We start from the raw sequence: 57671 nt of genomic DNA, 5'->3' as shown, positions 1-57671 counted from the left end.
GGAGGATCCGCAGGAGGCGGCGCGGATGGTGGGTGAGGCGCACGGCGAGGTGAAGACGGCGCTGCAGGAGTTGCGGGACCTGGCCCGCGGGATCCATCCGGCCGTACTGACCGACCGCGGGCTGGACGCGGCGCTGTCGTCGGTCGCCTCCCGGTGCACCGTGCCCGTGCGGGTCGAGGTCGATCTGCCGGCCCGGCCGGCGCCGGCCATCGAGGGGATCGCCTACTTCACCGTGTCCGAGCTGCTGCAGAACATCAGCAAGCACGCGCGGGCCACCCGGGCGACGGTCGACGTGTGGCGGATCGAGAACCGGCTGCTGATCCAGGTCGTCGACAACGGGGTCGGCGGGGCCGACGCCTCCGCGGGGTCCGGGCTGGCGGGGCTTGCCGGGCGGCTGGACGCGGTGGACGGGATCCTGGTCGTCGACTCGCCGGTGGCCGGGCCCACCCGGGTCACCGCGGAGCTGCCCTGGCGGGCGGCCTGAGCCGTTCGCCCCGGGCGGGGCCCCGACCGGGCCCCGCCCCTGCCCGTATCCGGCTTCCGGCTTCCGGCTCCCGGCTCCCGGCTCCCGGCTCCCGGCTTTCGGCTCCCGGCTCCCGGCTTCCGGCCTCGGATCCGTGCGTCGGGTGCGGGCCGTCGTGGCTGAGCGCGCGGTTCCCCGCGCCCCTGAAAGGGCGGGTGCGCCGTCCCCGTGCCCCTAAAGGGCGGGGTGCGCCGTCGTCCGCGCCCCTATAGGGGGCGCGCCTGTTTCACGGGCGTGGAAACATGCCGCGTACGCGCCCCGATGCTGGGATGCTGGGTTCCGACCTGCGCGGGGCGTGGGCGGGATGCGCTGGGGGGCCGGTAATCGTGGAGGACAGAGTGCGCGTGGTCATCGCCGAGGATTCAGTGCTGCTGCGGGAGGGCCTGACCCGGTTGCTGACCGACCGCGGGCACGAGGTGATCGCGGGGGTGGGTGACGGGGAAGCGCTGATCAAGACGATCACGGAGTTCGCGGCGCAGGACGCGCTGCCCGACGTCGTCGTCGCGGACGTCCGGATGCCGCCGACCCACACCGACGAAGGCGTCAAGGCGGCCGTGCAGTTGCGCAAGCAGCATCCGGGGCTCGGCGTCCTGGTGCTGTCGCAGTACGTGGAGGAGCAGTACGCCACCGAACTGCTCGCCGGTTCCAGCACCGGGGTCGGCTATCTCCTCAAGGACCGGGTAGCCGAAGTGCGGGAGTTCGTGGACGCGGTCGTCCGCGTGGCCCGCGGCGGCACCGCTCTCGACCCGGAGGTCGTCGCGCAGCTGCTCGGACGCAGCCGGAAACAGGACGTTCTCGCGGGACTCACCCCGCGTGAGCGGGAGGTGCTGGGACTCATGGCCGAGGGACGGACGAACTCCGCGGTCGCCCGGCAGCTCGTCGTCAGCGACGGCGCGGTCGAGAAGCACGTGAGCAATATCTTCATGAAACTGGGCCTGTCCCCGAGCGACGGTGATCACCGGCGCGTTCTCGCCGTCCTCACCTACCTGAAATCGTGAAGAGCCACAAGAATCACAGGCGCCACGAGAACCACAGAGCTGACGATGTGTCACGATTTCGGCGCGACCCCTGTACGAGAACCGAGGGAAGAACACGGAGCGTCTGCAGAGGTAACGCCGGGGGCGGGGCAATCGTGGCAAAACAGGGTGTAAGGCAGTCTCGGAACGACATCCATGGTGCGAACGTCCCAGAGCGGTCGCCCCTTGCCGACGTAGTGTTGGGCCCGGGTAGGCCTGCGGGAGGGCCGCACCCGGACAGCCGCCTTGAAGGAGGTCCACTTCAGTGACCAGTCAGGTCAGCAGTCCGGCTGAGCAGGCCGACGGTGCCGTCGTAGGAGAGCAGCGCAAACCGGCACGCGAGAAGGACGTACGCCGACTCGATCGGGTGATCATCCGCTTCGCGGGGGACTCCGGTGACGGCATGCAGCTCACCGGGGACCGGTTCACCTCCGAGACGGCATCGTTCGGCAACGACCTTTCGACACTGCCGAACTTCCCCGCCGAGATCCGCGCGCCCGCAGGAACCCTGCCGGGCGTTTCTTCTTTCCAGCTGCATTTCGCCGACCACGACATCCTCACCCCGGGCGACGCGCCGAACGTGCTGGTGGCGATGAACCCGGCCGCGCTGAAGGCGAACATCGCCGACGTGCCGCGCGGCGCCGAGATCATCGTCAACACGGACGAGTTCACCAAACGGGCGATGGCGAAGGTCGGCTGGTCCGCGAACCCGCTGGAGGACGGCACCCTCGACGGGTACAGCGTCCACCCGGTGCCCCTGACCACGCTGACCGTCGAGGCGCTCAAGTCCTTCGACCTGTCCCGCAAGGAGGCGGAGCGCAGCAAGAACATGTTCGCGCTCGGCCTGCTGAGCTGGATGTACCACCGGCCCACCGAGGGCACGGAGAAGTTCCTGACCGCCAAGTTCGCCAGGAAGCCCGAGATCATGAAGGCGAACCTGGCGGCGTTCCGGGCGGGCTGGAACTTCGGCGAGACCACCGAGGACTTCGCCGTCTCCTACGAGATCGCGCCCGCCACGCAGGCCTTCCCCACCGGCACGTACCGCAACATCTCCGGGAACCTGGCGCTGTCGTACGGGCTGATCGCCGCGTCCCGGCAGGCGGACCTGCCGCTCTACCTGGGCTCCTACCCGATCACGCCGGCCTCCGACATCCTGCACGAGCTGAGCAGGCACAAGAACTTCGGTGTCCGCACCTTCCAGGCCGAGGACGAGATCGCGGGCATCGGGGCGGCACTGGGCGCGGCCTTCGGCGGCTCGCTCGCGGTGACCACGACCTCCGGTCCGGGGGTGGCCCTCAAGAGCGAGACGATCGGGCTCGCCGTCTCGCTGGAGCTGCCGCTGCTGGTCATCGACATCCAGCGCGGCGGCCCCTCGACCGGGCTGCCGACCAAGACCGAGCAGGCCGACTTGCTGCAGGCGATGTACGGGCGCAACGGCGAGGCACCGGTGCCGATCGTGGCGCCGCGCACGCCCGCCGACTGCTTCGACGCGGCCATGGAGGCGGCCCGGATCGCGCTCGCGTACCGTACGCCGGTGCTGCTGCTCTCGGACGGCTACCTGGCCAACGGCTCCGAGCCGTGGCGCATCCCCGAGATCGACGAACTGCCGGACCTGCGGGTGCAGTTCGCCCAGGGGCCCAACCACACGCTGGAGGACGGCACCGAGGTCTTCTGGCCGTACAAGCGCGATCCGCAGACCCTGGCCCGCCCGTGGGCGGTGCCGGGCACGCCGGGGCTGGAGCACCGGATCGGCGGCATCGAGAAGCAGGACGGCACGGGCAACATCAGCTACGACCCGGCCAACCACGACTTCATGGTCCGTACCCGGCAGGCCAAGATCGACGGCATCGACGTACCCGACGTGGAGGTCGACGACCCCACCGGGAGCGCCGGCACGCTGGTGCTCGGCTGGGGCTCGACGTACGGACCGATCACCGCTGCGGTACGGCGGCTGCGCACGGCCGGGGAGAGCATCGCGCAGGCCCATCTGCGCCATCTCAACCCCTTCCCGCGGAATCTGGGCACGGTGCTGAAGCGTTACGACACAGTGGTCGTCCCGGAGATGAACCTCGGTCAGCTGGCCACGCTGGTCAGGGCGAAGTACCTGGTGGACGCCCACTCGTACAACCAGGTGAACGGTATGCCGTTCAAGGCTGAGCAACTCGCCACGGCTCTCAAGGAGGCCATCGATGGCTGAGACGACCACGGAAGGCTCGGGCACGATCGAGGCGCTCACTCTGGTGCCCAAAGCCGAGGCCAGGCAGTCCATGAAGGACTTCAAGTCCGATCAGGAAGTGCGCTGGTGCCCCGGCTGCGGTGACTACGCGATCCTCGCCGCCGTACAGGGCTTCATGCCCGAACTCGGCCTGGCGAAGGAGAACATCGTCTTCGTCTCGGGCATCGGCTGCTCCTCCCGCTTCCCGTACTACATGAACACCTACGGGATGCACTCCATCCACGGGCGCGCGCCGGCCATCGCGACCGGGCTCGCCTCCTCGCGCCGGGACCTGTCGGTGTGGGTGGTCACCGGGGACGGGGACGCGCTGTCCATCGGCGGCAACCACCTCATCCACGCCCTGCGCCGGAACGTGAACCTGAAGATCCTGCTGTTCAACAACCGGATCTACGGGCTGACCAAGGGCCAGTACTCGCCGACCTCCGAGGTCGGGAAGATCACGAAGTCGACGCCGATGGGTTCGCTGGACGCGCCCTTCAACCCGGTGTCGCTGGCGATCGGTGCCGAGGCGTCGTTCGTGGCGCGGACGGTGGACTCCGACCGCAAGCACCTCACCGAGGTCCTGCGGCAGGCCGCCGCCCACCCGGGCACGGCGCTGGTGGAGATCTACCAGAACTGCAACATCTTCAACGACGGCGCCTTTGAGGCCATCAAGGACAAGCAGCAGGCCGAGGAGGCGGTGATCCGCCTGGAGCACGGGCGGCAGATCCGTTTCGGCACGCCGCTGGAGGACGGTTCCGGTTCGAAGGGGGTCGTGCGCGACGCGCTGACCGGGGACCTGAAGGTCGTCGCCGTCACCCCGGAGAACGAGTCGCTGATCCTGGTCCACGACGCGCACTGCGCGTCCCCGACGACGGCGTTCGCGCTCTCCCGCCTCGCCGACCCGGACACCCTGCACCACACCCCGATCGGCGTCCTACGGTCCGTGGACCGGCCGGTCTACGACACGCAGATGGCCGACCAGCTCGACACGGCCATCGAGCAGAACGGCAAGGGCGACCTGTCGGCGCTCCTCACGGGAGGGGACGCCTGGACGGTCGTCGGCTGAGCGCCGGCGCCCGTCGCGGGCGCGCCCCGGAGAGCGCGGCCCGGTCCCTCAGGACCGGGCCTCGTCGTATGCCCGGCGGGCCTTCTCCACGTCGCCCATCCGGGTCTCCGTCCACATCGCCAGGGCGCGGACCTGTTCGCCGGCCTCGCGGCCCAGTTCGGTGAGGGAGTAGTCGACGCGCGGCGGGATGACCGGCTTGGCGTCGCGGTGGACGATGCCGTCGCGTTCCAGGGTCTGCAGGGTCTGGGTGAGCATCTTCTCGCTGACCCTGCCGATCGCCCGGCGCAGCTCACTGAAGCGGTACGGGCGCTCCATGAGCTCGATCAGGACGAGGACGCCCCAGCGGCTGGTGACGTGCTCCAGGACGAGGCGGTACGGACACATCCCCTCGCCGGCGGTGTACCTGCCCACCAGCGCGTCGGCTGCCGCGTTCGACGTCACGCCCTGCGCCGCGTCCGGCGTCACGCCTGACGTCACGCCTGACGTGACGCCCGAGGTCGCGCTCGCCGCCGTGTTCACTGCCGAGGTGCTTACTGTCATGTATGTACCTTACTTCAAAGTGGGTACTTTCCCAGAGTTAGTGCAGCTCCTATGGTGAGTGAGTACCCACCCCACAAGGAGTTGCTTCCACCATGAGCATCGTCGTCACCGGAGCCACCGGACACCTCGGCAGGCACGTCATCGAGGGACTGCTGGAGAAGGTCCCGGCCGACCAGGTCACCGCCGTCGTCCGCAGCGAGGAGAAGGCCGCGGGCTTCGCCGCCCGCGGCGTGCGGATCGCGGTCGCCGACTACAACGCTCCCGAGACCTTCGACGGCGTCTTCTCCGCCGGCGACAAGGTGCTGCTCATCTCGGGCAACGAGTTCGACAAGGGCCGGGTCGCCCAGCACCAGGTCGTCCTCGGCGCCGCCAAGGCCGCCGGTGTCGCGCTCTTCGCCTACACCAGCGCCTCCGGCAGCCTCACCGCCGCGCTGGCCGACGACCACCGGGGCACCGAGGCCGCCGTCCTGGAGTCGGGCGTGCCCTACACCCTGCTGCGCAACGGCTGGTACAACGAGAACTACACCGAGAACCTGGCCCCGGTCCTCGAGCACGGCGCCGTCGTCCAGGCGGCCGGCGAGGGCAGGATCTCCGCCGCCGCCCGCGCGGACTACGCCGCCGCCGCCGTGGCCGTACTGACCGGCGAGGGCCACGAGAACAAGACGTACGAGCTGGGCGGCGACACCGCCTTCGACTTCACCGAGTACGCCGCCGCGGTGTCGGAGGCCTCCGGCAAGGAGATCGCGTACAACGCCGTCCCCGCCGAGACGTACAAGGGCATCCTGACCGGCGCCGGGCTGCCCGAGCCGTTCGCCGCGATCCTGGCCGGCGTGGACGAGTCCATCGCCAAGGGCGAGCTGCTCGTCACCAGCGGCGACCTGTCCCGGCTGACCGGACGCCCGACCACGCCGATCACGGAGTCGATCGCGGCGGCGCTCAAGGGCTGACCCCGGAGGCCGGGCTCCGGGCCCCCGCCCGGAACGGGCTCGCTCTCTGCACCTCCGCCTGTCATGACCGTATGCCGATACGGGCATGACGTGCGGGGGTGCTTGGCGCTACCTTCTTGGAGGCTGCGCGTGGCTCGGACGCCGCGGGACCGGCAGCCGGGTGAGCAGAAGGAGGGGCCGTGCCGGTGGAGTCCAAGGGCGAGCAGCGCACAGGGCCGGAGTCCAGGGGTGAACAGCGGATCGGCCTGCTGAACGGTTTCGCCGCGTACGGCATGTGGGGGCTCGTGCCCCTGTTCTGGCCGTTCCTCGAACCGGCGGGCGCCGGCGAGATCCTCGCCCACCGCATGGTCTGGTCGCTCGGCTTCGTGCTGATCGCCCTCGTGGTGACGCGGCGCTGGGCCTGGGTGGTCCCGTTGCTGCGCCGGCCGCGCAAACTGGGTCTGATCACCGTCGCGGCGGCCGTCATCACCGTCAACTGGGGCGTCTACATCTGGGCCGTGAACAGCGGCCACGTGGTGGAGGCGTCGCTCGGTTACTTCATCAACCCGCTCGTCACCATCGCCATGGGCGTCCTGCTCCTGAAGGAACGGCTGCGCCCCGCGCAGTGGGCCGCGGTGGGCACCGGCTTCGTCGCGGTGCTCGTACTGGCCTTCGGGTACGGCCAGCCGCCGTGGATCTCCCTCTGCCTCGCCTTCTCCTTCGCCACGTACGGACTCGTGAAGAAGAAGCTCAACCTCGGCGGGCTGGAGTCGCTCGCCGCGGAGACCGCGATCCAGTTCCTGCCCGCGCTCGGCTACCTGCTGTGGCTCTCCGCCCGGGGCGACGCGACCTTCGGCGGCGAGGGCGCCGGGCACGCGGTCCTGCTGGCCCTGACCGGTGTCGTGACCGCCCTGCCGCTCGTGTGCTTCGGCGCGGCGGCGATCCGGGTGCCGCTGTCCACGCTGGGACTGCTGCAGTACCTGGCGCCCGTGCTGCAGTTCCTGCTGGGCATCCTGTACTTCCACGAGGAGATGCCGCCCGAGCGGTGGGCCGGGTTCGCTCTGGTGTGGGCCGCGCTGTCGGTGCTGACCTGGGACGCGCTGCGGACGGCCCGCCGGTCGAGGATGGTCCTGCGCGACGCGACGATCGCGGCGGCGTCGGCGACCGCGGAGGCGGCGGAGACGACGAAGACGGCCGAGGCGGCCGAGGCGGAAGCCGGCCGTCAGTAGGCCGTGTCCGTCAGTAGGCCGTGTCCGTGTGCGTCAGTAGTCCGTGTCCTTGCCCATGAACAGTTCGGCGAAGGCCGCCGCGGCGACCGGTGAGCCGAGCGTCCGCCGCAGCCGTGCCCTCGCGACGCCCGCGCGGAACGGATCGCCGGACGAGACGCCGTGGTACACCTCGGAGAGCCACTGCGAGAACTCCTGGTACTGCCACACCCGTCGCAGACACGCCTGCGAATAACCGCTCAGCGCGCTGTCGTCGCCCTCGGCGTAGTGGGCGACGAGCGCGTCGGCGAGCAGCAGGGAGTCGTGGATCGCGAGGTTCATGCCCTTGGCGCCGATCGGCGCGAGCAGGTGGGCCGCGTCCCCCGCCAGGTACAGCCGCCCGTACGCCATCGGCTCGACCACGTAGTTGTGCAGGTCCAGGACGCGCTTCTCGATCAGCCTGCCCTCGACGAGCGGCCGGGCCCCGTCCGCCGCGAGCCGTTCGTGCAGCTCGGACCAGACGCGTTCGTGCGGCCAGTTCTCCGGGTCGTCGCCCGGCGGGCATTCGAGGTAGTAGCGGGTGACCTGCGGGCTGCGGGCCATGTGCCCGGCGAAGCCGCGCGGATGGATGCCGAAGACGACACAGTCGCAGGACGGCGGCGCCTCGGCGAGCAGCGCCAGCCAGCCGGCCCCGAGGCCGTGCCGGGCGACCGTGACGTGCTCCGCCGGCATACGGTCCCGGGTCACCCCGCGCGCGCCGTCGCAGCCCGCGACGAAATCGCAGTCGAGCCGGACGTGCTCACCCGTGTCCGGATCCGTGTACGCCACCGAGGGCCGGTCCGTGTCGATCCCGGCCGGGTCGAGATCGCGGACGCCGAAGCGGATGTCACCGCCCCGGACGTCCGCGTACTCGCGCACCAGGTCCGTCACCAGGAGCGGCTGCGGATAGACGTAGTGCCGCTGCCCCGACACCTGGGTGTACGAGAACCGGTGGCTCTCCCCCTCGAACCGGAACTCGCACTCGGTGTGCACCTCGGTGTCTCGCAGCAGCCGGTCCGCGAGGCCCCGGCCGTCCAGCGCGCGGACCGCCCACTCCTCCAGGAAGCCCGCCCGCGGTCGCCGCTCGACGAACTCCCTGCTCTCGTTCTCCAGCACCACGCAGTCCACGGAGGCGGCCCGCAGGATGTTGGCCAGGGTGAGACCGGCGGGTCCGGCGCCCACGACGACCACCCGGGTGCGCTGCGAGGAGGCGGGAAGGGGCGTGGCGGACGGTGCGCAGACGTCTGCGGTCATGCGGGCAGTATGGCGAACTCGGCGCCAACTCGCCTTTCGGCGAGCGGGGTTGATCGCGGGTGCGGGTGCGGGTGCGGGTGCGGTGGGGGCTGGTCGCGCAGTTCCCCGCGCCCCTGAAAGGCGGGACGGCGGGGCGAAAATCCCTCTCCGGTATCCCGCCTCATTGTCTGTCGTCTGTCCAGCCACTATGAGTAATTGCCATGACAGAAGCCTCCGCATTCCGGTCCACACCCGCTCCCGCTCCCCTGCACTGGAAACTCGTCGTCGACAGCGCCGACCCGCACGCCCAGGCCGACTTCTGGGGCGCCGCCCTCGGCTACCTGGTCGAGGACCACAGCGCGCTGATCGAGCGCCTGTTGAGCGCCGGCGCCGTACCGCCCGAGATCGTCGTCGCGTCGCACGGCCGCCACGCGTGGCGGGACGCCACCGGCGTACGGCACCCGCAGGACCCGTACGAGAAGGAGAGCGGGACGGGGCTCGGGCGGCGGCTGCTCTTCCAGCGGGTGCCGGAGCCGAAGTCCGTGAAGAACCGGCTGCACATCGACCTGCACACCGAGGGCGGTCGGCGGGACGCTGAGGTCGTGCGGCTGACCGGACTGGGGGCGACGGTCGTGCGGAAGGTGAAGGAGCCGTCCGGCGAGTGGGTGGTGATGGCGGACCCGGAGGGCAACGAGTTCTGCCTCCACTGACCCGGCCGGCCCGGCCGGCCCGGTCAGTCCGGTCAGCCCGTTCGGCCCGGTGAACGCCAGGCATCCGCTATGCGAACGCGGCTGACCGGATTGCGCTCTTGACGGAACGTCAGCCTCAGCTTCACCATCAGGCACCCATTTCCGCAAGGAATCCAAGGATCCACAGGAATTCGGAGCCCCCCACATGAAGCTCTCTGTTCCCGGACGTGCCACGGGTGCCGCCGCCCTGGCGGTCGCCGCGCTGCTCACGACGAGCGCGATGGCCGACGCCGCGCCCGCGCGCGTGGCCGCCGCACCGGACATACCCGTGGCCAGCGTCAAGGCCCACCTCACCCAGCTGCAGTCCATAGCCACCGCCAACGGCGGCAACCGCGCCCACGGCCGTACCGGCTACAAGGCGTCCCTCGACTACGTGAAGGCCAAGCTGGACGCGGCCGGGTTCACCACCGCCATCCAGCAGTTCACCTCTTCCGGCAGCACCGGCTACAACCTGATCGCCGACTGGCCCGGCGGTGACGCCAACCAGGTCGTCATGTCGGGCTCCCACCTCGACAGCGTGACCGCCGGAGCCGGCATCAACGACAACGGCTCCGGGTCGGCGGCCGTCCTGGAGACCGCGCTCGCCGTGTCGCGGGCGCAGTACCACCCCACCAAGCATCTGCGGTTCGCCTGGTGGGGCGCGGAGGAGCTGGGCATGGTCGGCTCGCGCTACTACGTCAACAGCCTCAGCACCGCCAACCGCGCGAAGATCAGCGGCTACCTGAACTTCGACATGATCGGGTCGCCGAACCCCGGCTACTTCGTCTACGACGACGATCCGGTCATCGAGAAGACCTTCAAGGACTACTTCACCGGCCTCGGCGTCGCGACCGAGATCGAGACCGAGGGCGACGGCCGCTCGGACCACGCCTACTTCAAGAGCGCGGGCATCCCCGTCGGCGGCCTCTTCACCGGCGCCAGCACCCGTAAGACAGCGGCGCAGGTGACCAAGTGGGGTGGCACGGCGGGTGTGGCGTTCGACCGCTGCTACCACTCCTCGTGCGACACGACGGCGAACATCAACGACACCGCCCTGAACCGCAACAGCGACGCCCTCGCGTACGCGGTGTGGGAGCTGTCGGAGTAGACCGGCCCGTTCCCGGAGCAGACCGGCCCGCCGCCGGGGCGGCCGACGACTACATGCGTGTGCATATACTGCATACGCGTGTAGTCGTCGTACGCCCTACATGACGGAGCCCTCATGACCCGCCACTTCCTTTTCCTGCTGGGCAGCAGCCGCGACCACGGCAACACGGAGCTGCTGGCCCGCAAGGCAGCCGAACAACTGCCGGCCGACGTCACCCGGCAATGGATCGCTCTGGCCGAACACCCGCTGCCCGACTTCGAGGACCTGCGCCACGACAGCGACCATGTCCGGCCGTCCGGCGACCACGCCGCGACACTGCTCGACGCGACGCTCGCGGCGACGGACCTCGTCATCGCCTCGCCGCTGTACTGGTACTCCGTGTCCGCGTCCACCAAGCGCTACCTCGACCACTGGTCGGGCTGGCTGCGCACCCCCGGCATCGACTTCAAGGAGACGATGGGCGGGCGCACCCTGTGGGGTGTCACCGCGCTCGCGCACGAGGAGGAAGAGGTCGCGGACCCACTCGTCGGCACCCTCAACAACTCGGCCGCCTACCTGGGGATGCGCTTCGGCGGGGTCCTCCTCGGCAACGGCAGCAAGCCCGGGGACGTACTGTCCGACTCCGCCGCCCTGACCAGGGCCAAGACCTTCTTCGCCCAAGAGCCCCCGCTCGCCCGCTTCCCCTACGGGAGCTGAGCCGCGGGAGGACTTTCCGGGCTCTAGGCGGTGACGTCCTTCGCCGTGAAGCGCGCCCAGGCAGCCGAGCCGAACACCGCCGCGTACAGCGCCTGGAGTTCGAGGTTGCGGATCAGGTCGTCCCAGTAGAGGGGATCGCGCATCAGGTCGGCGAAGGACAGCCAGTAGTGCGAGAAGAAGTACGGCTGGAGCGCGTGGAGCTGGGGTATCTGGTCGAGGATCTGCACGGTGATGAGCAGGCCGACGGTCGTGGCCATCGCCGCGATCCCGCTGTTCGTCAGGGTCGAGACGAACAGCCCCAGTGCCGCGATCCCGGTCAGTGACGCGGCGACGACCAGCGCGATCAGCAGGGCCCGGAGCAGTCCCTCGCCGAAGCTGATGCGGGTGCCGGAGATCGTGGTCAGCTCGCCCAGCGGGAACAGGAGCGCGCCGACGACGAGCGCCGAGGTCGCCACGACGAGCGTCGCGACGAGGCAGAAGGCCAGCGTGGTCGCGTACTTGGTGAGCAGCAGGCGGGTACGTCCCGCCGGGGCGACCAGCAGGTAGCGCAGGGTCCCCGCGTTGGCCTCGCCCGCTATCGCGTCGCCCGCGACGACGCCGACCGCCATGGGCAGGAAGAACGGCAGCGTGGCGGCGAGCGCGGTGAACACCAGGAAGAGTCCGTTGTTGGTGATCTGCGCGATGAACGCCGGCCCCTCTCCCCCGCCGCCTCCGGGGGACGACCCGTCGCTCGTCTCGATCCTGATCGCGATGCCGACCAGCACCGGCACCGCGGCCAGCACCCCGAGCAGCGCGATCGTCCGCCAGCGGCGCAGTGTGGTGCCGAGCTCGTTGCGCAGCAGGCCGAGCGTCCACAACGGGCTCGGCGCCCGCCCCGCCCGTCCTGTCCGCCCCGCCCGTCCTGCTCGTCCCGCGAGCGCGTCGTCCTGCGCGGCGGGCGTGTCGGTGGCGTCAGCCCGCGACATCGAATCCCTCCCCCGTGAGCGCCACGAACGCGTCCTCCAGCGAGGCCCGCTCGACGCCGAAGCCGCGGACCCGGACGCCCGCCGCGACCAGGGCCGCGTTCACCTCGGCGAGGTCGCGTTCCGGTGGATCGGCGCTCACCCGGTCCTCGGTGACGACGACATCGTTCATGCCCTGCTCCTTCAGCACCCGGGCCGCGTCGCCCGGATCGGGCGTGGTCACGACGAGCCGGCCGCGCGCGCCCGCCGCCAGCTCGGCCACCGGGCCCTGCGTGATCAGGCGGCCCTGTGCCATCACCGCGACGTGCGTGCAGACCTGCTCGATCTCGTCGAGCAGGTGCGAGGAGAGGAACACGGTCGTACCGTCCGACGCCAGCTCGCGCACCAGGGAGCGGATCTCCCGCATCCCCTGCGGGTCGAGTCCGTTGGTCGGCTCGTCCAGTACGAGCAGTTCGCGGGGCTGCAGCAGCGCGGCCGCGAGTCCGAGCCGCTGCTTCATCCCGAGCGAGTAGGCCTTCGCCTTCTTGCCCGCGGCGGCCGTCAGCCCGACCCGGTCGAGCGCCGTCGCCACGCGGGCACGCCGGGTGCGCGGGTCGGCGACCGGATCCGCGCAGTCGTACCGCAGGAGGTTGTCCCGGCCGGAGAGGAAGCCGTAGAGCGCGGGGCCCTCGATGAGCGCGCCCACGTGCGGCAGCACGGTCCGGGTGGCGCGCGGCATGGGCCTGCCCAGTACGCGGGCCGTCCCGGAGGTCGGCTGGATCAGCCCCATCAGCATCCTGATGGTGGTCGTCTTGCCGGAGCCGTTCGGCCCGAGGAAGCCGAAGACGCTGCCCGCCGGGACGGACAGGTCGAGGCCGTCGACGGCGAGCTGTCCACCCCGGTAGCGCTTGGTCAGCCCACGGGTGGCGATCACGGTCTCACCCGTGCCGCCCCCATCCGCGCCCGCGCCCTCGGTGGACCGTTCCGCCATCGACTCCCTCATCCCGTCCTGCCCCCGGGGACACCTGACGGTTCCCTGCTCGGCCCCGCCGCCAGGACGGCGGCAGGGTGTCCGCGGGGCCCGGCAGGGCTACTTCGCCGCGTCGGCCGCCTTCACCAGCGCGTCCTTGGTGACCGCACCCACGTAGACCTTGCCGTCGTCCGTGATCAGCGCGTTCACCAGGCGTGTCGAGAAGACCGTGCCCGAGCCGAACCGGCCGCTCACCTGGTCACCCAGCGAGTCCAGGAACCGGCCCGCGTCGCCGCCGCCGGACCCCTGGGACGGCAGGCCCTCGCCGCCCGTGTCGAACCGGGCGATGGAGCCCCAGCCCTCGCCCAGGACGTTCAGGCCCTGGAACTCCCCGCCCAGGCCCCCGATGCCTCCGGCACCCTCGGGACGCGCCTCGTCACCCTTGTTGCCCTTGTTGCCCTTGTCGTGCTTGCCGTGCTTGTCGCCCTTGTCGGCGGAGCCGCCGGACGCCGGCTCGTCGCCCTCGGTGACCTTCGCGCCCTTGGGCGGGGTGAAGTCGAAGGTGGACGCGGCCGGTTTCGAGAAGGCGACCTCGGTGAAGCCCGCGTCGACGACGGCCGCGCCGCCGCTCGCCGGGGTGAGCGTGAACTTGAGCGGCAGACCGGTCTTCGCGTCCACGGCGACGGAGATCGCGCCGACCGTCGAACCGGACTGCTTCGGCTTGATCAGCAGCTTGTAGGCGTCACGGCCGGCGACCTGCGCCGTGCCGTCGACGGTCACGGACGTCGTGTCGTCGGCCGCCTTCAACGCTTCCTCGGCCAGTTCCCCGGGCGTGGCCGGCACGTCCTTCGCCCTGTCCCCGGCCCCCTTTCCGGAGGAGTCGGCGGATCCGGAGGAGGCGTCCCCGGTGTGGTAGACCTCGTTCGACGCACTGTCGTACGCCCACACCTCGTCGCCGTTGTGGATCACGCTGTACTCGGCGGCCTTGTCGAGGAGCGACAGCTTCTGCTTGTTCTCGCCGTCGGACGCGACCCGCAGCGTGTGCGTGCCGGACGCCAGTTCCAGCAGCTTGGACGACGGGTCCGCGGACGAGCCGGAGCCGCCGCCCCCGCCGGCCGTCGCACCGCCGAGGCTGCTCTCCAGGCCCCCGAGGTCCGGCAGGCCCAGGTCCGTACTGATCTTCACCGTGCCGGACAGCTGCTGCACGTCCGAGGCGGCTATCTTCTCGATGAGCTGCTGGGCGCTGACCTCCGGCAGGTCGGGATCGCCGGAGCCCGCGAACGCCGGGACCAGCCCGATGGTCGCCGCAGCCAGCCCCACCACCGTGACGGGAACGACGTACCGCGCGGCTTTGCGCCGGCCGGCGCGCATGTCGTCGGCCTCGTCCCCGGTCGTGCTGTCGTCGGATTCGTACGGTGCCATGTGTGCCCTACCTCCGTCGTCGGCGGCGGCTTACCGTCCTCGCACTCGTCCACCCCTGGCCGCCATTGTCACCCGAACTCCTGTGAAGTGGTGTGTCCCATTCGACCAGATCGACCGCCGTGGAGCGTCAGACCTCGGAGCCAACTCCGTGTACACCTGCGGTATGACACAGGCGGACCGCACCGCCCCGGACCCGTAGGGGTCGTACGGGCACAGGCGCAGGCACAGGCACCTCGCGCGGATCAGCCCGCGCGGTGCACCACCGCGTCGCACAGCTCCACCAGGGCCGACTTCGCGTCGCACTCCGGGAGCGGCGCCAGCGTGGCGCGGGCGTCCTCCGCGTACCGCACGGTGTCGCGGCGCGCCTGGTCCAGCGCGGGGTGGACGCGCAGCTTGGCGAGCGCCTCCGCGTGCCGGTCGTCGTCCGTCAGGTCGGAGGCGAGCAGCTCGGACAGGGCGATGTCCTCCGCGAGCCCCAGCCGCTCCACGCGCTCGCGCAGCCGCAGCACGGGCATCGTCGGGATGCCCTCGCGCAGATCGGTGCCCGGCGTCTTGCCGGACTCGCGCGAGTCGCTCGCGATGTCCAGCACGTCGTCGGCGAGCTGGAAGGCGACGCCGAGCCGCTCCCCGTACTGCGTCAGCACGTCGACCACCGTCTCGTCGGCGCCGGACATCATCGCGCCGAAGCGTCCGGCCACCGCGATCAGCGAGCCGGTCTTGCCGCCGAGCACGTCCATGTAGTGGTCGACCGGGTCGCGGCCGTCACGCGGTCCCGCCGTCTCGAGGATCTGGCCGGTGACCAGCCGCTCGAAGGCCTCCGCCTGGATGCGTACGGCCTCGGGGCCCAGGTCGGCCAGGATGTGCGAGGCGCGCGCGAAGAGGAAGTCGCCGGTGAGGACCGCCACCGAGTTGTCCCAGCGGCTGTTGGCGCTGGGCACCCCCCGGCGCACGTCCGCCTCGTCCATCACGTCGTCGTGGTACAGCGTGGCGAGGTGGGTCAGCTCGACCACGACCGCCGAGGGCACGATGCCCGGCGCGTACGGGTCACCGAACTGGGCGGCGAGCATCACGAGCAGCGGCCGGAACCGCTTGCCGCCCGCGCGCACGAGGTGCTGCGCGGCCTCCGTGATGAACGGGACCTCGCTCTTGGTGGCCTCGAGCAGTCCCTCCTCGACAGCCGTCAGTCCGGCCTGGACATCGGCTTCGAGAGCCTGGTCCCGCACGCTCAGCCCGAACGGCCCGACGACGGTCACGAGGGTCTCCTGTCTGCTGACGCTCTCAACGGCGGTCTCTGGATGCTCTGGGTGTGCTGGGTGCGCTCGGTGCTGTAGGCGTTTGTCGATGTGTCGCTGGTGGCACTCAAGTCAGCGTATCCGGTCGTCTTTCGATCACGATGAGCGCCCGCCCGTCACCTGCCGTCGCCCTGCCGGACACACTCCACCTGGTCCCTTTTGCCCCCATGGACCGGATCGGGCGCGGTCGGATCACCGGCGGTATGTTCCGGATCCACCGGTATGACGGATGCGATCCGGACAGCCGGCACGCCCCGGAACGGGCCCGTCACATCCGCACGCCCCCACACCCCCGCCCCGCACCCCTCGCCGCGAGGAGAACCCACGAGGTCTTCCGCGTTCCCCGCGACGGCGGAAACAAGCGCCACACGCGCGTGGCCGGGGCGGACCCGGCGGGCCTGTCCGCGAATAGCCGGATTCCGCACTTCGGAATGCCCCGAAGATACCTTCTTGACCGAATTGACCATACGCTTCCCCCACCCCCTTTCCGTGACCGTGAATTGAGTCACGTCTGTCCGAAGTGATCATTTTGTCCGGTCTCCCGACTTCCCTTTGCAGAAAGCAAGTTGAAGTTCATATTCCGAATAGATCAAGGAATACGCGGTCGACTTCGCTGGTCATTACCACCGGGGCGTGAATATGGGGCTTGTTAGCGGCATGTGCTCTCGCATACGTTCACGTCACTCCGGACGGACCGCCTAATCCTGCCGCCGCCCGGACATTCCAGTCACCCATTCACTCGCGTACGGCAGGAGCGGGGAACCCAGGTAAGTCGCCGGTCCGAATCCCGGAACGGCTCGGGGTGCAGTCGCGTACAGCACGCGGCCGGGCAGCTCCCGCCCGAACCCGACAGCTCACCTCGTAGGCGCCGGAGAGGAATGCGTCATGGCCTCACGAGGCAAGCACCGCCGTCCCCGAACGAGCACCCTCACCCGTGGCATCGTCGCCGCGGGGACCGGCGGTGCCGCGCTCGCGCTCCCCCTCGTGGGGGCCACCGGCGCCCACGCCGCACAGCCGACCCACGCGGCTCAGGCGGCCCAGACGGCTCAAGCGGCCACGGCCGTGGTTCCGCAGGTCTCGCTGGTCACGTACGAGGTGGCCGGGGGCGACACCCTGTCCAAGATCGCCAAGGCGCACACCACGGGCGACTGGAAGAAGCTGTACAAGGCCAACCGCGCGGTCATCGGCGACGACCCGGCGCTCATCCGTCCGGGCCTCGAGCTGACCGTGGGCACGAAGAACGCCGACGCCCCGGCCGGGACGGCCGCGGCGGCCGAAACGACCACGGCCTCCGCCGTCACCCCGGCCACCGCGAAGACCTACACGGACGACCTCGACGGCTGGATCCGGGAGTCGCTGGACGTCATGGCCCAGCAGGGCATCCCGGGCACCTACGACGGCATCCACCGCAACATCATCCGTGAGTCCTCGGGCAACCCGCAGGCCATGAACAACTGGGACTCCAACGCGGTCGCCGGTACGCCGTCCAAGGGGCTCCTCCAGGTCATCGACCCCACCTTCGCGGCGTACCACGTGTCCGGCACGTCGCTCGACCCCTTCGACCCGGTCGCCAACATCACGGCCGCGTGCAACTACGCCGCCGCCAGGTACGGCTCCATCGACAACGTCTTCGGGGCCTACTGACCGGAACCCGGACCCGCGCCCCGGCCGGTACCGGGGCCGGGGCCGGGGCGGGGGCGGTCGGAGAACATCCGCTCCAGGACCACCGCGATGCCGTCGTCCTCGTTCGAGAGGGTGATCTCGTCGGCGACCGCCTTCAGTTCGGGGTGCGCGTTGGCCATCGCGACCCCGCGCGCCGCCCAGTCGAACATGGGGATGTCGTTGGGCATGTCCCCGAAGGCGACGGTCTGCGCGGACGTCAGGCCCAGATGCTCGGCGGCCAACGCGAGCCCCGTCGCCTTCGTGGTGCCGCATGGCTGGAGTTCGACGGTACCGGGGCCGGACATCGTGACACTGGCGAGGGAACCCACCGCTCCGCGCGCGGCGGTCGCCAACTCGTCGTCGGACAGCAGGGGGTGGCGCAGCAGCACCTTGCTGATGGGCTGCGTCCAGAGGTCGTCGCGCCGCAGCACCCGTACCGCCGGGAGCGTCGGGTGCGGCATCTCGTAGCCCGGCTCGATGAGGGTGAGGCCGTCCACGCCGTCCTGGTCGACGGCCGCGTACACCTCGCCGACCTCCGCCTCGATCTTGCCGAGGGCCACCTCGGCCAGCTCGCGGTCGAGGGTGACGGACCACACCATGCGGTTCGCGCCGGCGTCGTACAACTGCGCACCCTGTCCGCACACCGCGAGTCCCCGGCTGCCCAGTTCCTCCAGCAGCGGGCGTACGCGCGGAGCGGGGCGCCCCGTCACCACGAGGTGCCGGGCACCTGCCCCGACCGCCATCGCCAGCGCGGTGCGTGACCGGTCCGAAAGGGTGTCGTCGCCGCGCAGCAGCGTCCCGTCCAGGTCAGTGGCGATGAGTGAATATGCATTCGGTGCGGCCATGATCAGAGAATACGGATCGAATGCTCCAGCGACTCGACGCGAACCGGACGTCGTCCGGCACCTCGACCGTCCCACGCGTCGCCGTACGCCCCCTCCGGCCCCGGCTGTTGGGGTCGATCCCATGACAAATCGGCCACCGCGCCGACCGGCCGCGCGCCCCTCCCCACGCCTCCCTTCCGCGGCCTTTCCCGGTCTCTCTCCGGTCCCTGTCCGGCCCCTCTCCGGTCCTCCCTCAGGCTCTTCTTCCATTCCTCCGCCGGTTCCCCTTAAGGTCGCCCCGGGCCGCCCCGGGCCGTCCCGGGCCGTCCCGGATGTTCAGCCGCGCTGTCCGGCGAGGTGGCGGACGAGGAAGTGCCGGGCCGCGGACGGCAGGTACCGGTACGGGTGCGGGCAGGAGGTGAGGGTCCACAACGACCAGGCCCGCCCGAAGAGTGACCCGGGCGCAGCCGCGGCTGCTGCCGGGGGCGCGCCGAACGCGGCAGACCCCTTTCCGCGCGCCACCGCACGCACCTGTGCGCCGGCCTGCGCGGCGAGCGCCGCCGCCTCCAGGGCGGACCGGCCCGCCCCGACGACGGCCCGTCGGGCACGACCGCGGCGAGTTCTGGGGGGGCAGGTCGAGGTGCGGGGCGCGGACGACGTCGATCCCCGGTCCGCCGGACGAAGGCGCGCCGCAGGTGGCGCGAGACCGCGGCGGGCGTGCACCTGTCCCCCACGTGTCCCGCACATCCCTGGACCCGAACCCACCCTTAATCGGACATTGCGAACTCTTCAGGCACTGCCCCCGCCCGGCCCCTCCCCGTAACGTGTGCTGCACCCACACGGAAAGCGAGGCAGCACCCCATGCCCCCCTTCGATGTCCCCGAGGGCGATCCCTTCGGCCCGCACAATCTTCCGTACGGCGTCTTCTCCCTGAACGGCTCTCCGGAGGGCTCCGATCAGCGGAGCGTGGGTGTCCGGTTGGGCGACCACGTCCTCGACGCGGGCGCCGCCGCGGTCGCGCTCGGCTCCCCGTACGCCTCCCTGCTCGCCCGGCCCTCGCTGAACCCGCTGCTCGCGGCCGGCCGCACGGCGTGGTCGGACGTCCGGCGGGCGCTCACCGCGTGGGTGACGGTGCCGGCCCACCGGGAGACCGTCGCGCCCCTGTTCCACCCCCTCTCCGAGGTGACCCTGCACCTCCCCTTCGAGGTCGCCGACTACGTCGACTTCTACGCCTCCGAGAACCACGCCCGGAACGTCGGCCGGATCTTCCGTCCTGACGCCGAGGACTCCCTCACCCCCAACTGGAAGCATCTGCCGATCGGTTACCACGGCCGGTCGGGCACCGTCGTGGTCTCCGGGACCGACGTCGTACGCCCCGCCGGGCAGCGCAAGGCCCCGGCCGACCCGGCGCCGGTCTTCGGCCCCTCCGTCCGGCTGGACATCGAGGCGGAGGTCGGTTTCGTCGTCGGCGCGCCCTCCGCGATGGGCAGGCCGGTGCCGCTCGCCGACTTCCGCGAGCACGTCTTCGGGCTCTGCCTCCTCAACGACTGGTCCGCCCGCGACCTCCAGGCCTGGGAGTACGTCCCCCTCGGGCCCTTCCTCGGCAAGTCCTTCGCCACGTCGGTGTCGGCGTGGATCACCCCGCTCGACGCGCTGGAGGACGCCCGGATCGCGCCGCCGGCGCGCACGCACCTCCTCCTCCCCTACCTGGACGACGCCGCCGAGGAGCCGGGCGGCTACGACCTGCGCATCCGCGTCGCCGTCAACGGTCATGTGGTGTCCGAGCCGCCGTTCTCCACCATGTACTGGACGGCCGCGCAGCAACTCGCCCACATGACGGTCAACGGGGCCTCGCTGCGCACCGGCGACCTGTACGGGTCGGGCACCGTGAGCGGGGTCTCGGAGCGTGAACGGGGCTCGCTCCTGGAGCTGAGCTGGAACGGCCGGGACGCGCTCGAACTGCCCTCCGGGAAGCGGACCTTCCTGGAGGACGGCGACGTCGTGACCCTGACCGCGTGGGCCCCCGGCCCGGACGGCACGCGGGTGGGGCTCGGCGAGGTGAGCGGACGCGTCACACCGGGCGTGTGACGGGCCGCCCCCTCCCCCGGGGGTGTGTTCACGGATGTGGGGTCGTGGGGATCCGCGGGCCGGTGGGGACCGGTCGCGCAGTTCCCCGCGCCCCTGAGGTGCGTGGGGCTCCCGGTCCTGTGTCGGGTCGGGTACGGGCGCGTCCGGACTGAGCGCGCCGTTCGTTCCCCGCCCCCGGGAGAGCGTCCCCCGGGGGAGCCGCGGCTAGGCCCAGTCCTCCGGTTCCGGTTCCGTGTCCATTTCCGGCCAGTGCAGGTCCGGGTCGCCGTCGCTGCGGCGCCGCGGTTCCGGTTCGGCGCCGGCATCGGTGCCCGAGGTCTTCGGAGCCGGGGTCTTCGGAGCCGGGGACGGGCGGTCCAGGGAGGCCAGTACGCCGACCACGCCCTCCCCGTACGTGGCGAGCTTCTTCTCGCCGATGCCGCTGATGCCGCCGAGCTCCGCGACGGAGGCCGGCCACAGGGCGGCGATCTCCCGCAGCGTGGCGTCGTGGAAGATGACGTACGCCGGGACGCCCTGCTCCTTGGCCTGTCCGGCACGCCAGGCGCGCAGGGCCTCGAAGGCGGGCAGCAGTTCCTGGGGCATCTCGGCCGCCGCGGCCGCCGCCTTGGCCTTGCGCTCGGCCCGGTCGGAACCGCCGGAGGAGCCCGACGAGCCGCGGGAGGACGCCGGCTTCGGCTGCTCCTTGCGCAGCGGTACCTCCCGCTCGCGCCGCAGCACGGTCCCGCTCGCCTCGGTCAGCACCAGCGTCCCGTACGCGCCCTCGACCGCGAGGAGGCCCTGGGCCAGCATCTGCCGTACGACACCGCGCCATTCGCCCTCGTCCAGCTCCGCGCCGATGCCGAACACGGACAGCTGGTCGTGGTCGAACTGGATGACCTTGGCCGTCTTCCTGCCGAGCAGGATGTCGACGATCTGGATCGCCCCGAACTTCTGCCCCCGCTCGCGCTGCAGCCGCACCACGGCGGACAGCACCTTCTGGGCGGCGACCGTGCCGTCCCAGGTCTCCGGCGGCACCAGGCACGTGTCGCAGTTCCCGCACGCCTCGGCCGTGGGGTCCTGGCCGAAGTAGGCGAGCAGCTGGCTGCGCCTGCACCGGGCGGTCTCGCACAGGGCGAGCATCGCTTCGAGGTGCGCGGCCGCCCGGCGGCGGAACGCCTCGTCGCCCTCGCTCGACTGGATCATCTTGCGCTGCTGTATGACGTCGTTCAGGCCGTAGGCCATCCAGGCCGTGGACGGCAGTCCGTCACGGCCCGCGCGGCCCGTCTCCTGGTAGTAGCCCTCGACGGACTTGGGCAGGTCGAGGTGGGCGACGAACCGGACGTCCGGCTTGTCGATGCCCATGCCGAAGGCGATGGTCGCGCACACCACCAGGCCGTCCTCGCGCAGGAACCGCGACTGGTGGGCGGCGCGGGTGCCCGCGTCGAGACCCGCGTGGTAGGGCACCGCCGCGATGCCGTTGCGGGCGAGGAACTCGGCCGTCTTCTCCACGGAGTTGCGCGAGAGGCAGTACACGATGCCCGCGTCGCCCGCGTGCTCCTCCTGGAGGAAGGCCAGCAGCTGCTTCTTGGGGTCGGCCTTCGGCACGATCCGGTACTGGATGTTGGGCCGGTCGAAGCTGGCCTCGAAGTGGCGGGCGTCCGGCATGCCCAGGCGCTCGGTGATCTCCCGGTGCGTCGCGTGCGTGGCCGTCGCGGTCAGCGCGATCCGCGGCACGTCCGGCCAGCGCTCGCCGAGCAGCGAGAGCGCCAGGTAGTCGGGGCGGAAGTCGTGGCCCCACTGGGACACGCAGTGCGCCTCGTCGATCGCGAAGACGGAGATCCTGCCGCGCTTGAGGAGGTCGAGGGTGGACTCCAGCCGCAGCCGCTCCGGCGCGAGGTAGATCAGGTCGAGCTCGCCCGCGAGGAACTCGGCCTCGACCGTGCGCCGCTCGTCGAAGTCCTGCGTGGAGTTCATGAACCCGGCGCGCACGCCGAGCGCCCGCAGCGCGTCCACCTGGTCCTGCATCAGGGCGATGAGGGGCGAGACCACCACGCCCGTACCCGGTCTGACCAGGGCCGGGATCTGGTAGCAGAGCGACTTGCCGCCGCCCGTGGGCATCAGGACGACCGCGTCCCCGCCGCTCACCACATGCTCGATGACGGCTTCCTGCTCGCCTCGGAAGGCCTCGTAACCGAAGACCCGGTGAAGCGTTGCGAGCGCCTCGCTCTCCGCCACCTCTGTCATCACACCCGTCCCGCCCATCGTCCCGTACCTCGTTGCTCGTACCTCGTGCCCCGACCGCTGCGTCCACGATAGGGGTCCGCACCGACAGCGTCGGAGTTGTCCACAGGCTGCGACGGAGTATCCGCGGAACGCGTATGCCGGACCGTCCCGCTGAACGGCGTGGGCCCCGGTTCCGTACGGAACCGGGGCCCACGACTCACCAGACCCTCAGCGGACGAAGACGCCCGCCTGTCCCGCCAGGTCGAGGAAGTACTGCGGCGCCACACCGAGCACCAGCGTGACCGCCACCCCGACCGCGATCGCCGTCATCGTCAGGGGCGACGGCACGGCGACCGTCGGTCCCTCCGGGCGCGGCTCGCTGAAGAACATCAGCACGATCACCCGGATGTAGAAGAACGCCGCGATGGCCGACGAGATCACGCCGACCACGACGAGCGCGCTCGCGCCGCCCTCGGCCGCCGCCTTGAACACGGCGAACTTGCCGGCGAAGCCGGAGGTCAGCGGGATGCCCGCGAAGGCCAGCAGGAAGACCGCGAACACGGCCGCCACCAGGGGTGACCTGCGTCCCAGTCCGGCCCATTTGGAGAGGTGGGTGGCCTCGCCCCCCGCGTCCCGGACGAGGGTGACGACCGCGAACGCACCGATCGTCACGAAGGAGTAGGCGCCCAGGTAGAACAGGACCGACGACACCCCGTCCGGGGTCATGGCGATGACACCGGAGAGGATGAATCCCGCGTGCGCGATGGACGAGTACGCGAGGAGCCGCTTGATGTCGGTCTGGGTGATCGCGACGATCGCGCCGCCCAGCATGGTGACGACCGCGACGCCCATCATCACCGGCCGCCAGTCCCAGCGCAGGCCCGGCAGGACGACGTACAGGAGCCGCAGCAGCGCGCCGAAGGCGGCCACCTTGGTCGCGGCGGCCATGAAGCCGGTCACCGGGGTCGGCGCACCCTGGTAGACGTCCGGGGTCCACATGTGGAACGGCACCGCGCCGACCTTGAACAGCAGGCCCATGACGACCATGGCGGCGCCGATGAGCAGCAGCGCGTCGTTGCCCATGGTGCCGGCGAGTGCCGGGTTCACCGTCTCCACCGTGCCGTCGACGACCTGTGCGATCGTCGCGTACGACACGGAGCCGGCGTAGCCGTAGAGCAGGGCGATGCCGAAGAGGGTGAACGCGGAGGCGAAGGCGCCGAGCAGGAAGTACTTGACCGCGGCCTCCTGCGACATGATCCGCTTGCGGCGGGCCACGGCGCACAGCAGGTAGAGCGGCAGCGAGAGGACCTCCAGCGCGATGAACAGCGTCAGCAGGTCGTTCGCCGCCGGGAAGACGAGCATGCCGCCGATGGCGAAGAGCAGCAGCGGGAACACCTCGGTGGTGGCGAACCCGGCCTTGACCGCGGCCTTCTCGCTGTCGCTGCCGGGCACGGACGCGGCCTGCGCGGCGAACGAGTCGACGCGGTTGCCGTGCGCCACGGGGTCCAGGCGCCGTTCGGCGAACGTGAACACGCCCAGCACACCGGCCAGCAGGATCGTGCCCTGCAGGAAGAGCGCCGGTCCGTCGACCGCGATGGCGCCCATCGCGGCGATGCCGGCCTTCGTACCGCTGTATCCGCTCGCCGCGAGCCCGACGACCGCGGCGAACGCGGCGGCGAGGGCGACGACGGACACGAACAGCTGGACGTGGTAGCGGGACCTGCGCGGCACGAAGGCCTCGACCAGGATGCCGACGACCGCCGCCCCGATGACGATCAGGGTGGGCGACAGCTGCCCGTACTCGATGTTCGGGGCGTCGATCTTCTGGATCGGATCGGCCGCCGTTGTCCACAGGCTGTGGACGGCTGTTGCGCTCACTTGGCGGCCTCCACCTCGGGCTGGGGGTCCTTCTTGTGTACGTCGGACATGGTCTGCTTGACCGCCGGGTTGACGATGTCGGTGAGGGGCTTCGGGTAGACCCCGAGGAAGATCAGCAGGGCGATCAGCGGGGCGACCACCGCGAGCTCCCGCACCCTGAGGTCGGGCATGGCCGAGACGCCGGGCTTCACCGGGCCCGTCATCGTCCGCTGGTAGAGGACGAGTGTGTAGAGCGCGGCGAGCACGATGCCGAAGGTGGCGATGATCCCGATCACCGGATAGCGCGCGAACGTGCCGACCAGGACCAGGAACTCACTGACGAACGGCGCGAGCCCGGGCAGCGACAGCGTCGCGAGGCTGCCGACCAGGAAGGTGCCCGCGAGCACCGGAGCGACTTTCTGCACCCCTCCGTAGTCGGCGATCAGGCGTGAGCCGCGCCGCGTGATCAGGAAGCCGGCCACCAGCATCAGCGCGGCCGTCGAGATCCCGTGGTTGACCATGTAGAGCGTCGCGCCCGACTGTCCCTGGCTGGTCATCGCGAAGATGCCCATGACGATGAAGCCGAAGTGGGAGATCGACGCGTACGCCACCAGGCGCTTGATGTCCCGCTGGCCGACCGCGAGCAGCGCCCCGTAGACGATGCTGATCAGGGCGAGCACGAGGATGACCGGCGTCGCCCACTTCGAGGCCTCCGGGAAGAGCTGGAGGCAGAAGCGGAGCATCGCGAAGGTGCCGACCTTGTCGACCACCGCCGTGATCAGGACGGCGACCGGGGCGGTGGACTCCCCCATCGCGTTGGGCAGCCAGGTGTGCAGCGGCCACAGGGGCGCCTTCACCGCGAAGGCGAAGAAGAAGCCCAGGAACAGCCACCGCTCGGTGTTGGTCGCCATGTCCAGCGAGCCGTTGGCCCGGGCCTCGGCGATCTGCTGGAGCGAGAAGTTCCCCGCCACCACGTAGAGGCCGATCACCGCGGCCAGCATGATCAGGCCGCCGGCCAGGTTGTAGAGGAGGAACTTCACGGCGGCGTAACTGCGCTGCGCCGCCGCGTGCTCGTCCGAACCGGCGTGGGCCCGGTCCCCGAAGCCGCCGATGAGGAAGTACATCGGGATGAGCATGGCTTCGAAGAAGATGTAGAAGAGGAAGACGTCGGTGGCCTCGAAGGAGATGATCACCATCGCCTCGACGCCGAGGATCAGGGCGAAGAAGCCCTGCGTCGGCCGCCAGCGGCTGCTGTGGGTCTCCAGCGGGTCGGCGTCGTGCCAGCCCGCGAGGATGATGAACGGGATCAGCAGGGCGGTCAGCGCGATCAGCGCCACCGCGATGCCGTCGACGCCCAGCTCGTACCGCACCCCGAAGTCCTTGATCCAGGAGTGCGACTCGGTGAGCTGGTAGCGGTCGCCGTCGGGGTCGAAGCGGACCAGGACGACGACGGCGAGGACCAGGGTGGCGAGCGAGACGAGCAGCGCCAGCCACTTGGCGGCGGTGCGGCGGGTGGCCGGCACGGCGGCCGTGGCGATCGCCCCGATCGCCGGGAGGGCCGCCGTCGCTGTCAGCAGAGGAAAGGACATCGGTATCAGACCGCCCTCATCAGCAGGGTCGCGGCGATGAGGATCGCCGCACCGCCGAACATCGAGACGGCGTACGAGCGCGCGTAGCCGTTCTGCAGCTTGCGGAGCCGTCCGGAGAGACCGCCCATGGAGGCCGCCGTGCCGTTGACGACCCCGTCGACCAGGGTGTGGTCGACGTACACCAGGGAGCGGGTGAGGTGCTCGCCGCCGCGCACCAGGACGACGTGGTTGAAGTCGTCCTGGAGGAGGTCGCGGCGGGCGGCCCGGGTGAGCAGCGAGCCGCGCGGGGCGACGACCGGGACGGGGCGGCGCCCGTACCGGAGGTAGGCGAGGCCGACGCCGACGACCATGACGGTCACCGTGGCGAGCGTGATCGTCGTCGCGCCGATCGGCGGGTGGCCGTGCGCGTGCTCGGTGACGGGCTCCAGCCAGTGCAGGAAGCGGTCGCCGATGCCGAAGAAACCGCCCGCGAAGACCGATCCGAAGGCCAGCACGATCATGGGGATCGTCATGGATTTCGGCGACTCGTGCGGGTGCGGTTCCGTGTGCTCGCCGTGGTGCTCGGCGGCCGGCTCCACGTCCGACTCGGCGGGTGACGGGGTCGGCCGGTTCCTCCAGCGCTCCTCTCCGAAGAACGTCATCAGCATCACGCGCGTCATGTAGAACGCGGTGATGGCCGCGCCCAGCAGGGCCACGCCGCCGAGGATCCAGCCCTCGGTGCCGCCCTTGGCGAAGGCGGCCTCGATGATCTTGTCCTTGGAGAAGAAGCCGGACAGGCCCGGGAAGCCGATGATGGCGAGGTAGCCGAGGCCGAACGTCACGAAGGTGACCGGCATGTGCTTGCGCAGGCCGCCGTACTTCCTCATGTCGACCTCGTCGTTCATGCCGTGCATGACCGAACCGGCGCCGAGGAAGAGCCCGGCCTTGAAGAAGCCGTGCGTCACCAGGTGCATGATCGCGAAGACGTAGCCGATCGGGCCGAGGCCCGCCGCGAGGATCATGTAGCCGATCTGCGACATGGTCGAACCGGCGAGCGCCTTCTTGATGTCGTCCTTGGCGCAACCGACGATCGCACCGAACAGCAGCGTGACCGCTCCGACGACGGTGGTGACCAGCTGGGCGTCCGGCGCGGCGTTGAAGATCTCCCCGGAGCGGACGATCAGGTACACGCCCGCGGTCACCATGGTCGCGGCGTGGATGAGGGCCGAGACCGGGGTCGGGCCCTCCATCGCGTCGCCGAGCCAGGACTGCAGCGGCACCTGGGCGGACTTGCCGCAGGCGGCGAGCAGCAGCATCAGGCCGATGGCGGTGAGCTTGCCCTCGCCCGTCTCACCGGTGGCCTCCAGGACCGGCCCGAAGGCGAAGGTGCCGAAGGTGGTGAACATCAGCATGATGGCGATCGACAGGCCCATGTCGCCGACGCGGTTGACCAGGAAGGCCTTCTTCGCGGCGGTGGCGGCGCTGGGCTTGTGCTGCCAGAAGCCGATGAGCAGGTACGAGGCGAGGCCCACGCCCTCCCAGCCGACGTACAGCAGGAGGTAGTTGTCGGCGAGGACGAGCACCAGCATCGCCGCGAGGAACAGGTTCAGATAGCCGAAGAAGCGGCGGCGGCGCTCGTCGTGCTCCATGTACCCGATCGAGTACACATGGATGAGCGAGCCGACGCCGGTGATCAGCAGCACGAACGTCATCGACAGCTGGTCGAGCTGGAAGGCGACGTCCGCCTGGAAGCCCTCGACGGGGATCCAGCTGAACAGGTGCTGGCCGACGGCCCGGTGCTCCTCGTCCTTGCCCAGCATGTCGGCGAAGAGGACCGCGCCGATCACGAAGGAGGCGGACGCGAGGACCGTGCCGATCCAGTGGCCGACGGCATCGAGCCGTCTGCCGCCGCACAGCAGTACGGCCGCTCCGAGCAGAGGCGCTGCCACCAGCAGCGCGATCAGATTCTCCACGATTGCAGCGACCCCTTACAGCTTCATCAGGCTGGCGTCGTCGACCGAGGCCGAGTGGCGGGAACGGAACAGCGACACGATGATCGCGAGCCCGACCACGACCTCCGCGGCGGCGACGACCATCGTGAAGAAGGCGATGATCTGGCCGTCGAGGTTGCCGTGCATGCGGGAGAAGGCGACGAACGCGAGGTTGCAGGCGTTGAGCATCAGCTCGACGCACATGAACACCACGATCGCGTTCCGCCTGATCAGGACGCCCGAGGCGCCGATCGTGAACAACAGGGCGGCCAGGTAGAGGTAGTTGACCGGATTCACTTCGCGGCCTCCTCTTCGCGCTCTTCGCGGCCGAGCCGCTCTCCGGAACGCTGCTCGAGTGCCTTGAGGTCCCTGATGGCCTCGTCCGACACGTCACGGATCTGGCCGCGCTCGCGCAGCGTGCTGATGACGGTCAGCTCGGACGGGGTGCCGTCCGGCAGGAGACCGGGGTTGTCCACCGCGTTGTGCCGGGCGTAGACGCCGGGGGCGGGCAGCGGCGGAAGCTGCACGTTCGCCCGTACGCGTTCCTGTGCCAGTTCGCGCTGGGTCTTGGCCCGCTCGGTGCGCTCGCGGTGGGTGAGCACCATGGCGCCGACGGCGGCCGTGATGAGCAGGGCGCCGGTGATCTCGAAGGCGAAGACGTACTTCGTGAAGATGAGGGCGGCCAGGCCCTCCACGTTGCCGCCGGCGTTGGCCTGCGCGAGGCCGTTGAACTCCGTCAGCGAGGCGTTGCCGATGCCCGCGCACAGCAGGATCCCGAAGCCCAGGCCGCACAGGAGGGCCAGCCAGCGCTGGCCCCTGATGGTCTCCGTGAGGGAGTCCGCCGCGGTGACACCGACGAGCATGACCACGAAGAGGAACAGCATCATGATCGCGCCGGTGTAGACGACGACCTGCACGATGCCCAGGAAGTACGCGCCGTTGGCGAGGTAGAACACCGCCAGGATGATCATGGTCCCGGCGAGGCAGAGCGCGCTGTGCACGGACTTCTTCATGAAGACGGTGCACAGGGCGCCGATCACGGCGACGGTGCCGAGGATCCAGAACTGGACGGCCTCACCGGTGGAGGTCGAGTAGGCCGCGAGGGAGGTGGTGGCGTCGACGGCCAGGGACCCGGAGGGCGCGGCGAGTTGCGCGGTCATCGGCCGATCACCTGCCCCGACGCGGGCTCGTCCTCGCCGAAGGTCGACGCGCCCTCCTGCGGGACCTCGCCCCTGGAGACGGCGACCTGGCGCTCCGTACCCGGCGCGGCCTCGGTGACCAGCCCGCGGTAGTAGTCCTGCTCGTCCGTGCCCGGGAAGATCGAGTGCGGCGACTCGACCATGCCCTCGTCCAGGCCGGCGAGGAGCTGCTCCTTGGTGTAGATGAGGTTGGCACGGCTGCTGTCGGCCAGCTCGAACTCGTTGGTCATCGTCAGCGCGCGCGTGGGGCACGCCTCGATGCACAGGCCGCACAGGATGCAGCGGGCGTAGTTGATCTGGTAGACCCGCCCGTACCGCTCGCCCGGGGAGTAGCGCTCCTCCTCGGTGTTCTCCGCGCCCTCCACGTAGATGGCGTCGGCGGGACAGGCCCAGGCGCACAGCTCGCAGCCGATGCACTTCTCCAGGCCGTCCGGATGCCGGTTGAGCTGGTGGCGGCCGTGGAAGCGCGGGGCTGTCGTCTTCTCCTGCTCCGGATACTGCTCGGTCAGCCGCTTCTTGAACATGGCCTTGAAGGTCACGCCGAAGCCTGCGACGGGATTCTGGAAACCGGTCTTGGTCTCCTTCTGCTCATCAGCCATCGGACGCCTCCTTTCCGTCACGAGTTCCATCGGATCCGTCACTGTCAGTATCCGGCCCGCCACTGACAACCAGCTCCCGCTCCCGGCGCGGACGGCGCCGGGGCACCGGCGGCAGCTCCTGTCCCGGCAGCGGCGGTACGGGGTATCCGCCCGCCATCGGGTCGAAGGCGACGGGCTCGTCCGGCGCCTCCTGGGCGTCCTTGCGTTCGCGGAACATGTCGGCGACGAAGGAGAGGATCAGCAGGACAAGGACGGCGGCGCCCACGTACAGGGCGATGTCGGCGAAGTCGTAGTTCTCGTTGCGCAGCGTCCGTACGGTCGCGACGAGCATCAGCCAGACCACGGAGACCGGGATCAGGACCTTCCAGCCGAGCTTCATCAGCTGGTCGTAGCGCACCCGGGGCAGGGTGCCGCGCAGCCAGATGAAGAAGAACAGCAGCAGCTGCACCTTGACGACGAACCAGAGCATCGGCCACCAGCCGTGGTTCGCGCCCTCCCAGAAGGTGCTGATGGGCCAGGGGGCCCGCCAGCCGCCCAGGAAGAGCGTCACGGAGACCGCCGAGACGGTCACCATGTTCACGTACTCGGCGAGCATGAACAGCGCGAACTTGATGGACGAGTACTCGGTGTTGAAGCCGCCGACGAGGTCGCCCTCGGACTCCGGCATGTCGAACGGGGCACGGTTGGTCTCGCCGACCATCGTCACGATGTAGATCAGGAACGACACCGGCAGCAGGATCACGAACCAGCGGTCCTCCTGCTGGGCCACGATCTCCGAGGTCGACATCGAGCCCGAGTAGAGGAACACCGACGCGAACGCGGCGCCCATGGCGATCTCGTACGAGATCATCTGCGCGCACGAGCGCAGGCCGCCGAGCAGCGGGTACGTCGATCCGGAGGACCAGCCCGCCAGGACGATGCCGTAGATGCCCACCGAGGCGACGGCGAGGATGTAGAGCATCGCGATCGGCAGGTCGGTGAGCTGCATCGTGGTGCGCTCGCCGAGGATCGAGATCTGGTTGTCGGCCGGCCCGAAGGGGATCACGGCGATCGCCATGAAGGCCGGGATGGCCGCCACGATCGGCGCGAGGACGTAGACCACCTTGTCCGCGCGCTTGACGATCAGGTCTTCCTTGAGCATCAGCTTGATGCCGTCGGCGAGCGACTGGAGCATGCCCCAGGGGCCGTGCCGGTTGGGGCCGATGCGCAGCTGCATCCAGGCGACGACCTTGCGCTCCCACACGATGGAGAAGAGCACGGTGATCATCAGGAAGGCGAAGCAGAACACCGCCTTGATGACGACCAGCCACCAGACGTCACGGCCGAACACGGAGAGGTCCTCCGCGGCCAGGTACGCCGGCGCGGCGAGGTTCGCCGTCATGCCTCCACCTCCTGGGGAGCCTCGGCGGCGAGCGTCGCCGGTCCGATGCGCACGAGTGCGCCGGGGGTCGCGCCCGTGTCCGAGGCGACGCCTCCGCCGGCGGAGTTCAGCGGGAGCCAGACCACGCGGTCGGGCATCTCGGTGATCCGCAGCGGGAGTTCGACCGCTCCGGAGGGCCCGGTCACGGCCAGCGTGTCGCCGTCCTCGACGCCCGCCTCGGCGGCCGTGGCGGCCGACACGCGCGCGTGGGCGGCGTGCCGGGTCCCGGCCAGCGCCTCGTCGCCCTCCTGCAGGCGCCCCTGGTCGAGCAGCAGCCGGTGTCCGGCGAGCACGGCCTCCCCGGCGGCGGGCCGGGGCTCCCCCTTGACCGCCGCCGCCACGGGTCCGGCGGCCCGCGGGCCGTCCCAGGCCCCGAGGCGGTCCAGCTCCAGGCGTGCGGTGTGCAGGTCGGGCAGTCCCAGGTGCACGTCCATGGCGTCGGCCAGCATCTGCAGGACGCGCGCGTCGGTGGGCGCCACCCGGCGGGTCATCTGGTCGGGCTTGAGGGCGGCTTCGAAGAGTCGCGCCCGGCCTTCCCAGTTGAGGAAGGTGCCCGCCTTCTCGGCGACCGCGGCGACGGGCAGAACGACGTCCGCGTGCCCGGTGACCTCGCTGGGCCGCAGTTCCAGCGACACCAGGAAGCCCACCTGGGAGAGGGCCGTACGCGCGCGTGCGGGGTCGGGGAGGTCGGCGACCTCGACGCCCGCCACGACGAGCGCGGAGAGTTCGCCGGTCGCGGCGGCCTCCACGATCTGTCCGGTGTCGCGACCGTGCCGGTGCGGGAGCGCGGCGATCCGCCAGGCCTGGGTGACCTCGTCCCGCGCGCGCGGGTCGGTGGCCGGGCGTCCGCCGGGCAGCAGCGAGGGGATCGCGCCCGCCTCGAGGGCGCCGCGCTCCCCGGCCCGGCGCGGGATCCACACCAGTCGGGCGCCGGTGGCGGTGGCGGCCCGTACGGCGGCGGTCAGACCGCCCGGCACGGCGGCCAGCCGTTCGCCGACGACGATCACGGCGCCCTCGGCGCGCAGTGCCTCGGCGGCCAGCGCCCCCTCGCCCTCCAGGCCGGCTCCGGAGGCGAGCGCGTCCAGCCACTCGGTCTCGGTGCCGGGGGCGGCCGACAGCAGCGTGCCTCCCGCCTTCTCCAGGCCGCGCGTCACGTGCGTGGCCAGCGAGAAGGTCCGCTGCCCGTGTCCGCGCCAGGCCTTGCGCAGCCGCAGGAAGACGCCGGGTGCCTCCTCCTCGGACTCGAACCCGGCGAGCAGGACCGCCGGTGCCTTCTCCAGCGCGGTGTACGTGACGCCCGTGCCGTCGAGGTCCCTGCCCCGGCCGGCGACGTGGGCGGCCAGGAAGTCGGCCTCCTCGGCGCTGTGCACGCGCGCGCGGAAGTCGATGTCGTTCGTGTCGAGGGCCACGCGCGCGAACTTGCTGTACGCGTAGGCGTCCTCGACGGTCAGCCGGCCGCCGGTGAGGACGGCGGCCCGGGAGCGGGCGGCCAGGAGACCCCGGGCGGCCGCCTCCAGTGCCTCGGGCCACGAGGCGGGCTCCAGCTCACCGGACGCGCCGCGCACCAGGGGCGTCGTCAGCCGGTCCCGCTGCTGGGCGTACCGGAAGCCGAACCGCCCCTTGTCGCACATCCACTCCTCGTTGACCTCGGGGTCGTCGGCCGCGAGGCGCCGCATGACCTTGCCGCGCCGGTGGTCGGTGCGGGTCGCGCAGCCGCCGGAGCAGTGCTCGCACACCGAGGGCGAGGAGACGAGGTCGAAGGGGCGCGAGCGGAAGCGGTACGCCGCCGAGGTGAGCGCGCCGACCGGGCAGATCTGGATGGTGTTCCCGGAGAAGTACGACTCGAAGGGGTCGCCCTCGCCGGTGCCGACCTGCTGGAGCGCGCCCCGCTCGATCAGCTCGATCATCGGGTCGCCCGCGACCTGGTTGGAGAACCGGGTGCAGCGGGCGCACAGCACGCACCGCTCACGGTCGAGCAGCACCTGGGTGGAGATCGGGACCGGCTTCTCGTACGTCCGCTTCTTTCCCTCGAAGCGGGACTCGGAGTGGCCGTGCGACATCGCCTGGTTCTGCAGTGGGCACTCGCCGCCCTTGTCGCAGACCGGGCAGTCCAGCGGGTGGTTGATGAGCAGGAGCTCCATCACACCCTTCTGGGCCTTCTCGGCGACCGGGGAGGTGAGGTGGGTCTTGACGACCATCCCGTCCGTGCAGGTGATCGTGCAGGACGCCATGGGCTTGCGCTGGCCCTCGACCTCGACGATGCACTGGCGGCAGGCGCCGGCCGGGTCGAGGAGGGGGTGGTCGCAGAAGCGGGGGATCTCGATGCCGAGCTGTTCGGCGGCGCGGATGACCAGGGTGCCCTTGGGCACGCTGATCTCGACGCCGTCGACGGTCAGCGAGACGAGATCCTCCGGCGGGACCGCCGCCTCGCCGCCTCCGGAGGGAGCGCTCGTGGTCACGGTCATGCGTTCACCTCCGTGTGCTTGTCCTGGTCCGCCCAGACCGTCGACCTCGCGGGGTCGAAGGGGCAGCCGCGGCCCGTGATGTGCTCCTCGTACTCCTCGCGGAAGTACTTGAGGGAGGAGAAGATCGGCGAGGCGGCGCCGTCGCCGAGGGCGCAGAAGGACTTGCCGTTGATGTTGTCGGCGATGTCGTTCAGCTTGTCGAGGTCGGACATGACGCCCTTGCCGGCCTCGATGTCGCGCAGCAGCTGCACGAGCCAGTACGTCCCCTCGCGGCAGGGTGTGCACTTGCCGCAGGACTCGTGGGCGTAGAACTCGGTCCACCGGGTGACGGCGCGCACGACACAGGTCGTCTCGTCGAAGCACTGGAGTGCCTTCGTGCCGAGCATGGAACCCGCGGCGCCCACTCCTTCGTAGTCGAGGGGGACGTCGAGGTGCTCGTCGGTGAACATCGGGGTGGAGGAGCCGCCCGGCGTCCAGAACTTGAGGCGGTGCCCGGCCCGGATGCCGCCGCTCATGTCGAGGAGCTGGCGGAGCGTGATGCCGAGCGGGGCCTCGTACTGGCCGGGGCTGGTGACGTGGCCGCTGAGCGAGTAGAGCGTGAAGCCGGGGGACTTCTCGCTGCCCATCGAGCGGAACCACTCGCTGCCCTTGTGGAGGATCGCGGGAACCGACGCGATCGACTCGACGTTGTTCACGACGGTGGGGCAGGCGTAGAGACCCGCGACCGCGGGGAAGGGGGGCCGCAGCCGCGGTTGTCCACGGCGGCCTTCGAGCGAGTCGAGCAGCGCGGTCTCCTCACCGCAGATGTACGCGCCCGCGCCCGCGTGCACGGTGAGCTGGAGGTCGAGTCCGCTGCCCAGGATGTCCTCGCCCAGGTAGCCCGCCGCGTAGGCCTCGCGCACGGCTTCGTGCAGGCGGCGCAGTACGGGGACGACCTCACCCCGCAGATAGATGAAGGCGTGCGACGACCGGATCGCGTAACAGGCGATCACGATGCCCTCGATGAGGCTGTGCGGGTTCGCGAAGAGGAGCGGGATGTCCTTGCAGGTCCCCGGCTCCGACTCGTCGGCGTTGACGACGAGGTAGTGGGGCTTGCCGTCGCCCTGCGGAATGAACTGCCACTTCATTCCCGTGGGGAAGCCGGCGCCGCCGCGACCGCGCAGCCCGGACCCCTTCACGTACGCGATGAGGTCGTCCGGTGACATGGCGAGCGCCTTGCGCAGGCCCTCGTACCCGTCGTGCCTGCGGTACACGTCCAGCGACCAGGACCGGTCCTCGTCCCAGAAGGCCGACAGCACCGGTGTGAGCAGCTTCTCGGGGCTGTTCTCCCCGCCGGTCCCCGACGGGGAGGCGTCCCCGTACTGAGTGGACAACGTCATCACTCCCCCTCCTCGGCGGCGGGCCCGGCCGGATGGGCCGGGTCGGAGGCCGCCGTGTCCTGCGGCGCGTCGTGCGAACTGAGGTGCTCGGTCGGGGACGGGTCGTGCGGCGCCCCGCCCCGGGAGTCCTCGGGGGCCCCGGAACCGCGCGGGTGCACCACGCGCGCGGGACCCGTCTCCCCCTTGGCCAGCCGCAGGCCGGTCAGCGAGGCGTGGCCCGCCGCGCCGCTCGCCTCGACCGCGCCGGGGCGCTCGTCGGGGAAGCCCGCCAGGATGCGGGCCGTGTCCTTGAACGTGCACAGGGGCGCGCCGCGGGTCGGCCGGACCTGGGTCCCCGCGCGCAGGTCGTCGACGAGGCCCTTCGCGCTCTCCACGGTCTGGTTGTCGAAGAACTCCCAGTTGACCATCACGACCGGCGCGAAGTCGCAGGCCGCGTTGCACTCGATGTGCTCCAGGGTGACCTTGCCGTCGCCGGTGGTCTCCCCGTTGCCGACGCCCAGGTGCTCCTGGAGGGCTTCGAAGATCGCGTCGCCGCCCATGACGGCGCACAGCGTGTTGGTGCAGACGCCCACCTGGTAGTCGCCGCTCGGCCCGCGGCGGTACATGGAGTAGAAGGTCGCGACCGCGGTCACCTCGGCCGTGGTGAGGCCGAGCATCTGCGCGCAGAACCGCTGCCCGGTGCGCGTGACGTGGCCTTCCTCGGACTGCACGAGGTGCAGCAGCGGCAGGAGCGCGGAGCGGGAGTCCGGGTAGCGGGCGATGACCTCGCGCGCGTCCGCCTCCAGCCGGGCGCGTACGTCGTCCGGGTAGTCGGGCGCGGGCAGCTGGGGCATCCCCAAGCTGATGCCCTGTGGCTGTACGCCCTGTTCGGAAGGGGTGGTGGTCACCGGTCGACGCCTCCCATCACGGGGTCGATGGAGGCGACGGCCACGATGACGTCGGCGACCTGGCCGCCCTCGCACATCGCCGCCATGGCCTGCAGGTTGGTGAAGGACGGGTCCCGGTAGTGGACCCGGTAGGGGCGGGTGCCTCCGTCGGACACGGCGTGCACCCCGAGTTCCCCCTTGGGTGACTCGACGGCCGCGTACGCCTGTCCCGGCGGGACGCGGAAGCCCTCGGTCACCAGCTTGAAGTGGTGGATCAGGGCCTCCATGGAGGTGCCCATGATCTTCTTGATGTGGTCGAGCGAGTTGCCGAGGCCGTCGGGGCCGAGCGCGAGCTGGGCGGGCCAGGCGATCTTCTTGTCGGTGACCATGACCGGTCCCGGCTGCAGCCGGTCCAGACACTGCTCGACGATCGCGAGCGACTGGCGCATCTCCTCAAGCCGGATGAGGAAGCGCCCGTACGCGTCGGCGGTGTCGGTGGTCGGGACGTCGAAGTCGTACGTCTCGTAGCCGCAGTACGGCTGGGCCTTGCGCAGGTCGTGCGGGAGGCCGGCGGAGCGCAGGATCGGCCCCGTGGCGCCGAGGGCCATGCACCCGGTCAGGTCGAGGTGGCCGACGTCCTGCATACGGGCCTTGAAGATGGGGTTCCCGGTGGCGAGCTTGTCGTACTCGGGGAGGTTCTTGCGCATCTTCTTCACGAACTCGCGGATGTGGTCCACCGCGCCCGGGGGCAGGTCCTGGGCGAGGCCGCCGGGCCGGATGAACGCGTGGTTCATGCGCAGGCCGGTGATGAGTTCGTAGAGGTCGAGGATCAGTTCACGGTCGCGGAAGCCGTAGATCATGATCGTGGTGGCGCCGAGCTCCATGCCGCCGGTGGCGATGCACACCAGGTGCGAGGAGAGCCGGTTCAGCTCCATCAGGAGGACCCGGACGATCGTCGCGCGGTCCGGGACCTGGTCCTCGATGCCGAGCAGCTTCTCGACGGCGAGGCAGTACGCGGTCTCGTTGAAGAAGGACGTCAGGTAGTCCATGCGCGTCACGAAGGTGGTTCCCTGGGTCCACGTCCGGTACTCGAGGTTCTTCTCGATGCCGGTGTGCAGGTAGCCGATGCCGCAGCGGGCCTCGGTGACCGTCTCGCCCTCGATCTCCAGGATGAGCCGGAGCACGCCGTGCGTGGACGGGTGCTGGGGGCCCATGTTGACGACGATGCGCTCGTCGTCGGCCTTGGCCGCGGTCTGGACGACCTCGTCCCAGTCGCCGCCGGTGACCGTGTAGACGGTGCCCTCGGTGGTCTCCCGCGCCGATGCCGACTGGGTGCTCGCCGGCTGGGGGTTCGCTGACTGCGTGCTCATGAGTACGACCTCCGCTGGTCCGGAGCCGGGATCTGGGCGCCCTTGTACTCGACGGCGATGCCGCCGAGGGGATAGTCCTTGCGCTGCGGGAAGCCCTGCCAGTCGTCCGGCATCATGATCCGCGTCAGCGCCGGGTGACCTTCGAAGACGATGCCGAAGAAGTCGTACGTCTCGCGCTCGTGCCAGTCGTTGGTCGGATAGACCGTGACCAGGGACGGGATGCGCGGGTCGCTGTCGGGGGCACTGACCTCCAGGCGGATCAGCCGGTTGTGGGTCAGCGAGCGCAGGTGGTAGACGGCGTGCAGCTCGCGGCCCTTGTCGGCCGGGTAGTGCACCCCGCTCACCCCGGTGCAGAGCTCGAAGCGCAGGGCCGGGTCGTCGCGCAGGGTCCGGGCGACCTGGAGCAGGTGCTCGCGCTCGACGTGGAAGGTGAGCTCGTCGCGGTCGACGACCGTCTTCCCGATCGCGTTCTCCGGGGCCAGTCCCTGTTCCTCCAGGGCGCCTTCGAGTTCGTCGGCGACCTCGTCGAACCAGCCGCCGTACGGCCGCGTGGCCGGGCCGGGGAGGCGGACCGAGCGGACCAGGCCGCCGTATCCGGAGGTGTCGCCGCCGTTGTTCGCGCCGAACATGCCGCGCTGGACGCGGATCTCCTCCCCGCCGTCGCCGCGCTGGCCCGGGAGGTTGGAGGCGCCGAGGTCCTTCTCGGGGTTGGGGCGGTCGGCGCCCGCGCCCTTGCCGTTCGTGCCGTTGCCGTTCGCGTCGCTCACCGCAGCAGCCCCTTCATCTCGATCGTGGGGAGCGCCTTGAGCGCCGCTTCCTCCGCCTCGCGGGCCGCTTCCTCGGCGTTCACGCCGAGCTTGGAGGACTGGATCTTCTGGTGGAGCTTGAGGATCGCGTCGATCAGCATCTCGGGCCGCGGCGGGCAGCCGGGCAGGTAGATGTCGACGGGGACGATGTGATCGACGCCCTGCACGATCGCGTAGTTGTTGAACATGCCGCCCGAAGAGGCGCAGACCCCCATGGAGATCACCCACTTGGGGTTCGGCATCTGGTCGTAGACCTGCCTCAGAACCGGTGCCATCTTCTGGCTGACACGCCCGGCGACGATCATCAGGTCGGCCTGCCTCGGCGACCCGCGGAAGACCTCCATGCCGAAGCGCGCCAGGTCGTAGCGGCCCGCCCCTGTCGTCATCATCTCGATGGCGCAGCAGGCGAGGCCGAAGGTGGCGGGAAAGACGGACGACTTGCGCACCCACCCCGCGGCCTGCTCGACGGTGGTCAGCAGGAAGCCGCTCGGCAGCTTTTCTTCGAGTCCCATGCTCAATGGCTCCTCTGCCCCTGTACGGGGGCTCAGTCCCTTGCGGGGGTCAGTCCCATACGGGGTTCAGTCCCATTCCAGGCCGCCGCGGCGCCACACGTACGCGTAGGCGACGAAGACGGTGAGCACGAAGAGCAGCATCTCCACGAGCCCGAAGACCCCGAGCGCGTCGAAGGTGACGGCCCAGGGATAGAGGAAGACGATCTCGATATCGAAAATGATGAAGAGCATCGCCGTCAGGTAGTACTTGATGGGGAACCGCCCGCCGCCCGCCGGCGTGGGGGTCGGCTCGATTCCGCACTCGTAGGCTTCGAGCTTGGCCCGGTTGTATCGCTTTGGACCGATAAGCGTGGCCATGACCACGGAGAAGATCGCAAAGCCTGCCCCGAGGGCTCCCAGTACGAGGATGGGCGCATACGCGTTCACCGCTCCTCGCTCCTCTCAGTCGGCATTGACTGCTGGCGGTTGCATCGGACGTCGTCCCTGCTCCACGAACCCCACGGCCTTCGTGGAGTGCGCGAACCCCGTGCGGCTCCATGAAGATCGCGCACATGTGAAGCAGGTCACAAGCCCAACTGCCCCGCATCCTATGCCTGCCGGTCTGTGATCTGCGACACGGGGTACGACAACGTCTTTGTGATCTCTGCCACCAGGCGAAGGATCATGAAGTCGGATGAGTGCCGATCTTCGTACGAGAAGCGTCCGAGTGATCACCAGAGGTGACATTTTCGCTCATCGTCGCTGGTCGAGGGGCTGGCGCACTATCAAGGGAGGTCGATCCAGCGCAAATTGGTGCTGGACGGGGTCGCTTGATAGGGGAACTCGTTCACACCCCGGGGGGAGTTGGGACGTCCGTTGTGGACGAGTGCGGACGAGCCGGGCGCGTGCATCCGTTCACGAGCGGGAGGCGCCGCCGGACCGGCCTCCGCGCGTCCCCACGATCCGCGCGCGTGACGCCACCGCCACAGGCACCGTTCCGTGACGTGCGTCACACCGGTAACGGGGCGGAAACAACGGGGCTTGGCCAACCGGGCCAACCAGTGGTAGGCCGGGGGCAATTCGGACGTAAATCGAAAAAGCCATGATCACAGGCGCGCGGGGCACTGTCCGCAATGCCCGTTACGGCGTCAATAAGGGGCGAGCGGCAGGAGATTCGAGGGGCCGTTGAACAATTGTGGCGCACCACACGTTTCTTGTAGGTATGGAGGAGCCCCTGATACCGGTTGTTCTCATGCCCCACACCGCTCACATACGCAGCCATCGGAAACCCCGGCCTCGCAGCAGTTCGGCGCTCGCGATGCGCGCCGGAGTCGCCGGTGGCGTCCTCGGCACCCTGGCAGTGGCCGGTGCCGCCGGAACGGCCAACGCGGCCGAGCCGGTGACCCAGACCATCGAGCTGCCGACCCTCACGGCCGACCTGACCGCTCAGGTCGCCGAGTCCGCCGAGGTCACGCAGCAGGCCGCCGCCGACTACCAGTTGCGTGCCGAGCGTGACGCGGCCGCCGCGAAGGCCGCGAAGCAGGCCAAGTCGGACCTCGCGGACGCGAAGAAGAAGGCGGAGGCCAAGGAGAAGGCCGAGACCGCCCGCAAGGAGGCCGCGGAGCGCGCCACGCGCACCGCGGGCCGTACGACCCTCGCGACGGCCTCCACGGCCCCGGCGGCGGCGAGCAACGACGCCGTGGCGCCCGCCAGCGGCAGCGTCGCCACCGTCATCTCCTTCCTGCGGGCGCAGGTCGGCGACGCCTATGTCATGGGTGCCAGCGGCCCCGACGCGTGGGACTGCTCCAGCCTGGTCCAGGCGGCGTTCAAGCAGGTCGGTGTCGACCTGCCGCGCGTCTCGCAGGACCAGTCCGTGGCCGGCACCCCGGTCTCGCTGTCCAACGTCCAGGTCGGCGACATCCTGTACTGGGGCGGCGCGGGCTCGGCGTACCACGTGGGTGTCTACATCGGCGGCGGCCAGTACCTGGACGCGGCGAACCCCTCGAAGGGCGTCGTCATCCAGGATCTGTCGGGCTACCCCGCGAGCGGCGCGGTGCGGGTGCTCTGACCTCGGATCACCTGGTGTGAACGCATCCGAAGGGCCGCTCCCCCGGGCAGGGGAGCGGCCCTTCGGTGTGCCTCGCGCGTCACGCGCCGGCGGGCCCCGCGCGGGGGCCGTGGCCGGCTACGCCTTCGGGGCGACCTTCGACAGGCCGTTGATGATGCGGTCCATCGCGTCGCCGCCCGTCGGGTCCGTCAGGTTGGCGAGCATCTTCAGGGTGAACTTCATCAGCACGGGGTGCGTGAGACCGCGCTGGGCGGCGATCTTCATGACCGCCGGGTTGCCGATGAGCTTCACGAAGGCGCGGCCCAGCGTGTAGTAACCGCCGTACGTGTCCTTCAGGACCTTCGGGTAGCGGTGCAGGGCGAGTTCCCGCTGGGCGGGGGTCGCGCGGGCGTGCGCCTGGACGATGACGTCCGCGGCGATCTGCCCCGACTCCATGGCGTACGCGATGCCCTCGCCGTTGAACGGGTTCACCATGCCGCCCGCGTCGCCGACCAGCAGCAGCCCCTTCGTGTAGTGGGGCTGGCGGTTGAAGGCCATCGGCAGGGCGGCGCCGCGGATCGGGATCGTCATGTTCTCCGGGGTGTAGCCCCAGTCCGCCGGCATCGAGGCGCACCAGGCCTTGAGCACCTCGCGCCAGTCCAGCTCCTTGAACGAGGAGGAGGTGTTGAGGACGCCCAGGCCGACGTTGGACGTGCCGTCGCCCATGCCGAAGATCCAGCCGTAGCCCGGCAGCAGCCGGTCCTCGCCGGGGCCGCGGCGGTCCCACAGCTCCAGCCACGACTCCAGGTAGTCGTCGTCGTGTGGCGCGGGGACGTGAAGTACGTACGGACGGCGACGCCCATCGGGCGGTCCTCGCGGCGGTGCAGGCCCATCGCGAGGGACAGCCGGGTCGAGTTGCCGTCGGCGGCGACGACCAGGGGCGCGTGGAAGGTGACGTCGCGCTTCTCCTTGGAGTCGGCGTCGCCGAGCTTGGCGTGGACGCCGGTGATGCGGCCCGTGCGGTCGTCGACGATCGGGGCGCCGACGTTGCAGCGCTCGTACAGGCGCGCCCCGGCCTTCTGCGCCTGGCGGGCCAGCTGCTCGTCGAAGTCGTCGCGCTTGCGGACGAGTCCGTAGTCCGGGTAGGAGGCGAGTTCCGGCCAGTCCAGCTGGAGGCGGACGCCGCCGCCGATGATGCGGAGCCCCTTGTTCCGGAGCCAGCCCGCCTCTTCGGAGATGTCGATGCCCATGGAGACGAGCTGTTTGGTGGCGCGGGGCGTCAGGCCGTCGCCGCACACCTTCTCCCGCGGGAACGCGGTCTTCTCCAGGAGCAGGACGTCCAGCCCCGCCTTGGCCAGGTAGTACGCCGTGGTGGAACCGGCCGGCCCGGCCCCGACGACGATCACGTCGGCGGAGTGCTCGGACAGGGGCGCGGCGTGTTCGGAGAGGGACTGGGACGGGGACTCGGTCACGGCGGGGTCTCCCCAGGTCTCGAAGGCTCGAAGTCTCTGAGTGCGGTCTCGCGGTCCTGCGGTCTCGCGGTGCTGCGGTGCTGCGGTGCTGTGGTCCCGCGGTGCTGCGGTCTTCGAGCACGAAGTCTCGAAATCCGCGTGCTGACGGGCACGGGACATGGGCAGTCTATGCAGCGGTACTGATCACCTGGCTGAAGGGCTGCCCCGTGAACCGAGCTCTCCCCGTGGTACACCTGCGCGTCCCCACCGACGAGGACGCCTTCGCCTGGCACCGGGTCTTCGCCCACCCGGACGTGATGGAGTTCCACGGCGGGAAGCCCGCCGAACCGTCCGTCTACGAGGAGCTGACCGCCCGGCAGCGCCGGCACGACGCCGAGCACGGCTTCTGCCTCTGGACCATGCTCGACGAGGAGGGGCGGGTCATCGGTTTCACCGGCGCCCAGCCGTGGCCGCACGAGTGGGGCCCGAAGGGGGAGATCGAGATCGGCTGGCGGCTCGGCCGGGAGTACTGGGGCCGGGGGTACGTGACCGCGGCCGCGCGCTCCGCCCTGGACCGGGTGCGTGCCACGGGGGTCACCGGGGTGGTGGCGATGGTGAACTCCCGCAACGAACGCTCGATCGCCGTGACCAGACGCCTCGGCATGGAGCTGGCCGAGACGTTCACCTCGCCCCGGTCGGACCAGTTCGGGCACTGCTACCGGCTGGCCCTCTGACGGCACGGGCCCGGCTCTCCGACGCCTTCCGGCGGGGCCCGGCATGGGCTTACCCTGCCGGTACCGCTGGGGGTGACGGCTGTGCGCATACCACGCAGGACACCCGAAGTGCGCGTACCGCGGCTCGTCGGCCTGATGGCCGTGGACGCACGTGAGACGGCCGAGGCGCGCGGGGTGCTCCTCGCCGCGCCCGACCGCCCCGACTTCGGCCTGACCGTCGTCGACTACGTCGTACGCCAGTATCCGCTGCCCGGGTCCGAGGTACCGCGCGGGACGGTGGTGACGGTGTGGTTCGACTTCGGCGAGGGGGAGGGCGGCGGGGGCGCCGGGGTGCGCGAACCGCGGCTGCCGGCACCGCCGTCGGGCGGCCTGCAGCGCGAACTCGACGTACTGCCCGACGCCCCGGACGATCCTTTCGCGCTGCGCATGTGAGCCGCGCCGCGTCCCCGAAAGGTGTTCCGCTCCGGCCCGATCCGCCGGCGGTGAGCAGCTACCGCTGCGGCTTGAAGCCCCGGTGCAGCGCGACGATCCCGCCCGACAGGTTCCGCCAGGCCACCTTGGACCAGCCCGCCCCGATCAGGCGTCCGGCCAGCGCGGGCTGGTCGGGCCACTCACGGATCGACTCGGCGAGGTAGACGTACGCCTCGGGGTTCGAGGACACCGCACGGGCCACCGGCGGCAGCGCGCGCATCAGGTACTCGGTGTAGACCGTGCGGAACGGCGCCCAGGTCGGGTGCGAGAACTCGCAGATCACGACCCGCCCGCCGGGCTTCGTCACCCGGTACAGCTCCCGCAGCGCCGCATCCGTGTCCTGCACGTTGCGCAGGCCGAAGGAGATCGTCACCGCGTCGAAGGTGTCGTCCTTGAACGGCAGTCTCGTCGCGTCGCCCGCCGTGAGCGGCAGCCAGGGGTGGTTCTTCTTGCCGACCCTGAGCATCCCGAGGGAGAAGTCGCAGGGGACGACGTACGCCCCCGAGCGCGCGAAGGGCAGGGAGGAGGTGGCGGTGCCCGCCGCGAGGTCCAGGACCTTCTGCGCGGGCCGCGCGTCGACCGCCTTCGCGACCTCCTTGCGCCACACCCGGTCCTGGCCGAGCGACAGCACGTCGTTCGTCAGGTCGTACCGTTCCGCGACGTCGTCGAACATCGAGGCGACTTCGTGCGGCTGTTTGTTCAGGGAGGCGCGGGTCACGGTCCCATTGTGGCAGTACGGGCCGGGTGACTCCCCGGCACCCGGCCCGTACGCCGGTCGGTGCCGCCACCGCCGTGGCGGCGGTCGGACGGGCCCCTCAGGGCAGCAGCCTCGGCCTCGTCCTCGCCGCCACGTCCTCCACCCATCCGCACAGCAGCACGAACACGGCGATGAGGACCCAGCCGACCCCGAACATGAACCACTGGCTCTCCAGCGGCAGATACGTCTCGAAGGCCGGCACGTTCCAGAACGTGTCGATCAGCGGGACGGCGAGGATCAGCGCGAGTTCGTGCCAGAGGTAGAGGGTCACCGCGCGGGCGTTGAAGATCCGTACGATCCGGTCGAGGCGCCGGAAGCGGGCCAGCCACGCGAAGTCGATGCCGAGGCGCGCCTTCGCGTACATCAGCAGCGTCACGAACCCCGCCGACCAGAACGCCTGGGCATACGGGATGTCGTCGAGGTCGTACGAACCCGTCCCGGCCTGGTGCGTGAAGGCGTACCAGCCGCCGTAGCCGATCGCGGCGAGCGAGAGGGCGGTGACGGCGAGCGGGCGCAGCCGCTCCAGGACGCCGTCGCGGTGCGCGAAGCCGAGGACCCAGCAGAACAGGTACGTGGCCAGGTCGACGATCCCGGTGCCGAAGCGGTCGTCCGGCGGGGTCCAGAGGAACTGGACGATGACGATCGGGGCGAGGGAGAGGACCAGGACCGCGACCGGGGCCGACCGGAAGACCCTGAGCAGCAGGGGCGACAGCAGGACGAACCAGAGGTACGTCCGCAGGTACCAGAGGATCTCCCAGGCCTGCTCGCCCCACGCGTTGCCCGGCGGATCACCGAGCGGCACGATCCAGTAGACGATCTGCCAACCCGGCATCCAGCCGTGGACCAGCATCGCGGCGACGACGAAGAATCCCCAGAACCAGAAGGGCGGCAGGAGCCGGCGGACCCGGCTCCTGATCACCTTGAGCGCGGGGCGCTCCAGGGACTTCGCCATCAGGGTCCCGGCGAGCGCGAACATGATGCCCATGGACGGCAGCACCATGCCCGCCCAGGCCCACCCGAAGGTGTGGTACGTGACGACACGGACGAGGGCGACGGCCCGGAGGGTGTCGAAATACCGGTCACGGCCTCCGCCCCGGCGCGCCTTCGGCGCCCCTTCGGCCCACGGCGCCCCCTCCGTCCCCGGCGCCCCTTCCGTCCCCGGCGCCCCCTCCGTCCCCGGCGCCCCCTCCGTCCTCGGCGGGCTCTCCGCCTGCGGTGGGCTCTCCGCCTGCGGCGTGGTCTCCACCCACGGCAGGGGCTCCGTCCGAGGCCCGGTCTCGGGCCACGGCGCCGGCTCCGGCCACGGCGCCGGCTCCGTCAGAGACCCCGGCTCCGGCCGCGGTGCCGGCTCCGGCGTCGGCCGCGGTGTCGGCTCCGGCGTCGGGCGGGGTGTCACCGGTCGGGGCTCCGTCGCCGGTGGGCGTCCGACCCGGCGGTGCGAGCCCATCAGCTCGCCCCCGTCGGCGTACCGACCTCCCCCGTGCGCTTCAGCTTCTGCCAGCGCAGGCGGCCGCCCGTGAGGGCCGTGACGCACGAGTGGATCAGGACGAGGTACATCATCTGCCGGTACGCGAGCTGCTGCAGCGGCATCATCAGCAGGTACCGGTACTTCTCCCGGTCGAGCCGGAACGCGTACGCCGCGCAGACCAGCTGGACGCACAGGACAGCCAGCCAGGCGAGCAGCGACGCCTTGAAGTCGATGAAGATCATCGAGTAGACGGTGAACACGTCGATCAGCGGGGCGAAGACGGGCGTGACGATCTGGAAGATCACCACCAGCGGCATGCCGACCCGCCCGAACCGGCCCGAGGGCCCCTTGTCCGTCAGGGACCCGCGGTGCTTCCACAGCGCCTGCATGGTCCCGTACGACCACCGGTAGCGCTGCGACCACAGCTGCTTGAGCGAGCCCGGCGCCTCGGTCCAGGCCTTGGCGTGCTCCTGGTAGACGACCCGCCAGCCCTCCCGGTGCATGGCGATGGTGATGTCGGTGTCCTCGGCGAGCGTGTCCTCGCTCATCCCGCCGACCGCGAGCACCGCCTCCCTGCGGAACGCGCCGATCGCGCCCGGGATGGTGGGCATGCAGCGCAGCAGGTCGTACATACGGCGGTCGAGGTTGAAGCCCATCACGTACTCGATGTGCTGCCAGGCGCCGATGATCGTGTTCCGGTTGCCGACCTTCGCGTTGCCCGCGACCGCCCCGACCCCGGGATCGGCGAAGGGCTGCACCAGGTGCCGTACGGTGTCGGCCTCGAAGACCGTGTCGCCGTCCATCATCACGACGATGTCGTGGCCGGCGTTGCGCACACCGTTGTTGAGCGCGGCCGGTTTGCCCGCGTTCTCCTGGCGGATGACCCGGACGTTCGTCATGCCCAGCGACCGGGCCGCTTCGCGCGAGATCTCGGAGGTGCCGTCCGTCGAACCGTCGTCCACGACGATGATCTCGATCGGATGGGTGCTCAGGGCCAGCGAGGCGAGGGTGTTGGCGATGCACTCCTTCTCGTTGTACGCGGGCACGACGACGCTGACCGGCCGGGTGACGGTCGGCCCCCAGCTGAACCGGCGCCTGTTGCGTCTGCGGTAGTGCCTGCGGGCGAGGACCAGCATCATGCCGAAGCGGCCCATGACGGCGACGCCCACGACGGCGAGGCCGGTCGCGAGCCCCGGTACGGTCCACTCCGCGACGGCGACCGCCGCGACCAGGGCCTTGCCCTCGTAGAGGGTGGTGCCGGTGGCGGTGCGGTGCGCGGCCTGGAGGCCGTTGCCCCCGGCCGCTCCGGCTCCCCCGGCCCCCTGGCCCTGCGGGCCGCCGGGCACCTGTCCGCCGGGCTGGGCGCCCGCGTCCGCACCTGCGTCCGCGTCCGCCTGCTGGTCCTCCGCGTCCGCCTGCTGCACGGCGCCGCTGATGGTGGTGAAGGTGTAGCCCTTCGCCTTCATCTTCCTGATGTAGGTGCCGAGCGCCTCGACCGTCTGCGACCGCTCACCGCCCGCGTCGTGGAAGAGGACCGAGGCACCCTTGTTCTTCGACGGCGTGGCCCACTTGATGATCTTCGAGACGCCGGGCCGTTTCCAGTCGTCGCTGTCGGTGTCGACGAAGACGCTGGTGTACCCCTCCGCGCCGAGCTTCTTGTAGACGGGCCAGCTGTAGTTGTCGATGGCGTCCGTCTCTGAGGAGTACGGGGCCCGGAACAGCGTCGTCGTGATGCCCGCCGCGCCGGCCAGCGCGAGCTGCGTCTGGGCCATCTCCCGCTTGATGCGGGCGTCGCTCTGGTACGAGAGGTCGACGTGCGTGAAGGTGTGGATGCCGACCTCGTTGCCCTGGTCCACCAGGTCGTTCACGATGCCCGGGTAGCGCGAGACCATCGAGCCGACCACGAAGAACGTGCCGGGGACGTCGTTCTCCTCCAGGATCTTCAGGATCTGCGGCGTCCAGTCGGGGTTGGGGCCGTCGTCGAAGGTGAGCGCGATGGTCTTCTCCGGGACGGAGCGGGTCTGCGCCCGGCCGTTCCTGAAGGAGAGGATCGGCCCGCCGTCGATGACCTTGTCCGGGACCTTGCTGGAACTGGCGTTGCTGCGGACGCGCTCGTCGCCGCCGACCTCGGCGCGCAGATAGCCGTCGAGCAGCATCACGCTGGTGAGGGCGAGGAGGAGCAGCAGGGCGAGGATGACGCGCGGTTTCTGCAGCGCCGCGGCCCGGCCCGCGGCCCGGGTCATCCGGGAGGGCGCGCGCCGGCGGCCGCGCGGGGGCGTGGTGGTAGCCATGTGTGTGGGTGCGTTCCGGTCAGTTGGCGGCCGCGGAGGCGGACGCGGACGAGGACGGGGACGAGGACGAGGACGAGGCGGGGGCCGAGGAAGCGGCGGCGGGGGCCGACGGGGCGGCGGTGGGGGCGGCGCCGGTGGCGACACCCGAGGGCGGGGCGCCGGTGGGCCGCGCCGGCGGGCTGCCGGTGCCGCCCTGCGGCTGGAGTCCGCCGCCGGGTCCGGAGTTCTGGCCGCCGTCGGGACCGCCGGCCCCGAAGGGCAGCAGCGAGGACGGGGTCAGCGAGGTGCCCCAGCCCATGAACGCCATGCCGAGCACGACCGCGTACCCGACGCAGACGGCGCCGAGGAGGGTGCCGACCCTGCGCAGCAGCCTGGCTCTGCGCCCGGAGTTGTCAACGAACACGGGACCGTCCGCGGGCCCGTTGGACCCGTTGCCACGTTTGCGGCGGCGGCCACGCACGGCGGCGCGGGATTCGATGGCAGGCTCGGAATGCATTCCCCGGATATTAGGGAGCCTTTATGTGACCGAAACTCTGATTCTGTTGTGAGACGGCCATGAGAAATCTCCGAGTCTGTCTTTTTCCTGAGAGATTGCTTGATCGCGAGGCGGAGCGGGGAACGCCGAGAAGATGCCCAATATCCCTATATGGATGCCCTGTTCACCCTATTTGCCGGGAACGGGCTTCCGCTTTCCCATGGATTGCCTGTCTTCGTGCGGCGGGGCTGTTCGTGAGACATTTCCACTTCGGAAACGCACTTTGTTTCCGTGCTGAGACAGAAATCACGAGAGTGGGAGCATGCGCGATGAGGACTTTCCTGAAGCCGGCTGCCGGGCTCGTCTGCGTGATCGCCCTTGCCTGCGCGGGGTGTTCCCCGGGTACGGACGACTCCGGCGGCTCGTCGTCCACGAGCCGTCCGCAGAGCAGTGCGTCGCCCTCCCAGGGCGCGTCGGGCACGACCGGCTCGGCGTCGGGCACCGCCTACGCGCCGTACGTCAGCGCCACCACCGCCTCCGACAACGACTCGGCCGGGTCGGCGTCGACGTACAACCTGGCGTTCGTCATCGCGGACGGCAGCAGTTGTACGCCGAAGTGGAACGGTACGACCGCGATCGGCGACTCCGCGGTGAAGTCCCGCATCTCGGCGCTGACCGGCTCCGGGGCCTCCGTGCGGGTCTCCTTCGGCGGGGCGTCCGGCAAGGAGCTGGCCTCGGCCTGTGACAGTGCGGCCGAGCTGGCCGACGCCTACGGGCGGGCGCTCGACGCCGCCGGGGCCACGGAGGCCGACTTCGACGTCGAGGGCACGCAGTTGACGGACTCCGGCTCGGTGGCGCTGCGCTCGGAGGCGATCGCGCTGCTGCAGGAGGAGCGCGACGACCTGGCGGTCACCTTCACGCTGCCCGTCATGCCGTCCGGGCTCGACGACGACGGCGTCGCGCTGCTGGAGTCCGCCAACGACCACGGGGTGCAGGTGTCCACGGTCAACATCATGACGATGAACTACGGCAGCACGTACGACGAGGACATGGGCGACTACGCCGAGACGTCGGCCCAGGCCGCGCACGACCAGCTGGAGAAGGTCTTCGGGCTGTCGGACGAGGGGGCGTGGAAGGGACTCGCGCTCACGTCGATGCTCGGCGTGAACGACGTGGCCAACGAGACGTTCTCACTGTCCGACGCGGCGCAGGTCCGTTCCTTCGCGGAGGAGAAGGGGGTCGCGTGGGTGTCGATGTGGTCGACGTTCCGGGACCAGGAGTGCGAGGAGGACGACGCGTCCTCGGACGACGCGGCGACGAACTGCAGCGGGGTCGAGCAGGAGGCGGGTGCGTTCGCCGAGGCGTTCACGGGATGACTCCCGGCCGTCTCCCGTCCGCGGACCGGCGGGGGCCGGCCGCACGGTTCCCCGCGCCCCTGGAAAGCACGGGCGAGCCCGGCCCACCCAGGGGCGCGGGGAACTGCGCGACCGGCCACGACGGAGCCGCACCCGAAAACGCACAACCGGCGAAGCCGTCAGCGGAGCTACCGGCGGAGCTACCGGCGGAGCTACCGGCGGCGATGCACCAACCGCCCCGCACACACCGTCGCGAGGCACACCCCGTCCTCGCCGAACACGGCGAGATCGGCCCGCCCCCCGTCGACGATCACCGCGGGCCGCGCCCGGTCCAGCACGACCACACCGTTGCGCTCGGCGGCCCCCCGCACCCCGGACGCGTCCGCGAACTCCGCCAGCACCGCCACCGCTCCCCGCCGCAGCAGCGCGTGCACCCGTTCACGCGGCGTCGGCGCGTCCGGCACCGGACCTCCGTGGACCAGCGCGGGCCCGAGCACCCCGGGCCACCGCCGCACGCGGGCACCCGGAAAGCGTTCCCGGAGGTCCGCCAGGGAACCCGTCGCGGCGACCCGGTCCCCCTCCACGGCGACGGCCCCGTCCGTGACCGGACCGGAGTCGTCCCAGGCGTACCGCAGCCCGTCCGCGGCGTGGATCGTCAGTGCCACCGCGCTAGTTGGACGCGAGCAGCTTCAGCTCGGGGTGCGCCGTCCCGCCCTCGATCGCGGTCGACGAGATGTGCGACTGCACCCGATCGTCGACGGGGTCCTTCGCCGGGTCCTCGTGGACGACGAGGTGCTCGTACGTCGTGGCCCGCTGCGCCGGTACCCGCCCCGCCTTGCGGATGAGGTCGATGATCTCCATCCGGTTCGAGCGGTGCTTGGCACCGGCGGAGGAGACGACGTTCTCCTCCAGCATGATCGAACCGAGGTCGTCCGCGCCGTAGTGCAGCGACAGCTGGCCGACCTCCTTGCCGGTGGTGAGCCACGAGCCCTGGATGTGGGCGACGTTGTCCATGAAGAGCCGCGCGATGGCGATCATCCGCAGGTACTCGAAGAGCGTCGCCTGCGTACGCCCCTTGAGGTGGTTGTTCTCGGGCTGGTACGTGTACGGGATGAAGGCGCGGAAGCCGCCCGTCCGGTCCTGTACGTCACGGATCATCCGCAGGTGCTCGATGCGCTCGGCGTTGGTCTCGCCGGTGCCCATCAGCATGGTGGACGTGGACTCCACGCCCAGGCCGTGCGCGGTCTCCATGATCTCCAGCCACCGCTCGCCGCTCTCCTTCAGCGGGGCGATGGCCTTGCGCGGCCGCGCCGGCAGCAGTTCCGCGCCGGCGCCGGCGAAGGAGTCGAGCCCGGCCGCGTGGATGCGCGTGATGGCCTCCTCCACGCTCACCCCGGAGATCCGGGCCATGTGCTCGACCTCGCTCGCCCCCAGGCTGTGGATGACGAGCTGCGGGTACGCCGCCTTGATCGCGGCGAAGTGCTCCTCGTAGTACTCGACGCCGAAGTCGGGGTGGTGCCCGCCCTGGAACATGATCTGCGTGCCGCCCAGCTCGACGGTCTCCGCGCACCGGCGCAGGATGTCGTCCAGGTCGCGCGTCCAGCCCTTGGCGGTGTCCTTGGGCGGGGCGTAGAACGCGCAGAACTTGCACGCCGTGACGCAGACGTTCGTGTAGTTGATGTTCCGCTCGATGATGTACGTCGCGATGTGCTCCGTACCGGCGTACCGGCGGCGGCGCACGGCGTCGGCGGCGGCGCCCAGCGCGTGCAGCGGGGCGTCGCGGTAGAGGTCGAGCGCCTCTTCGGGGGTGATCCGCCCACCCTCGGCGGCACGGTCGAGAACGGACTGGAGATCGGCCTTCTCGGTCACCGGAGCGGTCCCTTTCATAGGGGTGTGGACGGACTGATCCAGCGTACGCCAGCCGATGTGATCACCCGACGTCAGGCGGCGTACGCCCCGACGAGCAGGCCCGTGAGGGCGCCGGCGATCAGGAACGGGCCGAAGGGGATGGACGTCTTGCGCCCGGCCCGGCGGGCGACGACGAGCACCGCCCCGTACAGGCCGCCGTACAGGAACCCCGCGAACGTGCCGAGCAGCACGGTCCCCCAGCCGTACCAGCCGAGGACGGCCCCGAGGCCGAGGGCGAGTTTCACGTCCCCGAAGCCCATCCCGTCGGGGCTGACGAGGAAAAGGACGAAGTAGCCGGCACCGAGCGCCAGGGCCCCGTACAGCGCGGTCGGCCAGTCGCCCGCGTGCTCGGGGGCCGCCGCGGCGCCCGCGAGCAGGACCAGGGCGGCGGCCGCCAGGGACAGCGTCAGCACGTCCGGCAGACGCTGCACCCGGAAGTCCACGACGGCGAGGAGCACGCCGGGCGGGGCGAGCAGCAGCCAGACGGCCAGCTCGGGCCGGGCGCCGGTCGCGCAGGCCAGGAGCCCGCAGACGAGAGCGGTGGCGAGGGCCACCGAAAGGGTGCCGGGCCCGTACGCACGCCCCCCGGCCCCGCACTCCCGGCAGCGGGCCGGGCCGATCCAGCCGTTCACCGGATGGCCTTCGGGGCACCGGTCCGCCCACGGCTCGTCGGGGTCGACGCAGAAGCGGTACGCGGCGCGGGGCACGAGCAGACCGGCGACGCCGCCCCACAGGACGGCGCCGACGACGATCAGCCGGTCGACCAGCCGGGGGTCGACCGGCTGAAGGGCGGTCAACTGAAGGCCGGTCACCTGAAGGCCGATCGAGTGAAGGCCGTTCATCCCGCGGCGGCGACGCCGCTGCGCCAGGTCGGCAGCAGCTCGTCGAGGAGCGCCTCGGTCCGGGGCGGCAGCCCGCGCGCGCCGCTGCGCGCGACCAGGTCGGCCGCGAGCCGCTTCAGCCGGTCGGTGTCGCCGGTGGCGTGCGTGGCCCGCAGCAGCTCGTGCCACAGCCGCTCGTCGCCGGGCGCGGAGCCCAGCGCCGCGTCGAGCGCCTCGATCGCCTTCTCGGCCCGGTCCTTCTCCAGGTGGAACGCGGAGAGGGCGAGTCCGATGTCGGCGACCAGCAGCGGGAGCTGGGCGTCGATGATCTCGTGGGTCAGCCAGCCGTACCGGCCCGCGGGCCGCTCGGCGAGCAGCGGCCCCCGGACCAGGACGAGCGCGTCGGTCAGCAGCCGTCCGCGCACCGCGCGGCTGCCGGCTCCGCGGCCCTGGGTGGCCTCGTGGTAGAGCGAGCGCAGCACGTCCAGGTCGGACACGACGGACTTGGCGAGCTTGAGCCGCCCGGTCGCGTCGGCGGCGAGCCGCGCGGTGCCGTCCGGGTCGGTTCCGAGCCAGCCGCGCAGCCGCTCGACGAGCGCGTCCCGGACGTCGTCCGTGACCCCGCGCGGCCAGAGCGCGGAGGACAGCACCCGCGGGTGCACCCCCTCGCGGTGCAGGAGCAGCAGCGCCAGCGCCTCGTGCAGCAGCGGGCTGCGTTCGCCGTCCGGTGTCTCGAGCCCGATGATCTCGTACGGGCCGACGAGCCGCGCGTACACCGCGGGGCGCCCCTGCTCGCTGATGTCGACGAGGAACGGCGGGGTGGTGGCCGGGCGGTCGTCGTCGCGCTCGGGGTCGGCGTCGGTGAACAGCTCGACGACGGCCCGCTGCTGGGACACCGGCAGGAGCTGCGCGTCGAGTTCGAGGCCGAGGAGCGGCGCGAGGAGCTTGCCCTCGCTGGTGATCTCCATCTCCCAGGCGGCGCCGGGCAGATCGCCCGACTGCGTGCCGACGAGGTAGCCGATGCCCAGCCGGCTCGCGTCGGCAGCCAGTTCGGCGAGCTTGACGGCGTCCTCGGCGGACGGCTCGGCGGCCAGCAGCACGAGGTGCGGGGCCCACCGGGTGTGCTGGGCCGGGCCCGTACGCCCGGTGAGGACCGAGTCCTGGCCGGCCGCGCCGAGCGCGCCGCGCCGCTGCCGCGTCTCGGCCTCCATGGTCTCCACGAGCGCCTCGACGTCGTCGAGGTGGCGCAGCCGGTTGGGCGCGAGCGGCGTCAGGTCCTCGCCGAAGCCGACGAGGGTGATCGTCATGCGGTCGGACCAGCCGTTGGTGGCCAGCTCGGCGGCGACGGAGGCGAAGACGCCCGCCCGGTCCTGCTCGCGCCCGCTCAGCGAGACGATGCCGGGCACGGACTCCAGGTTGAGCAGCAGCCGCGAGTCGTCCATGGTGCCGAGGCTGACGAGCCCGGGGTACGGGGCGGCCGCGTCCACGTCCTCGTACCGCTCGGCGTCGGCGCGGGCCAGCATCCAGAACGTCTGGTCCTGCCCGAGCTGCCAGGGCGCGGGCGGCCGGCCGGCCGGCTGGGCGAGCTGGAGGTGCAGGTCGCCGTTGCCGCTCATCCAGGCCGCGTACACGGTCGGCAGCGGACGGGACTCGCCCGCGAGCGACGCGGCGAGCCCGCGCAGCGACCGGTCGAGCAGCCGTACGCCCTCGGGGTCGGCCCCCACCAGCAGCGCGTCCTGCGCGTCGGCGGCGGCGCCGGTGGGCGTGGGCGGCTCCATGCCGCGGCGCCCGCCGACAGCGCCGAGCGCGGACTGCCACAGCGCCTGGCGGCGGCGCCGGCCGAGGGCGCCGAGAAGGCCGGCGGCGAGGAGGGGCGCGCCGAGCAGTGCCTGCGGCAGCCCGAACCCGCTGCCTTCACCGGCCGGGGGCGCGGCCTGGTCCCGCCCGTCCTGCTGCTGCCCCTGGCCTCGGTCCTGGCCCCGGTCCCGGTCGGGGGTGGGCCGCTGCTCGGGAAGACTGATGTGGGCGGTGTCACGGTCGAGGGACCCGGAACCGGCCCCGCCGCCCTGCTGTCCGCCGCCCTGCTGTCCGCCACCTTGCTGATGGGCGGCGCCGGTCTTCGCGTAGTCGGAGATCTGCCGCTGGACCTCCGGGGAGACCTTCGGTGCCTCGTCGGGCATCTCGACCAGTTCGCCGCCGCGGGCGTCACCGGGCATCTCCATGATCCAGCCGGGCCGGATGAGGCTGGCCTCGGACAGCTTCGAACCGTCGGGCTGCGTACGGTCCTTGTTGAGCTGGTAGATCTCCTTGTACCGGCGCCCGTCGCCCAGGTGGCGCTCGGCGACCTCCCACAGGGAGTCGTGGTGGCGGCCCTCGGGCGGCTGGATCCGGTAGAACTTCGTGTCGCCCTCGGCCGCCAGGGCGCCGCCCTCCGCGTGCGCGGCGGCGCCGGCGGCCTGCTCGGCCAGCGCGGCGGCGCTCGCGGCGGTCTGCCCCTGCTGCTGGGCCAGCAGCCCGCCCGGGGTCTGCTGGGCCGCTGCCGCGACGGCCGGCCGCTGGTTGCCCTCCAGCTGCTGGCCGAGCTGCGACAGCCCCGGCGTGAAGCTCGCCGCGGTCGCGCCGACCAGCAGCAGCGCGGCGACGAGCTGGCGCGCGAGCAGCTGGCTGGGACCGGCCCCGGGCACCCGGTTCGGCAGTCCGACACCGGACAGGGCGGCCTTCACCTCGACGAGCACACAGGCGGTGAACTGGGCCCAGGCGAACCAGACGACCACGGTCAGCACGTTGATGAACGTGTCGACGGTGATCTCCTGCTGCAGCCACTCCACCTTCGGCGCCCCGGAGGGCAGCGGCCAGCCCATCTGCGTGGCGAGCGCCCCCGGCACACCGACGAGCAGCACGAGCAGGGCGACGAGGGCGAGGAACGCCTTGACGAAGTCCCCCGCCGAGCGCCGGCGCCGGGGCAGGGGCTGCGGCGTCCGATTCCTCGGCCCGGGCGGGCTTCCCGTCGAGTTGGAAGTGGTACGTCGCGCCATGGCGGGTGTCCTGATGTCGTGTGGGGAGGGAGGCAAGGGGACTACGGGGCGTGAGAGCGGGGGTGTGCTGAGCCTACTGAGATCTTATTGAGCGTGTCGAAGGGCTTGGAGGGGGCAACCGGGAGGAAGTGCCGCACGGAGCGACCGCTTCCGCACCACCCACCCCTTTGGTCCGGGTTGTCCGGTCGGCCCCCGCCGTCGATCCCCGCCGTCGACGCTCGTCGCCGGTCCTCGTCGTCGGTCCTCGTCGTCGGCCCCCGCCGGGACCCCGGACGTAGACTCGCGTCGCAGAGGCCACGGACCATACGGACCATCAGGAGGGGGACCTGACATGGGCGGCAAACCCGACCTCGCGCTCCCGTTGAGCGATCTCGAGGACTACGGCACCCGGCTGCGGGACATCAAGTCCCGGATGAACCACACCAAGAAGCTCTTCGAGTCCTACAGGGACGACATCGGTGACGGCGGCGTCTACGACAAGCTGGAGGACTTCGAGTCCAACTGGGAGGACGGGCGCGAGGACATCAACCAGCAGCTCGACGCCCTGGCCCAGATGTCCGAGGCGATCGTCCGCGAGTTCAAGAAGCTGGACGACGACCTGGCGAAGCAGGTCTCCGAGGGCGTGAAGTCCGAGGACAAGGGCGGCAAGGGCGGCGAGTGACCGCCCGGCGGGCCGCGGTCCGCGGCCTGCCGCTCGCCGCTCGCCCTCGCCGGCTCAGCCCACCTCGTTCTCCGCCACCGCCCGGCCCCGGACCGTCACGTCGCCGCCGTAGAACATGCCCGTGAAGACCGGCGAGTAGGTGAGCTGGACCTCCACCTCGACCTGGTCGGCGTCGGCGGCCACACAGTTCGTGGCGGCTATGTCGGCGCCGGTCATCCCCATCTCCCGGGCGAAGGCCTTCACCCGGGCGCCGCAGTTCTCGAAGAGGATCGGGGCGTCGCCGCCCCCGTTCTGGTACAGCTCCTCCAGGTCCACGTCCTGGGCCGCGTAACGGGCGGCCTGTTCCGCGATGTCGGCGGCCCGTTCGCGCTTGGAGATGGACAGGCCGCCGTCGATGACGAAGGCCGACAGGGACAGGAACACCAGCGCGAAGATGATCACCGCGCCGGCGCCCGAGCCGCGGTCGTCAAGGCGTCCGCGGCGGGCCGCCACCCAGCCGCGCACGCCGTCCGCCGTACGTCCTACGAAAGCCGCTGCCCGCACACCCGCTCCCACGCCCGCCCTCACGCCTTCCTCTTGAACGGGTCCAGCGGCGAGGTGAACGACGCCTCCAGTCGCGTCGGCACGTCCAGGCCCAGCATCGCCAGGCCCCGTACCTCGCAGCTGACCTCCACGGTGAAGAGGTCGGCGTCCTCGAAGCCGGCGCTCGTCTTGTTCACCGACACCGGCCCCGAGCAGACGTCCGCCAGGTCGGCGTCCGCGGCCTTCTGCGCCTCCGCCATCGCCGAGCCCTCGTCCCGCTGCAGCGAACCCGAGCGGGCCGCGTCCCGGGCCGCCCCGTCGAGCGCCCCCCGCCCGTCCACCAGCTGCCCGAAGGCCACCAGCACCAGGATGAAGAGGATCATCACGGGGGCGAGGATCACCACCTCCACCGTGGACAGTCCCCGGTCACCCGCCGCGCGCACGGCGTCAGGTATCTCCCGTACACCTGGACGCATCTAGTTCCCGCCCTCCTCGACGAACCGCTCCACCGGTCCCACCGACTGGGCGTGCACGGTCAGGTCCATGCCCGGGAACACCGACGGCACCTTCGCCGTGATCTCCACCCCGACCGTGTTCTGGTCCGGCTGGAGCAGTTTCACGTCCGGCCCGAGCACCAGCTGCGGTCCCAGCTGCGCGATGTAGCTGTCCACGACGTCCCGCGTCTCGCCGCGCCAGGCGCCCGGGGACTCGTCGGCCGTGGCACGCGCCTTGCGGGCGCCCGCCTGGGCCGCCGCCTGGGCCACGTGGTCGGCGAAGAAGTACAGCGCGAACTGCACCGTCGCGAAGATCATGAAGAAGAGGACGGGGGTGAGCAGCACGAACTCGATCGCGGTCATGCCGGAGTCGCCGCGGGCGGAGGCGGCCTCCACCCTGCGGCGTACCCAGCGTCGTGCGCTCACCTGCGACCCCGTGTGCGAAAGAGGGAGAAAAGAAGGGACGGCGAA

General features: G+C 70.9%; 49 protein-coding genes, 1 pseudogene and 1 riboswitch (1 of these 51 cut by a window edge). Of the genes and pseudogenes, 16 read left to right on the top strand and 34 right to left on the bottom strand.

The features are described from left to right. The 4 genes from QFZ75_RS22600 to QFZ75_RS22585 form a co-directional block, all read left to right on the top strand. Window positions 1-484, top strand: the 3' portion of a protein-coding gene (locus QFZ75_RS22600; RefSeq protein WP_307539602.1) for a sensor histidine kinase. The gene continues 875 nt to the left of window position 1, outside the view; the window shows 484 of its 1359 coding nt (coding positions 876-1359); its start codon lies beyond the left edge, outside the window; the stop codon is at window positions 482-484. Between the two features lie 365 nt (window positions 485-849). Beyond that, window positions 850-1521: a response regulator transcription factor gene (locus tag QFZ75_RS22595; RefSeq protein WP_307539600.1), complete on the top strand. Its 672-nt coding sequence runs from the start codon at window positions 850-852 to the stop codon at window positions 1519-1521. Window positions 1522-1804: 283 nt separating this feature from the next. Beyond that, window positions 1805-3736, top strand: coding sequence for a 2-oxoacid:acceptor oxidoreductase subunit alpha (locus QFZ75_RS22590; protein ID WP_307539598.1), 1932 nt, complete (start codon window positions 1805-1807; stop codon window positions 3734-3736). Then, window positions 3729-4823, top strand: coding sequence for a 2-oxoacid:ferredoxin oxidoreductase subunit beta (locus QFZ75_RS22585; RefSeq protein WP_307539597.1), 1095 nt, complete (start codon window positions 3729-3731; stop codon window positions 4821-4823). The genes QFZ75_RS22590 and QFZ75_RS22585 overlap by 8 nt, the downstream gene beginning before the upstream one ends. 48 nt (window positions 4824-4871) lie before the next feature. On the opposite strand, the gene QFZ75_RS22580 is transcribed toward QFZ75_RS22585, so the two are convergent. After that, window positions 4872-5207 (bottom strand): helix-turn-helix domain-containing protein, encoded by a 336-nt coding sequence (locus tag QFZ75_RS22580; RefSeq protein ID WP_307544695.1) that lies wholly within the window; start codon window positions 5205-5207, stop codon window positions 4872-4874. Between the two features lie 248 nt (window positions 5208-5455). Here QFZ75_RS22580 and QFZ75_RS22575 point away from each other — a divergent pair, with 248 nt between their 5' ends. Together QFZ75_RS22575 and rarD are read left to right on the top strand one after the other, a co-directional pair. Beyond that, entirely contained in the window at window positions 5456-6310 is an 855-nt protein-coding gene (locus QFZ75_RS22575) for an SDR family oxidoreductase (RefSeq protein ID WP_307539595.1), read from the top strand. A gap of 272 nt (window positions 6311-6582) precedes the next feature. Then, window positions 6583-7518, top strand: a complete 936-nt coding sequence (gene rarD / locus QFZ75_RS22570) for an EamA family transporter RarD (protein ID WP_373466054.1) — start codon at window positions 6583-6585, stop codon at window positions 7516-7518. A 33-nt stretch (window positions 7519-7551) separates the two neighbouring features. On the opposite strand, the gene QFZ75_RS22565 is transcribed toward rarD, so the two are convergent. Next, a complete protein-coding gene (locus QFZ75_RS22565; protein ID WP_307539591.1) occupies window positions 7552-8787 on the bottom strand; it encodes a 4-hydroxybenzoate 3-monooxygenase in 1236 nt (411 codons plus the stop codon). Between the two features lie 200 nt (window positions 8788-8987). Here QFZ75_RS22565 and QFZ75_RS22560 point away from each other — a divergent pair, with 200 nt between their 5' ends. The 3 genes from QFZ75_RS22560 to QFZ75_RS22550 all read left to right on the top strand — a co-directional run bounded on the left by QFZ75_RS22560 (window position 8988) and on the right by QFZ75_RS22550 (window position 11298). Further along, a complete protein-coding gene (locus QFZ75_RS22560) occupies window positions 8988-9476 on the top strand; it encodes a VOC family protein (protein ID WP_307539589.1) in 489 nt (162 codons plus the stop codon). A gap of 184 nt (window positions 9477-9660) precedes the next feature. Further along, window positions 9661-10602, top strand: a complete 942-nt coding sequence (locus QFZ75_RS22555; protein WP_307539588.1) for a M28 family metallopeptidase — start codon at window positions 9661-9663, stop codon at window positions 10600-10602. 114 nt (window positions 10603-10716) lie between these two features. Beyond that, complete coding sequence (locus QFZ75_RS22550) at window positions 10717-11298, top strand: flavodoxin family protein (RefSeq protein WP_307539586.1); 582 nt, start codon at window positions 10717-10719, stop codon at window positions 11296-11298. Window positions 11299-11321: 23 nt separating this feature from the next. Here QFZ75_RS22550 and QFZ75_RS22545 read toward each other — a convergent pair whose 3' ends face one another. The 4 genes from QFZ75_RS22545 to QFZ75_RS22530 form a co-directional block, all read right to left on the bottom strand. Continuing rightward, complete coding sequence (locus tag QFZ75_RS22545; RefSeq protein WP_307539585.1) at window positions 11322-12263, bottom strand: ABC transporter permease subunit; 942 nt, start codon at window positions 12261-12263, stop codon at window positions 11322-11324. Continuing rightward, window positions 12250-13230 carry an ABC transporter ATP-binding protein gene (locus tag QFZ75_RS22540; RefSeq protein ID WP_307539583.1) on the bottom strand — a complete coding sequence of 327 codons (981 nt, stop codon included), beginning with the start codon at window positions 13228-13230 and terminating at the stop codon, window positions 12250-12252. Before QFZ75_RS22540 ends, QFZ75_RS22545 begins: the two co-directional genes overlap by 14 nt. A 99-nt stretch (window positions 13231-13329) precedes the next feature. Continuing rightward, window positions 13330-14631 (bottom strand): sigma-E factor regulatory protein RseB domain-containing protein, encoded by a 1302-nt coding sequence (locus tag QFZ75_RS22535; RefSeq protein ID WP_307539581.1) that lies wholly within the window; start codon window positions 14629-14631, stop codon window positions 13330-13332. Between the two features lie 242 nt (window positions 14632-14873). Continuing rightward, on the bottom strand, window positions 14874-15884 hold the full coding sequence (locus tag QFZ75_RS22530; RefSeq protein WP_307539579.1) for a polyprenyl synthetase family protein: 1011 nt from the start codon (window positions 15882-15884) through the stop codon (window positions 14874-14876). 757 nt (window positions 15885-16641) lie between these two features. Then, window positions 16642-16804: riboswitch (cyclic di-AMP (ydaO/yuaA leader) on the top strand. A gap of 4 nt (window positions 16805-16808) precedes the next feature. Here QFZ75_RS22530 and QFZ75_RS22525 point away from each other — a divergent pair. Beyond that, window positions 16809-17567: a LysM peptidoglycan-binding domain-containing protein gene (locus QFZ75_RS22525; RefSeq protein ID WP_307539578.1), complete on the top strand. Its 759-nt coding sequence runs from the start codon at window positions 16809-16811 to the stop codon at window positions 17565-17567. On the opposite strand, the gene QFZ75_RS22520 is transcribed toward QFZ75_RS22525, so the two are convergent. Continuing rightward, complete coding sequence (locus QFZ75_RS22520) at window positions 17561-18430, bottom strand: HAD family hydrolase (protein WP_307539576.1); 870 nt, start codon at window positions 18428-18430, stop codon at window positions 17561-17563. The two genes, QFZ75_RS22525 and QFZ75_RS22520, sit on opposite strands and share 7 nt — an antisense overlap. Window positions 18431-19270: 840 nt before the next feature. On the opposite strand from QFZ75_RS22520, the gene fahA reads away from it, so the two are divergent. Continuing rightward, entirely contained in the window at window positions 19271-20497 is a 1227-nt protein-coding gene (gene fahA / locus QFZ75_RS22515) for a fumarylacetoacetase (RefSeq protein ID WP_307539574.1), read from the top strand. A gap of 204 nt (window positions 20498-20701) precedes the next feature. On the opposite strand, the gene recQ is transcribed toward fahA, so the two are convergent. The 15 genes from recQ to QFZ75_RS22440 form a co-directional block, all read right to left on the bottom strand. Then, window positions 20702-22738: a DNA helicase RecQ gene (gene recQ, locus QFZ75_RS22510; RefSeq protein ID WP_307539572.1), complete on the bottom strand. Its 2037-nt coding sequence runs from the start codon at window positions 22736-22738 to the stop codon at window positions 20702-20704. A gap of 189 nt (window positions 22739-22927) precedes the next feature. Further along, on the bottom strand, window positions 22928-24577 hold the full coding sequence (gene nuoN / locus QFZ75_RS22505; protein WP_307539571.1) for an NADH-quinone oxidoreductase subunit NuoN: 1650 nt from the start codon (window positions 24575-24577) through the stop codon (window positions 22928-22930). Next, window positions 24574-26145, bottom strand: a complete 1572-nt coding sequence (locus QFZ75_RS22500) for an NADH-quinone oxidoreductase subunit M (protein WP_307539569.1) — start codon at window positions 26143-26145, stop codon at window positions 24574-24576. Before QFZ75_RS22500 ends, nuoN begins: the two co-directional genes overlap by 4 nt. A 5-nt stretch (window positions 26146-26150) precedes the next feature. Beyond that, a complete protein-coding gene (gene nuoL, locus QFZ75_RS22495; RefSeq protein WP_307539567.1) occupies window positions 26151-28097 on the bottom strand; it encodes an NADH-quinone oxidoreductase subunit L in 1947 nt (648 codons plus the stop codon). A gap of 15 nt (window positions 28098-28112) precedes the next feature. Further along, window positions 28113-28412 (bottom strand): NADH-quinone oxidoreductase subunit NuoK, encoded by a 300-nt coding sequence (gene nuoK / locus QFZ75_RS22490; RefSeq protein ID WP_307539564.1) that lies wholly within the window; start codon window positions 28410-28412, stop codon window positions 28113-28115. Further along, window positions 28409-29275: an NADH-quinone oxidoreductase subunit J gene (locus QFZ75_RS22485; protein ID WP_307539563.1), complete on the bottom strand. Its 867-nt coding sequence runs from the start codon at window positions 29273-29275 to the stop codon at window positions 28409-28411. The genes nuoK and QFZ75_RS22485 overlap by 4 nt, the downstream gene beginning before the upstream one ends. Next, on the bottom strand, window positions 29272-29913 hold the full coding sequence (gene nuoI / locus QFZ75_RS22480) for an NADH-quinone oxidoreductase subunit NuoI (RefSeq protein WP_307539561.1): 642 nt from the start codon (window positions 29911-29913) through the stop codon (window positions 29272-29274). The genes QFZ75_RS22485 and nuoI overlap by 4 nt, the downstream gene beginning before the upstream one ends. Further along, window positions 29906-31294, bottom strand: coding sequence for an NADH-quinone oxidoreductase subunit NuoH (nuoH, locus tag QFZ75_RS22475; protein WP_307539559.1), 1389 nt, complete (start codon window positions 31292-31294; stop codon window positions 29906-29908). The genes nuoI and nuoH overlap by 8 nt, the downstream gene beginning before the upstream one ends. Continuing rightward, window positions 31291-33798: an NADH-quinone oxidoreductase subunit G gene (locus QFZ75_RS22470; protein WP_307539557.1), complete on the bottom strand. Its 2508-nt coding sequence runs from the start codon at window positions 33796-33798 to the stop codon at window positions 31291-31293. Before QFZ75_RS22470 ends, nuoH begins: the two co-directional genes overlap by 4 nt. Next, a complete protein-coding gene (nuoF, locus tag QFZ75_RS22465) occupies window positions 33795-35177 on the bottom strand; it encodes an NADH-quinone oxidoreductase subunit NuoF (protein WP_307539555.1) in 1383 nt (460 codons plus the stop codon). Before nuoF ends, QFZ75_RS22470 begins: the two co-directional genes overlap by 4 nt. Further along, entirely contained in the window at window positions 35177-36064 is an 888-nt protein-coding gene (nuoE, locus tag QFZ75_RS22460) for an NADH-quinone oxidoreductase subunit NuoE (RefSeq protein WP_307539554.1), read from the bottom strand. The genes nuoF and nuoE overlap by 1 nt, the downstream gene beginning before the upstream one ends. Further along, entirely contained in the window at window positions 36061-37413 is a 1353-nt protein-coding gene (locus QFZ75_RS22455; RefSeq protein ID WP_307539553.1) for an NADH-quinone oxidoreductase subunit D, read from the bottom strand. Before QFZ75_RS22455 ends, nuoE begins: the two co-directional genes overlap by 4 nt. Next, window positions 37410-38180 carry an NADH-quinone oxidoreductase subunit C gene (locus tag QFZ75_RS22450; protein WP_307539551.1) on the bottom strand — a complete coding sequence of 257 codons (771 nt, stop codon included), beginning with the start codon at window positions 38178-38180 and terminating at the stop codon, window positions 37410-37412. Before QFZ75_RS22450 ends, QFZ75_RS22455 begins: the two co-directional genes overlap by 4 nt. Beyond that, on the bottom strand, window positions 38177-38731 hold the full coding sequence (locus QFZ75_RS22445; protein ID WP_055509252.1) for an NADH-quinone oxidoreductase subunit B family protein: 555 nt from the start codon (window positions 38729-38731) through the stop codon (window positions 38177-38179). The genes QFZ75_RS22450 and QFZ75_RS22445 overlap by 4 nt, the downstream gene beginning before the upstream one ends. A gap of 66 nt (window positions 38732-38797) precedes the next feature. After that, complete coding sequence (locus QFZ75_RS22440; protein ID WP_033319564.1) at window positions 38798-39157, bottom strand: NADH-quinone oxidoreductase subunit A; 360 nt, start codon at window positions 39155-39157, stop codon at window positions 38798-38800. 775 nt (window positions 39158-39932) lie between these two features. On the opposite strand from QFZ75_RS22440, the gene QFZ75_RS22435 reads away from it, so the two are divergent. Next, window positions 39933-40778 (top strand): C40 family peptidase, encoded by an 846-nt coding sequence (locus tag QFZ75_RS22435; protein WP_307539548.1) that lies wholly within the window; start codon window positions 39933-39935, stop codon window positions 40776-40778. 117 nt (window positions 40779-40895) lie between these two features. On the opposite strand, the pseudogene QFZ75_RS22430 reads toward QFZ75_RS22435, so the two are convergent. Further along, window positions 40896-42229, bottom strand: a pseudogene (locus tag QFZ75_RS22430) (geranylgeranyl reductase family protein). 206 nt (window positions 42230-42435) lie between these two features. On the opposite strand from QFZ75_RS22430, the gene QFZ75_RS22425 reads away from it, so the two are divergent. After that, complete coding sequence (locus QFZ75_RS22425) at window positions 42436-42942, top strand: GNAT family N-acetyltransferase (protein WP_307539546.1); 507 nt, start codon at window positions 42436-42438, stop codon at window positions 42940-42942. A gap of 108 nt (window positions 42943-43050) precedes the next feature. Further along, a complete protein-coding gene (locus QFZ75_RS22420) occupies window positions 43051-43374 on the top strand; it encodes a PASTA domain-containing protein (protein ID WP_307539544.1) in 324 nt (107 codons plus the stop codon). A gap of 58 nt (window positions 43375-43432) precedes the next feature. On the opposite strand, the gene QFZ75_RS22415 is transcribed toward QFZ75_RS22420, so the two are convergent. From QFZ75_RS22415 to QFZ75_RS22400, 4 genes are all read right to left on the bottom strand, one after another. Continuing rightward, window positions 43433-44131: a demethylmenaquinone methyltransferase gene (locus QFZ75_RS22415; protein ID WP_307539542.1), complete on the bottom strand. Its 699-nt coding sequence runs from the start codon at window positions 44129-44131 to the stop codon at window positions 43433-43435. Between the two features lie 97 nt (window positions 44132-44228). Next, on the bottom strand, window positions 44229-45425 hold the full coding sequence (locus QFZ75_RS22410) for an acyltransferase family protein (protein WP_307544693.1): 1197 nt from the start codon (window positions 45423-45425) through the stop codon (window positions 44229-44231). Window positions 45426-45616: 191 nt separating this feature from the next. Continuing rightward, on the bottom strand, window positions 45617-47929 hold the full coding sequence (locus QFZ75_RS22405) for a bifunctional polysaccharide deacetylase/glycosyltransferase family 2 protein (protein WP_307539540.1): 2313 nt from the start codon (window positions 47927-47929) through the stop codon (window positions 45617-45619). A gap of 19 nt (window positions 47930-47948) precedes the next feature. Then, complete coding sequence (locus tag QFZ75_RS22400; RefSeq protein ID WP_307539539.1) at window positions 47949-48425, bottom strand: hypothetical protein; 477 nt, start codon at window positions 48423-48425, stop codon at window positions 47949-47951. 308 nt (window positions 48426-48733) lie between these two features. Here QFZ75_RS22400 and QFZ75_RS22395 point away from each other — a divergent pair, with 308 nt between their 5' ends. Next, a complete protein-coding gene (locus QFZ75_RS22395) occupies window positions 48734-49780 on the top strand; it encodes a chitinase (protein ID WP_307539537.1) in 1047 nt (348 codons plus the stop codon). A gap of 191 nt (window positions 49781-49971) precedes the next feature. On the opposite strand, the gene QFZ75_RS22390 is transcribed toward QFZ75_RS22395, so the two are convergent. From QFZ75_RS22390 to QFZ75_RS22375, 4 genes are all read right to left on the bottom strand, one after another. Further along, on the bottom strand, window positions 49972-50424 hold the full coding sequence (locus QFZ75_RS22390; RefSeq protein ID WP_307539536.1) for a hypothetical protein: 453 nt from the start codon (window positions 50422-50424) through the stop codon (window positions 49972-49974). Window positions 50425-50428: 4 nt separating this feature from the next. Continuing rightward, window positions 50429-51628 carry a cyclic dehypoxanthinyl futalosine synthase gene (gene mqnC, locus QFZ75_RS22385; protein ID WP_307539534.1) on the bottom strand — a complete coding sequence of 400 codons (1200 nt, stop codon included), beginning with the start codon at window positions 51626-51628 and terminating at the stop codon, window positions 50429-50431. A gap of 71 nt (window positions 51629-51699) precedes the next feature. Further along, a complete protein-coding gene (locus QFZ75_RS22380) occupies window positions 51700-52434 on the bottom strand; it encodes an A24 family peptidase (RefSeq protein ID WP_307544691.1) in 735 nt (244 codons plus the stop codon). 71 nt (window positions 52435-52505) lie between these two features. After that, window positions 52506-55523: a BTAD domain-containing putative transcriptional regulator gene (locus tag QFZ75_RS22375; RefSeq protein ID WP_307539533.1), complete on the bottom strand. Its 3018-nt coding sequence runs from the start codon at window positions 55521-55523 to the stop codon at window positions 52506-52508. Window positions 55524-55854: 331 nt separating this feature from the next. Here QFZ75_RS22375 and QFZ75_RS22370 point away from each other — a divergent pair, with 331 nt between their 5' ends. Next, complete coding sequence (locus tag QFZ75_RS22370) at window positions 55855-56184, top strand: hypothetical protein (RefSeq protein ID WP_307539531.1); 330 nt, start codon at window positions 55855-55857, stop codon at window positions 56182-56184. 54 nt (window positions 56185-56238) lie between these two features. Here the strand turns inward: QFZ75_RS22370 and QFZ75_RS22365 are convergent, their stop codons facing one another. The 3 genes from QFZ75_RS22365 to QFZ75_RS22355 are packed head-to-tail and all read right to left on the bottom strand — an operon-like array spanning window position 56239 to window position 57563. Continuing rightward, complete coding sequence (locus QFZ75_RS22365; protein WP_373465921.1) at window positions 56239-56727, bottom strand: pilus assembly protein TadG-related protein; 489 nt, start codon at window positions 56725-56727, stop codon at window positions 56239-56241. A gap of 20 nt (window positions 56728-56747) precedes the next feature. Next, window positions 56748-57182, bottom strand: a complete 435-nt coding sequence (locus QFZ75_RS22360) for a TadE family protein (protein ID WP_307539529.1) — start codon at window positions 57180-57182, stop codon at window positions 56748-56750. Further along, on the bottom strand, window positions 57183-57563 hold the full coding sequence (locus tag QFZ75_RS22355; RefSeq protein ID WP_307544687.1) for a TadE family protein: 381 nt from the start codon (window positions 57561-57563) through the stop codon (window positions 57183-57185). Between the last annotated feature and the right edge of the window lie 108 nt (window positions 57564-57671).

The sequence above is a fragment of the Streptomyces sp. V3I8 genome (genome assembly GCF_030817535.1).
Lineage (GTDB): Bacteria > Actinomycetota > Actinomycetes > Streptomycetales > Streptomycetaceae > Streptomyces.
The sequence above is the reverse complement of the archived record's forward strand: the minus strand, read 5'-3'. Positions and strand labels throughout refer to the sequence as shown.

Coding starts and splice junctions, on each gene's coding strand:
- QFZ75_RS22500 (WP_307539569.1), bottom strand. CDS start 26,145: ATGTCCTTTCCTCTGCTGACAGCGACGGCGGCCCTCCCGGCGATCGGG.
- nuoI (WP_307539561.1), bottom strand. CDS start 29,913: ATGGCTGATGAGCAGAAGGAGACCAAGACCGGTTTCCAGAATCCCGTC.
- QFZ75_RS22555 (WP_307539588.1), top strand. CDS start 9,661: ATGAAGCTCTCTGTTCCCGGACGTGCCACGGGTGCCGCCGCCCTGGCG.
- QFZ75_RS22470 (WP_307539557.1), bottom strand. CDS start 33,798: ATGACCGTGACCACGAGCGCTCCCTCCGGAGGCGGCGAGGCGGCGGTC.
- QFZ75_RS22405 (WP_307539540.1), bottom strand. CDS start 47,929: ATGGCTACCACCACGCCCCCGCGCGGCCGCCGGCGCGCGCCCTCCCGG.
- rarD (WP_373466054.1), top strand. CDS start 6,583: ATGTGGGGGCTCGTGCCCCTGTTCTGGCCGTTCCTCGAACCGGCGGGC.
- QFZ75_RS22455 (WP_307539553.1), bottom strand. CDS start 37,413: ATGAGCACGCAGTCAGCGAACCCCCAGCCGGCGAGCACCCAGTCGGCA.
- recQ (WP_307539572.1), bottom strand. CDS start 22,738: ATGGGCGGGACGGGTGTGATGACAGAGGTGGCGGAGAGCGAGGCGCTC.
- QFZ75_RS22355 (WP_307544687.1), bottom strand. CDS start 57,563: ATGACCGCGATCGAGTTCGTGCTGCTCACCCCCGTCCTCTTCTTCATG.
- QFZ75_RS22435 (WP_307539548.1), top strand. CDS start 39,933: ATGGAGGAGCCCCTGATACCGGTTGTTCTCATGCCCCACACCGCTCAC.
- QFZ75_RS22485 (WP_307539563.1), bottom strand. CDS start 29,275: ATGACCGCGCAACTCGCCGCGCCCTCCGGGTCCCTGGCCGTCGACGCC.
- nuoH (WP_307539559.1), bottom strand. CDS start 31,294: ATGACGGCGAACCTCGCCGCGCCGGCGTACCTGGCCGCGGAGGACCTC.
- QFZ75_RS22445 (WP_055509252.1), bottom strand. CDS start 38,731: ATGGGACTCGAAGAAAAGCTGCCGAGCGGCTTCCTGCTGACCACCGTC.
- QFZ75_RS22395 (WP_307539537.1), top strand. CDS start 48,734: ATGAGGACTTTCCTGAAGCCGGCTGCCGGGCTCGTCTGCGTGATCGCC.
- QFZ75_RS22580 (WP_307544695.1), bottom strand. CDS start 5,207: ATGTGTCCGTACCGCCTCGTCCTGGAGCACGTCACCAGCCGCTGGGGC.
- QFZ75_RS22560 (WP_307539589.1), top strand. CDS start 8,988: ATGACAGAAGCCTCCGCATTCCGGTCCACACCCGCTCCCGCTCCCCTG.
- QFZ75_RS22370 (WP_307539531.1), top strand. CDS start 55,855: ATGGGCGGCAAACCCGACCTCGCGCTCCCGTTGAGCGATCTCGAGGAC.
- QFZ75_RS22360 (WP_307539529.1), bottom strand. CDS start 57,182: ATGCGTCCAGGTGTACGGGAGATACCTGACGCCGTGCGCGCGGCGGGT.
- QFZ75_RS22545 (WP_307539585.1), bottom strand. CDS start 12,263: ATGTCGCGGGCTGACGCCACCGACACGCCCGCCGCGCAGGACGACGCG.
- QFZ75_RS22535 (WP_307539581.1), bottom strand. CDS start 14,631: ATGGCACCGTACGAATCCGACGACAGCACGACCGGGGACGAGGCCGAC.
- QFZ75_RS22525 (WP_307539578.1), top strand. CDS start 16,809: ATGGCCTCACGAGGCAAGCACCGCCGTCCCCGAACGAGCACCCTCACC.
- fahA (WP_307539574.1), top strand. CDS start 19,271: ATGCCCCCCTTCGATGTCCCCGAGGGCGATCCCTTCGGCCCGCACAAT.
- QFZ75_RS22400 (WP_307539539.1), bottom strand. CDS start 48,425: ATGCATTCCGAGCCTGCCATCGAATCCCGCGCCGCCGTGCGTGGCCGC.
- QFZ75_RS22520 (WP_307539576.1), bottom strand. CDS start 18,430: ATGGCCGCACCGAATGCATATTCACTCATCGCCACTGACCTGGACGGG.
- QFZ75_RS22585 (WP_307539597.1), top strand. CDS start 3,729: ATGGCTGAGACGACCACGGAAGGCTCGGGCACGATCGAGGCGCTCACT.
- nuoF (WP_307539555.1), bottom strand. CDS start 35,177: ATGACGTTGTCCACTCAGTACGGGGACGCCTCCCCGTCGGGGACCGGC.
- QFZ75_RS22375 (WP_307539533.1), bottom strand. CDS start 55,523: ATGGCGCGACGTACCACTTCCAACTCGACGGGAAGCCCGCCCGGGCCG.
- QFZ75_RS22575 (WP_307539595.1), top strand. CDS start 5,456: ATGAGCATCGTCGTCACCGGAGCCACCGGACACCTCGGCAGGCACGTC.
- QFZ75_RS22550 (WP_307539586.1), top strand. CDS start 10,717: ATGACCCGCCACTTCCTTTTCCTGCTGGGCAGCAGCCGCGACCACGGC.
- QFZ75_RS22565 (WP_307539591.1), bottom strand. CDS start 8,787: ATGACCGCAGACGTCTGCGCACCGTCCGCCACGCCCCTTCCCGCCTCC.
- QFZ75_RS22540 (WP_307539583.1), bottom strand. CDS start 13,230: ATGGCGGAACGGTCCACCGAGGGCGCGGGCGCGGATGGGGGCGGCACG.